This is a genomic window from Paraburkholderia sp. RL18-085-BIA-A (assembly GCF_046027075.1).
Classification (GTDB): Bacteria; Pseudomonadota; Gammaproteobacteria; order Burkholderiales; family Burkholderiaceae; genus Paraburkholderia.
Window position 1 is genome coordinate 1 of sequence record NZ_JARESU010000075.1, and the last position, 42167, is coordinate 42167.

A 42167-nucleotide genomic window follows, 5' to 3' on the forward strand; every position below is an offset into this window, starting at 1 on the left:
TTTCACATGGATACTCGAACCTCAACTCCGAACCAGAAAACGGATTTTCGCGCTCCGTCTACACCCGACGCGTCGTCGGGGAACACGGACTGCGGCGTCGTCGACTCAAGTCGACAACTAATCCGGATCTTCATCAGCTTTTCGTTCGCAACAGTGAACGATGACAAAGGGATACATACGGTCGAGCGGGATGATTCAATTCTCTGGTTGGATCCGGGCGTCGTCAGGGCGGCAATCTGCCTGCGGTCGCCCTGACGGCGAGAACTGTCTGGCCATCACCGGCAACGTCGCATTGGTAAATCACCGGCGTATAGACTCCGAAGTCGTTCCGGAACTCGGCCTTGTCGCCAATGTATGTGATGGGGCCGCCCGGCTCATCGGTCCAGCGAAAGCGACTGAACTTCATCTCGAAGGTGCCGCCGGTCCATTTCACGACGTGCGTCGCAAGTCGCTCGATCGGATCTTTGCAATAGATGGTGGCCGCAACGATCTCTTTGTCGCCGAGACATTGCACATCGTCCTTGCTACACGACTGGGCTTGATTTGCTGCGTCGCTGCCGTTCCTAGCGCTATTGTCCGAAGCGCAGCCCCAGGTGATCAACGCACCGACTATAAGCACCCCCAAGCCGCCCAACATCTTTCCCGCGTCGGTCTGCCGCTTTACCACAGGTGTGCCACACTTGACGCACGTCGTCGCCTTGTCGCTGACCTCGTTCCCGCAGTCCGTGCATTTGACCAATGCCACGAATTCCTCCGATCAGTTTTCTGGTCTAGTCGCAGTGCGCTACTTTCTATCGCTATAGTATGTCTCTTTCCGCCTTCCACTGAACCGCCGATCACAGCAGCGGTCATCTTTAGCATGTCGCTGAGACTAACGCCCCAAGCATTGCAGCAGCGATATGTTAGTTGACATGTGTGCCCCTTTTTCCGTCACAACTCTTTTCGCCCGTGGAGTGGCGGCCAAGGGCGAATAACACAGCCTTTCTGGATTAGAGGCAACGCGCCTGGCCGCAAGAAAATTGTTGTTCCAGTAGACGATGCATGGCCACGGGCGTCCTCCGTGGTCACAAGCCCACAGGAACGGGCGCGCGTCCAACAACACTCAGGCGTACTTGTCGGCCAGAACGTTGACATGGATGACCGCTGGTATCCAGGAAGCTGCCCTCGAGGAACGGAGGTCCGAACGACGATAGTGGGGTCGATCATCGCCCTGGCGGTCGGCGCAGACTGGCACTCCCAGATCGGCGACCACCTGGGCATCCGTCCTGAGTGCCGATGGATCGTACGAATGCATTCGCTCTTGCGCGAGGGCGTCGATCACACAGGATGCGCCGGCAAGCGCACCCGAAGCAAGCCGGGAGAACGAATTCATGACTTGGGCCTTCCGAAAAGGATAGGCATTTAATATCAGGCGCTCAACAGACCCTTCGCGAGCTGAAACGCAGCGTCCCGAAACGGAGCGCAGGTACACTGATTGCTCACGCTTTGCTGCCACAAGCTGTGTGCTGTCATCGTCTCTCCGGGCATTGCATCGAACCAGTCCACGACATTCATCGCGCATGTTAAACGACCTCTGGTACAAGAACGCGATCGTCTACTGCCTGTCGGTAGGCACTTACATGGATGCGAATGGTGACGGCGTCGGCGATTTTCAGGGCTTGATGCGCCGGCTCGATTACCTGCAGGGCCTCGGCATCACGACGCTCTGGCTGATGCCGTTTCAGCCTTCGCCGTGCCGCGACAACGGCTACGACATTTCCGACTACTACAACGTCGATCCCCGCTATGGCACCCTCGGCGACTTTGCCGAGTTCACGCACGCGTGCCGGCAACGCGGCCTGCGGGTGATGATCGATCTGGTGGTGAACCACACGTCCGATCAGCACGCGTGGTTTCGGAGCGCATGCCGCGATCCGGAGTCGCAGTATCGCGACTGGTACGTGTGGTCGAAGAAGAAGCCTGCGAACGCGACAGCCGGCATTGTGTTCCCGGGCGTGCAGAAATCCACCTGGACTTACGACAAGGAAGCGGGCCTCTGGTATTTCCACCGCTTCTACGACTTCCAGCCCGACCTGAACACGGCGAACCCGCACGTTCAGGCGGAACTGCTGAAGATCATGGGCTTCTGGATCCAGCTCGGGGTATCGGGTTTTCGTATGGACGCCGTGCCCTTCGTGATCGCGACAAAAGGCCCACAGGTGCGGCAGCCCGTCGAGCAGTACGACATGTTGCGGACCTTCCGCGAGTTCCTGCAATGGCGTAAGGGCGATGCGATCATCCTCGCCGAAGCAAACGTTCTGCCCGACACCGACATGCAGTATTTCGGCGACGAGGGCGAGCGTCTGCAGATGATGTTCAACTTCCAGGTCAATCAGGCCACGTTCTACACGATGGCGAGCGCCGACACTGCACCGCTCAGGAAGGCGCTGCGCGTAACGAAGCAGCGCCCGGCGACAGCGCAATGGGGCGTGTTCCTGCGCAATCATGACGAACTTGACCTGGGCCGTCTCACGCCGGAGCAGCGCGAGACCGTATTCGCCGCATTCGGGCCGGCGCCTGACATGCAACTTTACGAGCGTGGCATTCGCCGAAGGCTCGCGCCGATGCTCGACGGCGACCGGCGTCGCCTCGAACTCGCGTATAGCGTGATGCTCACGTCGCCAGGAACGCCGGTCTTTCGTTACGGCGACGAGATCGGCATGGGGGACGATCTACGCCTGCCGGAGCGCGAATGCGCACGCACGCCGATGCAGTGGTCGACCGAGCCGCACGGCGGATTCACGAAGCATCCCAAGCCGGTCGCACGGGTCATTTCAGGCGGCCCATATGGCTTTGAACGCGTGAACGTCGCGAGCCAGCGCCGCGATCCAGATTCGCTGCTCAACTGGATGGAACGCCTGATCCGCATGCGCCGCGAAGTGCCGGAGATCAGCTGGGGCGATTTCTCGATCCTGCGGATATCGCGTAAGGACGTGCTCGGCTTGCGCTACGACTGGCGCAATAACTCGGTGGTGTGTCTGCATAACTTCAGCGCGGCCGCGTGCACGGTCAGTTTCAAAACCGGGACAGGCGATCCAGGCGACGCGCGGCTCGTCAACCTGCTCTCGGATGAACACAGTCAGGCCGATGCAGCCGGACGGCATACAGTGGTGCTCGAGCCCTATGGCTATCGCTGGTATCGCGTGGGAGGTCTCGACTATCTGCTCAAACGTAGCGAGGTCTAGCAGGCCGTCGGTTGAGGCACACGCTGAGCGCGCATGAAGTCGACCGCCTCGCCATCACGAAGCTGGAAGTAGCCTTCCGCCATGTCGCCCGACGTGCCGCGCAACATCCCGCAGGCTGCGTCAGTGCGCGCGGCCATCGCCGGCCGATGAGATCATGAGAAGTACGTGCCCACGCCGCGATTTCCCCGACCTATGCGTCGAACGGCGACCTGATGTCGGTGCCCGCAATAAACCGGGCCAGACGATCTTGCCTTCAATCACACGGCGGGTCGGCGCACTCGCGAGCCGCCCGTCAAGGATCCGCAACACTCCTTATTTTTTGATCGAACGCGTCCACGGCGCGAAGCGGCTCCGGTGCGTTCGGAACCGCGGGACAGAAGTCGGCCGTAAACGGGCGATCATCCATGCGATTTGAACGACCATTGTGGAGCCTTAACGAAACGCCCGTAGCCCATATGCACCGGAGCGAATGTGTGCTGATGCGTCGCGAACTATTGGAGTCAGCACCGGCCAATCCTGATTCGTTGAATGACATCGATGCGGTCTGAGAACGGTGCCGTTTCGGTCTTCGTCTGCTGCATTGGCTGGCCCGCAACGCAGTTCAAGCCGCAAGCAGATAACCGGTCATCGACGGTCGTGCGATCCGGGGCGGAAATACGCACCAGCGGCCGTCGTCGTGCCGAAAGAAAAAGATTGAACGCGAGCCGCCTGGAGCCGATGCCTCGACATGGACGTAAGGCCGCTTGTCTTTCTGCATACGACCAAACTGGACTACATGGATCCGCGAGGTTGGAGCGGGGGCGAGCCACTTTTCGACCAGATAATGCAGGGATTTCTCGGTGGTGTTCATGACCCTCTCCTTCGACCGCGCCCCTCGGTCACGCTGTCGGTAACTCAAGTGCGGCGACAGGAGTACGGTGCGAAGGGGTCATCGCAGAGTAGAGCGAACAAACGATTTATGATAGTTAATGTTTTTAACAATAACGATAGACCAAACGTTATGTATATCGGGTCCAGTAACTCGGGTACTGCTAGCCGTTCCGGCCACGCATGTCTGTCAGATGCACGGAGATGGTCAAGCCGCACGCAGTCTGAGCGCTCGCAGCCTCGCCGTGAGAACCAAGTTAGTACTCTCTCGAAGCATGAGCGGCCTTTCGGCGATAACCACTCCATTACCGCGGAAACCGTCAACTCGGCTGCCGCCGACTTGGGTTGGTTTAGTGCTGGCCATATACATGCGCACGGCGCTGGAGAGTATTGCTGCGGTGCCGAAGCGCTTGTGCGCGACGCAGGCTGCCTGGTCTCATCAGGCTGAAGGCGGCCAGCTATGGCTGTTCGAAGAAATGATGCGATGGCTTGCTTGCCAACACGAGACAGTCGCGATGCCGCCAGGAGCTATCGCGTTGATTTGCATGGAACGCAAACTGATTGCGCTCTCGCTCGCCGGAACCTTGTCATACTCGGCGTGGAGAATTATTCAGAATCGACCTCGTAGTAGTATCGATTTTTGGCTTCGGAAAAAAAGAGAGGCCGGAAAATCTGTAAGGTTCATGACATGGATAATGCCGCCAAAGACGCTGTTGACGCCCGAATTCAGCCGCACCAAGCAATTGCCGAGTTTGCCAGGGTCCTCTGGCACCTGCGCGCAATTCTGGCGATGCTGCTGATAGTTTTCCTCATTTTGTCGGTCGCCATGTATTACGTTGGGGGGGCCGTCGATGCAGCCACGCGCACACAATCATCCCTAGGTCAAACTTTTTACTTTTGCGCGGTCACGGCGCTGACCATCGGCTTCGGCGACGTGGTACCGACCACCACGCTTGGTCGAATCGTCGCGATTTTGCTTGGATTTCAGGGCGTGTTGATAGTAGGTGTGGTAACTGGTTCCGCTGTTTATGCTATCCAGGTGGCTGCGCAACGGGCCGGTCTACTACCCCGCTAGGCGCGGATGACCGCTGATCTCCAGTAAGCAGCCGTTGATGTTGGTGACTCAAACGTCCGCAGCCCAATTCGGACGATCCCGGTGGGCGGGGCCCGCCTGCGACTTTTCTGTTGCATTTCGCATTCGGCTTCTGTCGTAGCATTCGCTCGCTCCTGAGCATTGCTCTGCACTCCGCCTCTTCGGATCTAGCGGGTCGCCTCGCCGTCAGTTCTGTTTGACGAAACCAGAATTGACTACAGGTTTATGTAATAGCCGCCCATGGCTCCAATGCATACCATCAATGCAAAGGTAGGACACTGAAGCTCCCCTGGAGTTATCCGTGGCGCGTTGGGACGGATGTCGACACGCTGAAACGCGATTGAGCTTAGCTGTCTTCCCCGTTTAGAGGCGGGTACGGGTGTCATACGCGCGGGCACCGCGTTACCCATCCTCGATCACCCTTTAGAACTCAAGCCGAGCCTTCTTCTGAGGTAAGCCGTTTCCGTTCATGCAGCAGGGCGCTTGCTGGTCGAGCGTCCGTCGAGGTGACTCACGATGGAATCGAAGGCACTTGAACTGTCTTGGGCTTTAGTTTGCCTTCAGTGTGTCATTCCACTCATTCCGATCCAAGCGGATAGTCCTGGTTAGTCTTCCGGGGGAGGGTTCGCGCGGAGACGCGCTCTTGAATTGTCGTCTGCAACATGAGGAGCATGTGAAATGAAACACCTGAGGCTGCGATTCCGATCAACTGACCGCGGGTAAAGCGCGATGAAAACCAGAACGAGCACGCCGTCTTCGAAGGTAGCTATAAACGTAGGCAAGTTCGACCATACGGTCCTCGTGTTGCAGGGTGGCGGCGCGCTCGGCGCGTACCAGGCGGGCGTGTACGCAGGCCTGGCCGAAGTCGGACTCGCACCCGACTGGATTGCCGGCGTGTCGATCGGGGCGATCAACGCGGCGCTGATCGCAGGCAATCCGCCGGAGCGCGGCGTCGAACGGCTGCGTGAATTCTGGGAACGAATGTCAGCGCAGGCGTCGTTCATGCCGCCGGCGTCGCTTGACCCCATGCGGCCACTATTCAACGTCATGAGTGCGGCGTCAGCGGTCACTTTCGGCGTCCCGGGCTTTTTCGTGCCACGCATGCCGCCGCCGTTCATGGCTGCCGACGGCAGCATGGCCGCGTTGAGCTACTACGACACCAAGCCGCTCAGGACAACGCTCGAGGAGCTGGTCGATTTCGATCGGATCAACCGCAAGGAGGTGCGCCTCTCGCTTGGCGCGGTCAGTGTGCGCACCGGTAATTCCGTGTATTTCGACAACTGGAAGATGCGGATCGGCCCCGAACATGTGCTGGCGAGCGGTGCGCTGCCGCCGGGCTTCCCGCCCGTGGAAGTTGACGGCGAACTGTACTGGGACGGCGGCATCGTATCCAATTCGCCGCTGTGGTACGTGGCCGATGAGGATTACAGAATGAGCGCGTTGATTCTGCAGGTCGATGTGTTCAGCGGCGCAGGCGAGTTACCGCGGAACCTGCAGCAGGTGGCAGAGCGCGCGAAGGACATTCAGTATGCGAGCAAGACGCGCTTTAACTCGACTCGCATTAGGGAGCACGAGGAGTTGCGCGCATCACTGCGGCGCGTGCTTGACAAGCTACCACCGGAGATCCGGTCCGATCCCGACGTGCAGCAACTCGCGGCGGTAAGCACTCGGGGGGCGATCGCGCTGGTGCACTTCATCAACCGCCACAACACGCGATCTTCCGACTTCAAGGACTACGAGTTCTCGCGGGCGACCGTGACGGAGCTATGGGAAGGCGGGCATAGCGATGTACGCCGCTCGATTGCCCATCCGCAATGGGGCACTGCGATGGAGCTGGCCCATGGTATTCGCGTCTACGACCTCACCCCTTTAAACACTGTGCAACAGGAGCACACACCATGACCGAAGCCGACGTGAAAGAGCGCGCGTTTGCGATGCCGCTCACGAGTCCCGCGTTTCCGCCGGGTCCGTATCGTTTCGTCGATCGCGAGTTCCTCACCATTACCTATCGGACCGATCCGGACGCATTAGCCGAAGTGATACCCGCCCCGCTGGAGATGACGGATCCCATCGTCAAACTCGAATTTATCCGGATGCCCGATTCGACCGGCTTTGGCGATTACACGGAAAGCGGGCAAGTGATTCCGGTCCGATTCAAGGGACAGTCGGGCAGCTACGTGCACGCGATGTTCCTCGATGACGAAGCGCCGATCGCGGGTGGACGCGAGATCTGGGGCTTTCCCAAGAAACTTGCCTCGCCCGAGTTGCGCGTCGAGAAGGACACGATCGGCGGCATCCTGAGGTACGGCCCGGTCCCGATCGCGCTGGCGACGATGGGTTACAAGCACCGGCCGCTGCCACACGACAAGATCCTCGAGTCGCTATCGATGCCGAACTTTCTGCTCAAGATCATTCCTCACGTGGATGGCACCGCACGCATCTGTGAACTGGTGAGCTACTACTGTGAAAACATCACGATAAAAGGCGCCTGGGAGGGCCCCGCTGCGCTGGAACTGTTCCATCATGCGCTCGCGCCCGTCGCGTCGCTGCCGGTGCGCGAAGTGATTTCCGGTGTGCACATTTTGACGGATCTGACGCTCGGGTTGGGCACTGTCGTCCATGACTATCTTGCCAAGTGAGGAGAGCCAACATGAAACTGCAAGGCAAGTCCGCCATTATCACGGGCGCGGCCAGCGGCATCGGCAAGGAAATCGCCATTACCTACGCACGCGAAGGCGCGAAAGTCGCGATCGCCGACCTTAACCTCGATGCCGCTAACGCGACAGCCGACGAAATCCGTGCCGCGGGCGGTCAGGCGCTCGGCGTCGCCATGGATGTGGCCAACGAGGACGCGGTTAATGCTGGCGTGGCGGCAGCGTTCGCGGCGTTCGGCGGCGTCGATATTCTAGTGAGCAATGCCGGTATCCAGATTGTGCATCCGATCGAGGAATTCGCCTTCGCCGACTGGCAGAAGATGCTCGCGATCCATCTCAACGGAGCCTTCCTCACGACGCGTGCCTGTCTGCGGCACATGTACCAGTCCGGGCGCGGCGGCAGCATCATCTACATTGGGTCGGTGCACTCGAAGGAGGCCTCGCTGCTCAAGGCGCCGTACGTGACCGCCAAGCACGGCCTGATCGGCCTGTCGAAGGTGGTCGCCAAGGAGGGAGCGAAGCACGGCGTGCGCACCAACGTGATCTGTCCGGGCTTTGTGCGCACCCCGCTGGTCGATAAGCAGATTCCGGAGCAGGCGAAGGCGCTGGGCATTTCGGAGGCCGACGTCATCAAGAACGTGATGCTCAAGGAGACCGTCGATGGTGAGTTCACGACGGTACAGGACGTAGCGGAAGCTGCGCTTTTCTTCGCGTCGTTTCCATCCAACGCGCTCACGGGCCAGTCGCTGATTGTGAGCCATGGATGGTTCATGGAATAACCAGGCTCTGGTCACATTTCTATCAATGGCCCGATGGCAGGCGCCGGCGATCCGTGGACGAGATAGCTGCGGGCAAGCTCGTCGTAGCGGGTGGAAATACGACGAAAATGCTTGATCCGATTAGAAAGCCGCTTGATCACATTGCACGTACGATACGAGCCGCGGCGCTCAGTGCGGCGCCGTGCGGTTGTCGCTGGCATCGGCACGAAGATCCGCAACCGCACGTTCCGCGCGAGGGGGATCACCGCCTGACTTAAGAAATGGTGGCACGCCAGATGCAATGGAAGGCTCCCAACGAAGCCGAACTGAAACGCCAGCGCCCGTCTAACCGAGTGCACAAAATTCCAGCTTTACCGTCGCACTTCGATGTCCGTAATTTGTTGACACGCGTGCGCTCGCGCGATCGCGAAAGCAGCAGCAAGCCGCGGCGTACGTCATGCCTGGATATGGCACATCGCGATGCCACGTAATCCGTTTCAAACCAAGGAGAACCCGATGTCGGAACACGTATACAAACTGATCGAACTCACCGGCTCGTCGACGCAATCGAGCGACGACGCTGTGCGAGTGGCGCTAAGCAAAGCGGCCAAGACCCTGCGCAACATGCACTGGTTCGAAGTGACGGAGTCACGCGGACACATTGAGGAGGGCGAGGTCATGCACTGGCAGGTTACGCTAAAGGTCGGGCTGCGCCTGGAGGACTGAGGGGCGTCCGGTAGTCCCGAGCGCTGCGAATTTGCCGCGTTCGGGTGAAGCGTGGCCTTCAAGATGGCGCAATACGCCGCTACCTTTTCGGCGCCCGTGGCGCTCAAAAAAACCAGCGAGAAGGTCGATTGATTGTATTCATCGACGAAACCAGCATCAGTAAGCCGCCCCCATGAGTTCGAACTTAAACGAACTGCATTTCACGGCTCGCACCAAACTCAAAAGCGCACAGCACCGCGCAGGAACACCGCTCCGATGGTAGTCGAATAACCCGTTGATAAGGTGCAGATTCCCCGGACCGCACTTCCCACAGCAGACTGCGAATTGCCCCGTGAGATGAGCCTCGGCGCCAGCGGCGAAAGCCGCGCTTTCCGCATGCCGCATGTAAACCCATACAGTCGAACGATCCCGGCGCTGGGAAACCGTGAATCCATTAAGCGAATCCCGCACCACACCGTACACACGCTTCGCTCCCGCATTTACTTGAAGTCACGACACCGAGGTTGACGAACGAGATCGATGGCCCCCCTCAATGTCGTGGCGATTACACCATTTTTCGTCGCCAGAATCCGTGGCAGTTTGAAGTAGGCGCGATTCGTTGGATGACAGCGATCGTCAAGAACCTGGCTATTCAGCCAATTCAGCCGTTCGCTGTCCGCATTGGTGGCATGGGCCTCGAATAGCTGCCTGCGAAGCAGTTCGATCTCGCTGGCAGCTTGACGAAGGGTACCCGCCGCCTAACCCGTCACGACTTCCGCCAGTGCTCTTAGATGTTCATGATCAACAGACATCGCCAGTTCTCTCATGTACATGCAATACTTCCAGGCCTTCGTCGCCGACCAGGGAGATGATGTCGGGGCGTGCGTTTCATTGCCAGCCGCGTTCGAACATTGGTACCCGTCGCGAATTGGGGCTTTGACGCGTCCATGCTTTCGGTCCTCCCTGTATCGCTCCAGATGCTCGTATAGGGATGAGCCGTGCGTCGGTATGAGGCCATTTATCAGCGGCGGTACGGCAAAGGGAAAGGAGATCTCTACCGAGGTGAAGAGAACAGCGCTTTTGGGGGCCACTGGTCCGCCGGAAGAGCGTGCCGCTCCGGTTCATTGCGATATAGAAGCGGACTCCGGCAGCTACTTTCCGGCCTGACATCGGCACCGGCAGATGTCACTGATGCTGGTATGCATCTCGTGGCTTCGGTATCGCAGGTAGTTTCGCGTATTGAAACGCGGGCATTGCTTTGAGTGCGTCACGCGTCGCCCCGCGCAAAACGAGCTTGCCATCGATGAAATCCAGTTGATCGACGGGAACCGCCACATCGTGACGAGGTATTCCAATGAATCCCCGTGCGTCGATAATGGCATACGAAACCGACTTGTCCGGCGCAACGACGATATCGTAGACCGTGCCTACCTTTTCGCCATCCTCGTTGAATACGGGCTTGCGGAGGATCGAACGCTTGATGCTCCACCCAGAGACGATAGCATCCGCTTCCGTAACCGTTATTCCGATCGGCTGCTGGCCCACCACCTGCGCCGATGCTGCCTGCGCGGTAGCAGCGGCACAAGCGGCAAGGAAAACAGACATTAGCGCTTTTGAAACCATGTTATTTCTCCAAGACGAGTTGCTGAATCGGTTGCTGTGAATTGCCCGGCTGGACGTTCATCCGGCCCGCGGTTACATCGAGGTCCGCAGTGCAATTACCAAGGCATAGTGACTGAATTGAACGGTTCATAGTGCCAGGTTCTTGATGATAGTTGGCGGGGCGAAGGGCGGCTATTACATGAATCTGGAATCAGCCGCGAGGCTATCTGCGCTCGACGCATGTTGAGCAACGAGGACAGGCACCTGGACGTGCCTCGGATTACATAAACATGCAATGTTTTGGCCGAGCACAACGTTATATGTTGTTTCTGTGGGCGCTTGATCAAAGCGCCGCAATAGCTGGCCAAAAGCGCGTATCACCGCCTCCGAAGATGCCGTCTGTGTGGACGGTATGGTGGGTAATTGAATGCGCGGCGGTAGTCATGTGGCATCGCGCCGCGCGTGCCGGCGAAGCTCAACGGAGAACATGCCTGTGACAACTGCGGCGGCGTCGATTGCGCGCTGTGCGATGCGAGGCTTTCATTTTGAGGCAAAAATTAGATGGGTCGGGCTCAGAGGACGATGCCTGTTTAGCGTCGCATTAACGCATTCAAACAGGGTTCACAGATATGAAGAGATTATTTTTCATCCCCATTTTGTCGGCATTGTTCGCGTTTGCCGGTGCGGTCTTCGCGCAGGCCGACGATCAGTCGGATCCGCAGGCGCTGATCAAGACCGCGACGCAGCAGGTGCTCGACGAGGTGCGCACCCGGGCGATCGAGCCGGACGATATCCCCCGCATCATGGATATCGTGAACAGGGACATTCTTCCTTACACCGATTTTCGCCGCACCACCTCGCTCGCGATGGGCCGCTACTGGAGGACGGCGACGCAGGCGCAGCAGCAGCAGGTGGTCGAACAGTTCAAGATTCTCCTGATCCACACGTATTCGGGCGCGATTGGTCAGCTCCGTCCAGACCAACGGATCGACTACCCGCCGATACACATCGCTCCAACCGATACGGACGTGGTGGTGCGCACGATCGCAACCAGGAACGGCGAGCCAGCGGAGATCGACTATCGGCTGTATAAGACCCCCCAAGGCTGGCGCTTATATGACCTGAACGTGCTCGGTGTTTGGCTGATCCAGACATATCGCCAGCAGTTCAGCGACAAGATCCAGCAAAGCGGCGTGGACGGCCTGATCCAGTTTTTCAATGAGCGCAACGAGCAGCTGGCCTCGGACAAGCGCAACTGAACCCGTTGCAAGACGATTGAACGAGCGTCCGGGAAAGACGCTGGACTACGAAGCGCCAGCCGAACTATTCCAGAAAACTATTGCATCGACCGGTTGAATCCGCCCCTTTCAACGGCCGTGAGCGACAGCCACAGGCTTCAGAAGTCCACATCCGCTTGACGTTGGAGTACGGACTTTTTTGTGCGCCCACAATCGGTGCGGACGCACAAAAAGGGCCGTAGTTCGATGCCTTGTGGTCCACGCAGCAGTCCACGCAGCAATATGGTGGACGCTATCCGAAGGCGGGAGCTGATCCGCGAACGCGGTGCCAACTTCGGGCCAGCCCCGGTCGAAAACGGCGGCCAGCGGATCAGCGAGCGCCCGTCGCCAACTGGAAGCGCCACCGGTCGAGATTCTGCGGATGGTCCACCGTCGCTTTCTGTATCTCGCCTCGAATCAGGTGGCAGATGGTGAGCTGTCCCTTGAACGTCTCCAGTATTTGCACGAGCCTCACGCGCTCCGCGTGGCCTGAAAATCCCAAATCGAAATAGATGACGCGGCGCCGCGTGTCCCCGGTCACGAGACTGTCGCCACCGCCGCCGCCCGAACCGCCGGCGATCCCCATCGCCGGCACGTCGCGAATCGCCAACTTCCATGAGAAGCCGTTCTCCGCAATCCACTCCCTCGCATCTTCGTCGCTTTTTATCGCCTGGAGCGCGGCGGGCGGATGGTTGGTTGGGTCCGTCGCCATCAGATACCGGTACGAATGCCAGATCCTGAACGTGTTCGAGGTCGGCTTGAACGCATACATGTCCTTCTCGACTTCGTCGACGAACACCCATTGCTGCGCCAAATGGTCGTACCGGAACCATTCGATGCGCTCGTTCCATTGCAGCACCGGGCTGTCGATGTCCGTACCCGAGAGCATGCCAAACCTGCGTGGCTTCACGTTGATGCGAAAACTCAGATCGAAGTGATGGCCGGCAGGTTCCGTCGAAAGGCGGCCTCCGACCGTCGTAATTCTCTCGTAGGGAATCGACAAGTTTTCGATGGTCATTTTTGCTTTCATCGCATCTCCGGTTTGCGCTCCCTTCATGCGCAAAGAACAACCGGGCAGCGCTTCTTATTCCTTCCGCAACCGCGCGGGAGATTTCAAACGATGTGGAATAGCCCGCGATGACGAAGTGTTGTGTCAGCAGCCAGGGCGAACCAGTCGCCCAGACCAGAATAGGGTCAGACATGCTCAACTCATTCATTTCCCGGCGGCGTCTGTTGGCGGCGGGGTCCAAGGTTTCATTCAGTGTGCTGGTTTCGAAGATTGCGTACGGCGCGAGCGATCTCGACGCCGAGCCGGCCCCAAGCGTGGCGACGAGCGTCGTCCCGGCATTTCTCGGCTCGTCGCCCCAAACGCTGCCGCCATTGCCATGGGCCGAAAATGCGCTCGAACCGACCATTTCGGCGCGCACCATCGGCATTCATCATGGCAAGCACCACCGAGCCTATTTCGACAATCTGCACAAGCTCCTTGCTGGCACGCCGCTCGAAAACGCCTCGCTCGAGCAGATCATCATGCAGTCGCATGACCAGCTCGCGTTAGCGGACGTCTTCAACAACGCCGCGCAAGCATGGAACCATAACTTCTACTGGAATTCGCTGAGCCCGGCGCCGAGTGAGCCGAGCGAGAAGCTTCAGGCGGCGATCGCCAGCAAGTTCGGTTCCGTCGATGGGCTCGCGAGGACGCTCGCCGCGACGTCGGCATCGCAGTTCGGCAGCGGTTGGGGATGGCTTGTGCTCGATCGCGGGGGACTCGCGGTCGTCAAGACGAGCAACGCGGAAACGCCGTTTACGCGCGGACTCGTGCCTCTGCTGACCGTCGATGTATGGGAGCACGCGTACTATCTGGACTATCAGAACCGTAGGCCGGACTATCTGGCCGCGATGGTGTCGCGTCACCTGAACTGGGCGTTCGCCTCGGCCAATCTCGACCGTGTCTGAAGAGGGGCGCGGGCGGATGCAGGCTTTCATCGTATCGGGTCAAAAGGGAGTATCGCCATGATTCGCTTATCACTCCGGATGCGCAATTCGATCAGCGCCGGATGGCTGTTGGCAGTAGTCGGCACGTCGGCCGGCGCCGCGACGATCGACCCGCCCGATGCGCGGGCGCTCCTGAGCGCGACCGCATCCGGCGTCCAGATTTACGCGTGCGAATACGATGCGAATCACACGCTTGGCTGGGTGTTCCGCAGTCCGCGCGCTACCTTGTTCGATACACACGGGACCGCGGTGATCGAGCATTCGGCGGGACCCTCCTGGGAAGCCCCGGACGGCAGCCGGATCGTGGGCCATGTGCTCGCGCAGATGCCGGGTGAAACGCCGGACAGCTTGCCGAACCTGCTGCTGGAAACACGTTCGACGGGCGCGAAGGGAATGTTGAGCGAGGTGCGCTACGTGCAACGCACGAGGGCCACTGGCGGCACCGCGCCAACAGCGACTTGCACGGTCGAACATGCGAGTGGCAGCTCGCCGTACATCGCCACCTATAAATTTTTCAAGTAGCAGGCGCCGGAAGATATCTCCTTGCGTCTCGTGATCAGGCTAATTAATTCGGATAACTACATTTATAAAGTGATGGAATATCGAAAGCCTTCGCGTGTTGTCTTAAGCAAGAGATAAATGAAGCGATTGCCCGAGTTCCATACGCAATGCAGACCATGAAAACTGAATTCATCGCTCATCAGGATTGGACGAGATGGCTGGACGCGCTGTCGGATGAAGCACCGTGCGGACCCGATCTCGAATACGACGCGCGATTCCGCGAACTCGAGGAAGCCGTCAGCGGACGCCCCGAAGCGGAATACGGCGACACGCTCGTCGCCGCCGTCCCGCCCGACTGGGAAGCGGCGGAGGCCTTGTGCGTCGAGTTGATGGCGCGCACGCGAGACCTGCGCGTCGTCGCGTGGCTTGCGCGAGCGCGGCTTGCTCGCGAGGGAATTGCCGGGCTCGCGGACGGCCTCGCCCTCGCCGCGACGCTGCTCGATCGCAACTGGGACCACGTGCATCCGCAGCTCGATGCGGGCGACGGCAACGATCCGACCGTGCGGATCAACGCACTCGCCGCATTCGTGGATGCGACCGGTCTGCTCGCCGGTCTCATGGATTCCCGGCTCGTGCCGCATGCCGTGCCTGTCACCTTGCGCGAGTGGTCGTATGCGAACGGCGAGTCCGTTGCCCCCGGCGGGCGCGTGGTCACGAGCCTCGCGGAGATCGAAGCGGCCACCGCTTCGGCCCCCGAAGAAGCGATGCGCGCGAAGGCAGCATGCGACAAGGCGCTCGCCAACGCCGAGTTGCTCGAAACGGTGTTGACGCAGCGCGTGGGGGTGACGCAGGCACTCGAACTGCACGCGCTCAAGACCATGCTTCGCCGTGCGGGAGCACTGCTGAGCGAATGCCTGAAGAAGCAGGGCGTCGCGCCGGACGTGCCCGCACCGGCGCTCGATCGCGTTATCGAAGCGCGCCCTATGGCGGCGCGTGACGTCATCTCGAGCCGCGCCGACGTCGCCGCGACGCTGGACCGTCTGTGCGCGTATTACGCCGCGCACGAGCCCGCGAGCCCCGTGCCTCTGCTTCTTGTACGCGCGCGCGGGCTGATCGACAAGTCGTTCGTCGATCTGCTCAAGGAACTCGCGCCGGAGGGACTCGCGCAATTGACTCAGGTGATCGGAACGAGGGCCGCTGGTTTGTCGGCCAACTGATTCGATCGCGCGGTATCACATCGTTTTCACCGAGGAGGATTGCAGCATGGCCAAGGAAAGCAGTCAGAAGTTTATTGCGCGCAATCGCGCGCCGCGCGTGCAGATCGAATACGACGTCGAAGTCTATGGCTCGGAGAAGAAGGTCAACCTTCCTTTCGTCATGGGCGTGCTGTCGGACTTGTCGGGTCAGCCGCAAGAGCCGCTGTCACCGGTTGCCGAGCGCAAGTTCGTCGAGATCGATATCGACAACTTCGACGAACGGCTGCGCTCGATGAAGCCGCGTGTCGCAATGCACGTCGAGAACACGCTGACGGGTGAGGGAAAGATGGGCGTCGACATGACCTTCGAGAGCATGGACGACTTCTCGCCGGCTGCGATCGCCCGCAAGGTCGAGCCGCTTGCGAAGCTGCTCGAGGCGCGCAGCCAGCTTCAGAACCTGCTCACCTACATGGATGGCAAGACCGACGCCGAGAAGCTCGTCGGCCAGCTGCTCGAAGACCCCGCGCTGTTGAGCGCGCTCGCTGCCCAGCCGAAGCCGCAAACGGGCGAAACCGACGATTCGGAATAAAGGAGCCACGATGGCAGACGACACCAACCTGGAGCAATCCACGAACGCGCAGCAGCCGGCCGGGCAGCAGTTCGACGACGCCAGTTCATCCGGCGAATTTCAACAGCTGCTGCAAAAGGCGTTTCGCCCACGCACCGACAAGGCTCGCGAGGCCGTCGAGAACGCAGTGCGCACTCTCGCGGAGCAGGCATTGCTCGACACGCGGTTGGTGTCGGACGATGCGCTTGCGAGCATCGAATCGCTGATAGCGAAGATCGATGAAAAGCTCAGCGCGCAGATCAACGTGATCCTCCACACCGAGGAATTCCAGAAGCTGGAGAGCGCATGGCGCGGCCTGCACTATCTGGTGACGAACACGGAAAGCGACGAAACCCTGAAGTTGCGGGTGATGAACATCTCGAAGGTCGATCTGCATCGCTCGTTGCGCAAATACAAAGGCGTGGCGTGGGATCAGAGCCCGCTCTTCAAGAAGCTCTACGAAGAGGAGTACGGCCAGTTCGGCGGCGAGCCGTACGGCGCGCTGGTCGCGGACTACTATTTCGACAACAGTGCCCCCGATGTCGATTTCCTGACCCAGATGGGCAAGATTTCCGCGGCGGCGCATGCGCCGTTCATCGCGGGCGCGGACCCCGCGGTGATGCTGATGGATTCATGGCAGGAACTCGCCAATCCGCGCGATCTGACGAAGATATTCCAGACGCCCGAGCACGCCGCGTGGCGCTCGCTGCGCGACTCCGAAGATTCGCGCTACATCGGCCTCGCCATGCCGCGCTTTCTCGCGCGCTTGCCGTATGGAGCAAAGACCAGTCCGGTCGAGGAATTCGACTTCGAGGAAGACACCGCGGGCTCCGATGCGTCAAGGTACGCGTGGTCGAATGCCGCGTATGCGATGGCGGTCAACATCAACCGCTCTTTCAAGATCTATGGCTGGTGCTCGCGCATTCGCGGCATCGAGTCGGGCGGGGCGGTGGAGAACTTGCCGGTGCATGCATTCCCCACCGATGACGGCGGCGTCGACATGAAATGCCCGACCGAAATAGCAATCAGCGACCGGCGCGAAGCTGAGCTGGCGAAGAATGGGTTCATGCCGCTCATTCACAAGAAGAACTCGGATTTTGCGGCCTTCATCGGCGCGCAGTCGCTGAACAGGCCGATCGAATATGAAGATCCGGATGCGACCGCAAACGCGAATCTGGCCGCGAGATTGCCTTACCTCTTCGCGTGCAGCCGTTTCGCGCATTACCTCAAATGCATCGCGCGCGACAAGGTCGGCAGCTTCAAGGAAAAAGACGACATGCAGCGCTGGTTGCAGGACTGGATTCTTCAGTACGTCGACGGCGACCCCGCGAACTCGTCCGAAGAGACCAAGGCCCGTCGTCCGCTCGCGGCGGCGGAAGTCGTGGTCGAGGAAGTCGAAGGCAATCCGGGTTACTACACGGCGAAATTCTTTCTGCGTCCGCACTATCAGCTCGAAGGGCTGACCGTGTCGTTGCGGCTCGTCTCGAAGCTGCCGTCGGCGAAGGCCGCCTGACGCGCACGATTTTCTCCACCACAGTTATCTACATAGGGATACATCATGGCAGTCGATATTTTTCTGGACCTGGGCACCGTCAAGGGCGAATCGCTCGATTCCACTCATAAGGACGAAATCGACGTGCTCTCATGGAGCTGGGGTCTGTCCCAGTCGGGCACGATGCATCTGGGCACGGGTGGCGGAGGCGGCAAGGTGGCGGTCCACGATCTGTCGATCACCAAGTACACCGATCGGGCCACGCCGTCGATCATCACGGCCTGTTCGACCGGCAAGCATTTCCCAACCGGCAAGCTCACAGTGCGCAAAGCCGGCGGCACGAAGCCGCTCGAGTACTACACGATCGAAATGGACAAGGTTTTGGTGACGAACTATTCGACCGGCGGATCGGATGGCGAGGACCGCTTCACCGAAACTGTGACGCTCAATTTCGAGAAGTTCCACGTGACTTATCAGCAGCAGGACCCGACTTCGGGCTCGGCGCTCGGCGGTGTCGTCGAGAGCAAGTGGAACATCCCGGCGAACGCGACGGCGTGAGCGAACCATGCGCCTGAAAAATGCCGAACGTGTTCAGCCTTCCTTGCTGGAGAGGCTGACCGACCACGAGCCCGACGCCACGCGCGAAGTGCGCGAGCACCGGTCGAGTTCGGCGCGCTCGCTGCGCGAGAGCGTCATGCGGGATCTCGGCTGGCTGCTCAATGCGCAGGGAATCGCGTCGTCGCAGGATGTCGCGCCCTATCGGGGCGTCGCGGAGTCGGTGCTGAATTTCGGCTTTTCCGACCTCGCGGGCAAGAGCGCATCGAATGTCGATGTCGGTCGGATCGAACGCCTGATGGCCGACTCGATCCGCGCGTTCGAGCCACGCATTCTGCCAGGCACGCTGCGCGTGCGTGCGATCCAGGCGGGCGAAACGAGCGGCCAGCACAACGCGATCACGTTCATTGTCGAAGGCGATCTTCATGCGCATCCCGTGCCGGAGCGCCTCTATCTACGCACGGAACTCGATCTCGAAGCGGGCAAGGTCGAGGTCTCGGAAGGGGCGCGCGCGTGACGAAGCCAGCGAGTCGTTGCATCGAAGCCATACCAGGGAATGCCACGTCATGAACCCAGACCTGATTCAGCACTACAGCGAGGAGCTTCAGCACGTTCGCGAGATGGGGGGCGAGTTCGCGAAGGCGTTCCCGAAGATCGCGAGCCGGCTCGGGCTGGAAGGCTTCGAGTGCGCCGATCCCTACGTGGAGCGGTTGCTGGAAGGCTTCGGCTTTCTCGCCGCGCGCGTGCAGATGAAGATCGCCGCCGAGTTCCCGCGTTTCACGCAGCATCTGGCCGAGTTGGTCTACCCGCATTACCTCGCGCCCACGCCGGCGATGACAGTCGTCGAAATGCGGCCCGACATGACGCATCCCGCTCTCGCGGACGGCGTGGTGATTCCGCGCGGCACGGCGCTGTTCGCGAGGCTCGACGCAGAGCGCTCTACGCGTTGCGAGTTCCGCACCGCGCATGCGCTCACGCTGTCTCCGATCGAGCTGGTCGAGGCACGCCTCTTTACGCACAGCGGCGCGCTGCCCGGCGTCGAGACAAGGCTGCCGCATGGCGTGAAGGCCGGCCTGCGCCTGAAGCTGCGCGCGTTGAACAAGCTGAAAATCCGCGACCTCGCGGTCGATCATCTGCCGATCCATCTGCGCGGCGGCGAAGGTCTGGCCGCGCGGCTGTATGAATTGCTGCTCGGCTCGACGCTCGGCGTGGCGCTGCCCGACGCGGTATTGCCGCCCTCGGCCCTGCGCCCGCTCGGATTCTCCGACGACGAAGCCTTGCTGCCCGTGAGCGAGCAGTCGTTTCCCGGCTATCGCCTGCTACAGGAGTATTTTGCGTTTGCGCAGCGCTTCATGTTCATCGGCATCGACGGGTTGCGCACGCATTTCCAGCGTTGCGAGCGCGATGAAATCGAGTTGATCGTGCTGCTGTCGAAGATCGATCCGGCACTCGAACAGCTCGTCGACGAGACCAGTTTCGCGCTGCATTGCACGCCAGCGATCAACCTGTTCGCGCGGCGCACCGATCGCATTGCGGTCACGGGTGAGGAATTCGAGCACCACGTCGTCGTGGATCGCACGCGCCCGAGGGACTTCGAGGTGTACCGGGTGGAAAGCGTCACCGGCTATCGGTCCGGAGGCGGCGGGCAGATCGAGTTTCAGCCGTTCTATCGGGCGCGGGATCTGGGGGGCGACGAGTCCGGGCACGCCTTCTATCAGGTACGGCGCGAAAAGCGGCTGCTTGCCGCGCAGCAGGGCGAGCGTGGCGGCCGCTCTTCCTATACGGGCAGCGAAACCTATCTCGCGCTGGTCGATACGCACGATGCGCCGTATCCGGCCGAGCTTCACCAGCTGGGCCTGAGCGTGCTGTGCACGAACCGCGACCTGACCCTGACCATGCCGCGCGGACAGAGCGAGACGGACTTCACGCTCGAACTCGAAGCCCCCGTGTCGAGCGTGCGATGCATCGGCGGTCCTAGCCGTCCGCTGCCGACGTATGCGGAAGGACCGGTCGCGTGGCGTTTGTTGAGCCATCTCTCGCTCAACTACGCATCTCTCGTGGACCATGCCGACGGCAGCGGCGCGCGCGCCATGCGCGACCTCCTCGGGCTGTACGCGCCCACCGGCGACAGCGCGGCGGCGCGGCAGATCGACAGCTTGCGCTCCCTCCGCTCGACGCCGGTCACGCGGCGCCTGCCTTCGCGAGGACCGATCGTGTTCGGCCGCGGCCTCGCGATCGAGGTGCTGCTCGACGAGAACGGTTTCGAAGGCGCGGGCGCGTTCCTGTTCGGCGCGGTGCTCGCGCGGTTTTTCACGCAGTACGTGTCGATGAACTCATTCACCGAAACGGTCGTAGCCAGTGCGACGCGCGGTGAGCTGATGCGCTGGGCGCCAGGGAGCGGGCAATGCCGGACGCTCTGACCCTGCTCGAACGCTTCTCGACCGATGCGAACCGCTTCGACTTCTTTCAGGCGGTACGTCTGGTGGAATGTGCGTATCCCGGCTTGCCGCGCGTCGGTTCGTCGCTGCGTCCGCGCGAAGATGCCGTGCGCTTCGGACAGGAACCCGAACTGATCTTCTTCCCGACCACGCTGCGCCATTTCAAGGCCATGGGCGAGACCGCGCCGAAGCTCGTCGTCAATTTCTTCGGTTTGCTCGGACCGAACGGCCCGATGCCCACGCACCTGACCGAGTACGTTCGCGATCGCGCGCGCAATGCCGGCGATCCTACCTTCGCGCGTTTTCTCGACGTCTTTCATCATCGGATGGCGTCGCTGTTCTATCGCGCGTGGGCGGTGGCGCAGCCGGTCGTGAGCCTTGATCGCGACAACGGCGACCGCTTCTCCGCCTATGTCGGCACGGCCTTCGGTCTGGGCGAGCCCGCGCTGCGCAACCGCGACACCGTGCCCGATTTCGCCAAGCTGCACTTCGCGGGACTGCTCGCGGGCGGGACGCGCCATGCGGCGGGATTGCGGCTCGTTCTGGCGCGCTTCTTCGGGCTGCCGGTCGACGTGCTCGAAAACGTCGGCCACTGGATGACTTTGCCCGCGACGTCGACGAGCCGTCTGGGTGCGCGCGACGAAAGCGCACGACTGGGTGTCGGCACCATGCTCGGCGCGCGCGTCTTCGACCGGCAGCACAAGTTTCGCGTGGTGCTCGGGCCGCTCTCCATGCGCGACTATCAGCGCTTCCTTCCGGGCGGCGCGAGCCTCGCGCGCCTCGCCGACTGGGTGCGTCTCTACGTGCGCGATCCGCTCGACTGGGACGTCAATCTCCAGTTGCGGCAGTCCGACGTGCCGCGTCTGTCGCTCGGCCGCCATCAGCGTCTGGGCTACACCACCTGGCTGCATGCTCGCGCGGCGACTTCCGACGCGAGGCAGCTGATGCTCAAACCACCCGCCTCACATCACGCAAAGGACTAGTGCAATGGCAGACATCAGCCGCGCCGTCATGTTCGGCAAACTCGACACGCTCAGCTTTCGCGCGATGGAAAGCGCGACCACGTTCTGCCGGCTTCGCGGCAACCCCTATGTGGAGTTCGTGCACTGGCTGCATCAGCTGTTGCAGTTGCCGGATTCGGACCTGCATCGCGTGATCCGGCATTTCGGCGTCGAGGTCGCCCTGCTCGCGCGCGACCTGACCAATGCGCTCGATCGTCTGCCGCGCGGCTCGACGTCGATCACGGATATCTCGTCGCAACTGGAGGAAGCCGTCGAGCGCGGGTGGGTCTATGGCTCGCTGCTCTTCGACGCGCAGAAGGTCCGCAGTGCGCATGTGCTGATCGGGGCGCTGCAGACGCCTGCATTGCGTAACGCGCTACGCGGCATCTCGCGCGAGTTCGATCGTGTGAAGCTCGATGAACTCGCCGACGATTTCACGAGCGTGCTGCACGGTTCGCCGGAAGCGGCGCTCGAGCCCGTCGTGACGCGCCCGCCGAACACGTCGTCTGTCACGCAGGACGCCTTGCAGCGCTTCACGATCGACCTGACGGAAGAAGCGCGCGCGGGCAAGCTCGACCCGATCGTCGGCCGCGACGACGAGATTCGTCAGGTGATCGACATCCTCATGCGCCGCCGGCAGAACAATCCGCTTCTGGCGGGCGAGGCCGGGGTGGGCAAGACGGCCGTGGTGGAAGGTCTCGCGCATCGCATCGTGGCGGGTGACGTGCCGCCCGCGCTGCGCGATGTGACGCTGCGTACGCTCGATGTCGCGCTGCTCCAGGCCGGCGCGGGCGTGAAGGGCGAGTTCGAAGCGCGCTTGCGCCAGGTGCTGGAGGAAGTGCAGTCGGCCGAGCGGGCGGTGATCCTCTTCATCGACGAAGCCCACACATTGATCGGCGCGGGCGGCGCGGCCGGCACGGGCGACGCCGCGAACCTGCTGAAGCCGGCGCTCGCGCGCGGCAGCGTGCGCACGATCGCGGCGACGACGTGGTCGGAGTATCGGCGGCACATCGAAAAGGACCCGGCGCTCACGCGGCGTTTTCAGGTCGTGCAGGTCCGCGAGCCCGACGAGGCGCGCGCGGTGACGATGATGCGCGGCATCGCGCTCGCGCTGGAGGCGCATCACGGCGTGCAGATTCTCGACGAGGCCGTTGAGGCGGCCGTGCGGCTGTCGCATCGGTATCTTCCCGCGCGGCAGTTGCCCGACAAGTCCGTGAGCCTGCTCGATACGGCATGCGCTCGCGTCGCGGTCAGCCAGCACGCCACGCCGCCGGAGGTGGACGACGCCCGCAAGCGCATCGAGGCGCTGAAGACGGAACTCGAAGTGATCGCGCGCGAGGCTGCAATCGGCATCGACACCACGGCGCGTCACGAGACCGCCTCGGCTGCGCTACAGCGCGAAACGGAGCGCCTCGCCGAACTCGATGCGCGCTGGCGCATCGAGCTGGAGATGGTGAAGGACATCCTTGCACGCCGCGCCCGGCTTCGCGATGGCGCGCCCGATGCCGATCTCGCCGCGCTGCGCGAGCAGCAAGCGCTCCTCGCGCAGCATCAAGGCGACTCGCCGCTGATTCTGCCGGGCGTCGATCGTCACGCGGTGGCGGCGGTCGTTCAGGACTGGACGGGCGTTCCGGTGCTGAACATGCTGAAGAACGAATTGGGGAATGTGTTGCGGCTGAACGAACTGCTCGATGGCCGCATCGTCGGCCAGCAGCATGCGACGCAGATGATCGCCCGGCGGGTGCAGACTTCCCGCGCGGGACTGGACAATCCCGACAAGCCCGTGGGCGTCTTTCTGCTCGCGGGCACGTCCGGCGTCGGCAAGACCGAGACCGCGCTGGCGCTGGCCGAGGTGTTGTATGGCGGCGAGCAGAATCTGATCACGATCAACATGAGCGAGTATCAGGAGGCGCACACGGTTTCGTTGTTGAAGGGCGCGCCGCCCGGCTACGTCGGCTTCGGCGAAGGCGGCGTGCTGACCGAAGCCGTGCGCCGCCGCCCGCACAGCGTCGTGCTGCTCGATGAAGTCGAGAAGGCGCATCCCGACGTCCACGAACTGTTCTTTCAGGTCTTCGACAAAGGCCGGATGGACGACAGCGAAGGCCGCTCCATCGACTTTCGCAACACGCTGATCCTGTTGACCACCAACGCGGGCACCGACTGCATCGCCGAGCTGTGCCGCGATCCGCTCGATTGGCCGCCGATGGAAGTCATCGAACAGGAGCTGCACGCGCAATTGCTGCACACGTTTCCGCCCGCCTTGCTCGGGCGCATGGTGACGATCCCGTATTACCCGCTCTCCGACGACATGCTGCGCGCGATCATCCGCCTGCAACTCGGGCGCGTGGCCGAACGGGTGACGCGCACGCATCAGGTGCCGTTCACCTACGACGAAGCCGTCGTTGCACAGATTGCGTTGCGTTGCACGCGCCTCGAAAGCGGCGGCCGCATGATCGACGCGATTCTGACCAACAGCGTGCTGCCGCGCATCAGCACGGAGTTCCTGGCGCGCGTGATCGACGGCAGGACGCTCGCGCGCGTGCACGTGGGCGTCGAGGAAGAGGAGTTCACCTATGTCTTCGACTAGCACGCGCCATGTGCGCATGCAGTGTGCGCCGCTCGGCGACGACGCCGTCTTTCTGCGGATGTCCGCGAGCGAAGCCCTGGGCCGCCTAAGCCGCTTCGAGCTCGCGTTCCTCAGCACACGCAACGATATCGATCCGGGCGCGGTGCTGGGGGAGAACCTGTCCGTCACGCTCGACTATCCCGCCGGCGGCGAACGCCAGTTCAACGGCATCGTGACGACGCTGCGTCTGATCGCGCCAGGCGACACCACCCGCAACCGCATGGCGCGCTACGACGCCGTCGTGCATCCGCGGCTTTGGCTGCTCACGCAGGCATCGCACAGACGGTTCTTCCATGAGCGCACGGTCCCGCAAATCGTCGCGCAGGTGCTGGAGTCGTTCGACATCGACTTTCGCAATGCGTGCACGGCGAACTATGCGGCGCTCGAGCATTGCGCGCAGTACCGCGAAACCGATTTCGACTTCGTCAGCCGGCTCATGGAGCGCGAAGGCATCCACTATTTCTTCGAGCATGTGGGTGGTAAGCACACGCTCGTGCTCACGGATTCGAGCGCCGAGCATCGCCCGATTGCACACTACGAGTCGATTCCGTTTCAGGCCTGGGATACCCCGGAGCAGGATGAAGAATGCGTGTACCGCTGGATGTCGGGTGCGACGCTTCAGACCGGCCGCTACGAAGTGAACGATTACGACTTCGAGAAGGCCTCGGTCAGCAACAGCGAAGGGTTGGTCGCGCGCGCGACGCGCAGTGCGCCCTTCGATCCGCCGCGCTATCTGATGCAGGAGCATCTGACGGGGCACGTCAAGGCGGCCGATGGAGAGCGGCTTGCCCGCGTCAACGTCGAGGTTCACCAGGCGCAGAACGACGCTATCGAAGGGCGCTCCACGTCGCGCGGCATCGCGGCGGGTGGACTCTTCCGGCTGCGGGATCATCCGGGCAGCGCGCAGAACCGCCAGTATCTCGTGATCGAGAATCGCGCCGAGATCGTTTCGGACGCGTATGTGTCGACGAGCGATTCCACACTGCCGATCTTCGATTGCAGCTTCCGCGCGATTCGCAGCGACAACACGTTCCGCTCCCCGATGACCACGCCGGTTCCGCGCGTGGCGGGACTGCAGACGGCCGTCGTGATCGGTGCGCCGGGCGAAGAGATCCTCACGGATCAGTACGGTCGTGTGAAGGTGCAGTTTCACTGGGAGCAGCTCGCGCAGCCGGACGGCGCGAACCCGCTCGACCGGTGCTGGGTGCGCGTCGCGCAAAGCTGGGCCAACCGGCGCTGGGGCGCGATGTTCCTGCCGCGCGTCGGGCAAGAGGTGCTGGTCGAGTTCATCGAGGGCGATCCGGACCGACCGCTCATCACGGGCGCGGTCTACAACTCGACGAACATGCCGCCGTACGAGCTTCCCGCCGAAAGCGCGGTATCGACGTTCAAGAGCCAGTCCACCAAGGGCGGAAACGGCTACAACGAGGTGCGCTTGGACGACCGCAAGGGCGACGAACAGTTGTTCTTCCACGCCGAACGCGATCATGAGACCTGGGTCCGGCACGACGCGTTGATGAACGTATCCGGCCAGCGCCACGTGCGCATCGGCGGCGACGAATTCCGCGAGACGCGCGGCACGCGCAACGACGCAGTGCGCGGCAGTAGCAGGTTCAGCGTGCTCGGCAGCGTGTCGGCCGCGACCATGACCACGCACAACCAGTTCGTCGGCGAAGCCTATGCGCTCGACGCGGGCATGGCGGTGCAGATCAAGGCGGGCGCGGCGGTCGAGATCGAGTCGAGCGCGACCATCGCGTTGCGGGCGGGGGCGTCGTACATACTCATCGGTCCCGAAACGATCGAGATGTCGAGCTTGCCGATTCCGCTCGGCCCCGGCGTTCCCCCTGTGCCGCTCACGACGCCGCCGCCGGCGCCCACGCCGCCGCGCGACGCTGACGACGGCACGCGCAAGGTCCGCAAATAGGAGAGCCCGATGACACTGACATTGACGGTGCAAAGCGGCGAGGGCGCGTCGCCGAACACTATCGAGATCGAAGGCGAGAGCGCCACGATCGGCCGCGCGCCGGATTGCACGATGGTCCTGAACGACGCGCAACGCGGCATCTCGCGCATCCAGGCGCGCATCGAGAGGCGTGAGAACGCGTACGTGCTCGTCGATGCGGGCAGCAATCCGACGCTGCTCAACGATCGCGTGCTGGACGGCACGCACGAGGCGCAGCTGAAGGAGGGCGACCGGTTGAGGATCGGCGTGTACACGCTTGTCGTGTCGGCATGCTTCGAGCCGGGCGGCGGCTTTGCGGTCGACGAAACCCTCATGACGCGGCCGTCACCCGACGCGCGGCCGTCCGCGAGTTCGCGGAGCATGCCCGGCACACCGGAGTTCGAAGCGCCGCCGCCCGTCCCCCTGATTCCCGATGACTGGAACGGACCGCACGATACGGCGCCGTCGGATGGAGCGAACGCCTTTTTTCTGCCGGACCCGCTGGCCGCGACACCGCTCCTGCGCGAGCCCGGACACTTCCGCGGCGACGCCGATCAGGCACTGATCGACGCGCTCAGTCCCGCTGATCCGCTGCGCGAACTCGGCGCGCGCGCAGCGGGCAAGCCCGCGCCGTTGTCGCGCAGCTTCGAGCATGTGTCGCCCGAACAGGCTGTGTCGGCGATGCCCGCGGTGCCCATAGTGCGCGCGGTGCCCGCAGTGCCGAAGTCGTCTTCGCCCCCGCGGGATCACGATATGCCCGGCCTGCCTTTGCCGGATCCTGAACTCATGTCGATACCATCGCGCCCGGCGGTTCACGAAGCGCGCGAGCGCCGCGAACCGAACGCGGCCCCGCACGCCGCGCCGCGCGCCGATCACGCCGCGCCGCACGCCGATCACGCCCATCACGCCGCGCCGCACGCCGATCACGCCGCGCTGCTCGATGCGCTGATCGAGGGCCTCGCGATCGAACCCGACGCCGTGAGCCACGTCGAGCCGGCGGACCTTGCGCGTCTCGCCGGCGCGATGCTGCGCGAAGCGACGCAAGGCGCCATGGCGGCTTTGCGCTCGCGCGCCATGACCAAGCGCGAGACGCGCATGGCGATGACGATGATCGAAGAGCGCGACAACAATCCGCTCAAGTTTTTCCCCGATCCCGATCGGGCGCTCGCGCAAATGCTCGGCGCGCGCGACAGCGGTTATCTGCCGCCCCAGGAGGCCATGCGTGCGGCGTTCCGCGATATCCAGGCGCACGAACTCGCGATGGTCGCGGGCATGCGCGCGGCGCTCGCCCACGCGATGGAGCGCGTCGATCCGAAGGCCATCGAGCGTTCGCTCGATCCGCCGGGCCGTCTCGAAGCACTCCTCGGCAATCGCCGCGCGCGCTTGTGGCAGCGCTTCGTCGAGACATGGGAGCACGTGGCGCGCGACGCGGGCGACGATCTCCAGCGCAGCTTCGGCGAACCGTTCGGCCGTGCCTATCAGGCGCAGCTCGACGCACTGCAATCCTCAAAGAACTGACGCCATGTACTGGAACAACAAGGTTATCTGGTCGGAGGGCATGTTCCTTCAGCCGCAGCATCTGCAGCAGCACGACCGGCACATCGAGACGCAGCTCGAAGGCCGCGCGGGCGGCCTGCGCGCGTATGGCTGGGGCTTCACGAAACTCGCTATCGACGAAGCGCTGCTGAAGCTCGGCAAGCTCGCGCTGCACTCGGCAGCGGGCGTGTTGCCCGACGGCACGCCGTTCAACCTGCCTGCCGACGGCGAGCTGCCCATGCCGCTCGATATTCCGGAAGGCACGTCGAACCAGCTGGTCGTGCTGGCGTTGCCGGTGCGTCGGCCGGGTGCGCCGGAGTCCGGCGGTCCCGACAGCGTGGAGAATCTCGCCCGCTACGGCGCCGACGATTTCGAGGTCCACGACAGCAACGACCCGGATGCGCTCGCCACGCTATTGCAGATCGGCAAGCTGCGCCTGCGTCTCGCGCTCGAACCGGACGTGGCGCACGCACACGCGTATGCGGGTGTCGCGCGCGTGACCGAACGCCTGAGCGACTCGCGCATCCTGCTCGACGGCGACTATTGCCCGCCGTGCCTCGACTATCGCGTCGCCGACGGGCTCGCGCGTTTCGCGGTGGAGCTGAACGGTCTCCTGCAGCAACGCGGCGAAGCGCTCGCAGGCAGGCTTGCGCAGCCCGACGGCGCGGGCATGGCGGAGATCTCGGACTTCCTGCTGCTGCAGATCGTCAATCGCGCGCAGCCGCTCATCGCGCATTTCGGCGCGATGAGTGGCCTGCATCCCGAAACGCTGTATCAGGCGAGCGTGGCGCTCGCCGGCGAACTCGCGACCTTCAGTCAGCGCGAGCGGCGGCCGCCTTCGTTTCCGGCGTACCGTCACGAGCGCCTGAAGGAGACCTTCGCGCCGGTGATCGACGCCTTGCGACTGGCGTTGAGCCGCGTGGCGGACCCGCAGGTCGTGTCGATCCCGCTCGAGGAGCGCAGATATGGCTTGCGCGTGGCGCAGGTCGCGGACCGGTCGCTCTTCACGAGCGCGACGTTCGTACTCGCCGTACGCGCGCAGGTGCCCACCGAGACGCTGCTCTCGGCGTTCGGCAGCCAGGTGAAGATCGGCAGCATCGAGAAGATCCGCGATCTCGTCAACCTGCAGTTGCCCGGCATTGGGCTGCGCGCGCTGCCAGTGGCCCCGCGGCAATTGCCGTTTCACGCGGGCTACACCTATTTCGAGCTCGACGACAAGAGTGATGCCTGGGCTTCGCTCGGCTCGTCGGCCGGCATGGCGCTGCACGTGGCGGGCGAATTCCCCGGGCTCGCGATGGAATGCTGGGCCATTCGCCGCTGACCGTGCCGGCGACGGCCACGCCCATGACGCCACGCCGTCCGAAGGCGGCGCAACAAGGACTCTGCCATGACCAACGACACCGATCCGACGCTTGACGACGCGGATTATCTCGACGCCGCGCGCACCATCAGAATGCCGACGCCGGGCCGCGGGCGCGAGTCCAGAAAAGCGGATGCGGGGCCGCAGGGAAGGCCGGGCGCGCTCACGCCACTCGATGTCTCTGTCGCCGGGCGCAATCCGCTGCTGCGGGCGGCCAATCCGCTCCTTGAACTCGCGCTGCCGCTGCGGCGGCTCACGACTCATCCGGACCTCGACGCATTGCGCACGCAGCTGATCCAGATGATGCGCCGCTTCGAAGCCGACGGCCGTTCGTTCGGCGTGCCCGATGCGCAACTCGGCCCCGCGCGCTATTGCCTGTGCACGTTCATCGACGAAGCGATCGCGGCGACGCCGTGGGGCGCGGGCGTGTGGGGCCGGCGCAGCCTGCTCGTGACGTTTCATAACGAAGCGTCGGGTGGCGAACGGCTCTTCGTGATCCTGCAGCGCCTCGTGCAGACGCCGGCGGTCGACATCGACCTGCTCGAGTTGATCTATGTGATGCTCGCGCTCGGCTTCGACGGACGCTACCGGCTGATCGACGGCGGCAAGACGCAGCTCGACGTGATCCGCGAACGTCTCGAGCAGGTGATTCGCACGCAGCGCGGCACCATCGAACGCGCGCTCTCGCCGCACTGGCAGCCCGCGGCGCGCGAGCGCAAGCGGCTGCTGCAGTTCGTGCCGCTGTGGGTCGCGTTGGCGCTCGCCGGGCTCGTTCTGATGGCGACGAGCCTCCTGCTCGGCATTCGCATCAACGACTTCTCCGACCCGGTCTTCGCCTCGATGCGCGCGATTCGCGTCGCGCCCGCGCCGGTGCTGGCGGCGAAGACGAGCGCCGCGCCCAGGCTCGCGGCGGCGCTCGCCGGCTTCCTTGCGCCGGAGATCGCGCAAGGCCTTGTGTCGGTCGGCGAGTCCGCCGACCGGACCACCGTGACGATCAATAACTCCGCCGAAGGCACGCAGCTCTTTGCATCGGGCAGCGCGGAGCTCGACGCGCACTTCGCGCCGTTGATGCAGCGCATCGCGCAGGCCTTGCAGGACAAGCCCGGCAACGTCGTCGTGATTGGGCATACGGACAACCAACGCATCGTGTCGGCGCGCTTCCCGTCCAACGTTGCGCTGTCACAGGCGCGCGCGGATACGGTGCGGGCCATCATCGCCGCGAAGCTCGACACGCCTGCGCGCGTCACCGCCGAAGGCCGCGGCGACACCGAGCCGGTTGCATCGAACGACAGCCCGGCCGGACGCGCGAGGAACCGGCGCGTGACCATCGACATTCTTTCCCCAGGAGCGGCGCCATGAAGTGGTTGAGCGGATTGAAGAGACCGGTCGTCGTATCGCTTGCCGGACTGTCGGCGCTGTCGGCGCTCGTGTGGTTCGAAGGTCCACTATTCGCATTCGACGGCCACGCGCCGCTTGAAAGCGAGTCCCGCCGCTGGATGGCCGTCGCGCTCATCTTCGCGTGCTGGGCGCTCTGGTGGGGGGCGCGCTTCGTGAAGACGCGCATCGCGAGCTCGAACTTCGTGCGCAGCCTCGTCGCCGATGCGCTCGATCCGGCGAATCGCGAGCCGAGTCCGGCGCGCAAGGCCGCGGCCGCCGACCTGGCGGTTTTGCGCACGCGCTTCGAGGAGGCCATGAAAACACTGCGACAGGTGCGCGGCCCATCGGAAGGCAAAGGCCAGACGCGCGGCGTTTTTTCATGGCTGAACCTGCGCCGTCGGACGCTCTACGATCTGCCCTGGTACATGTTCGTCGGCGCGCCGGGCGCGGGCAAGACGACCGCGCTCGTGCACTCGGGCCTGCGCTTTCCGCTCGCGGACCGGCTCGGCACGCAGGCGATCGGCGGCGTCGGCGGCACGCGCCACTGCGATTGGTGGTTCGCCGACGACGCCGTGCTCCTCGACACCGCGGGCCGCTTCACGACGCAGGACAGTCACGAGGAAGCCGATCGCGGCGCATGGCTCGGCTTTCTCGCCTTGCTGCGCAAGTACCGCCCGCGCCGTCCGCTGAACGGCGTGATGGCCGTCGTGTCGGCGTCCGATCTGTTGCAGCAGTCCGACCGGGCGCGCGCCGCGCATGCCGCGTCCGTGCGCGAACGCCTCGCCGAATTGAACCGGCAACTGGGCGTGCAATTGCCGGTTTATGTCGTCGTCACGAAAAGCGACCTGCTCGCCGGCTTCTCCGAATTCTTCGACGATCTCGGCCGCGACGAGCGCGAGCAGGTCTGGGGTGTGACATTCCCGCTCGCGGATCGTGACGACGCCGCGCAGGGCGACTCCCCGCTGCAGCGCTTTCCCGATGAATTCCGTTTGCTGCACCGGCAGTTGCAGGATCGCGTGCTGCAGCGCATGCAGCAGGAGACCGACGTTCGCCGGCGCGCGCTGATCTACGCCTTCCCGCAGCAGTTCGCGGGCATCGAAGGGGCGTTGCAGCGCTTCCTCGACGATGCGTTCGGCGAGTCGCGTTTCGCTCGCGCCGCGATGCTTCGCGGCGTCTACTTCACGAGCGGGACGCAGACCGGCAGGCCGCTCGACCGGATGATGAGCGCGATGGCGGCATCGCTCGGACTTCAGCACGAGGTGCTGCTGACGGATTCGTCGAGCGGGCGCGCTTACTTCGTCAAGCGTCTGCTGCGCGACGTGATCTTCGAAGAGGCGGGCATTGCGGGCAGCAATCCGCGCGTGGAGCGCCGCCGCGCGCGTTTCCAGCAGGTGGCGATCGGTGTGATCGGCGTGTTGCTGGCGGCGGGGCTGATCGGCCTTTTCGCGAGCGACCGGGCGAACCGCCGCTTCGTCGAAGAAAGCCGCCAGCAGATCGCCGCGCTAACCCAGCGCGCGCAGCAGACGACGGCCGGCGACAATCCGCTCGCGGTGTTGCCGCTGCTCGACGCCGCGCGCGATCTGCCCGGCGGCGAGGCCGAGCGCGCGGCGGACCGTGACCCGTGGTGGGCGAAGCTCGGCCTCGACCAGCGGCAGAAGCTCGGGCTGGAAGCGCAGCGCGTGTATCAGCGCCTGTTGCGCCAGACGCTGCTGCCGATCGTCGTGCAGCGCATGGAAGAGCAACTGCGTCGCGGCGACGCCGACAGCGCGGCCACCCAATACGAGGCGCTGCGGGCGTATCTGATGCTCGGCGATCCGGCGCATTTCGATCCTGCCGCGCTGCGCGTCTGGGCGCTGCGCGCCTGGCAGCGCGGCGCGCTTCAGAAGGCGACGGACGCGCAGCGCGCCAGCATCGACCGGCATCTGGAAGCCTTGTTCCGCCGCGGGCAATTCGATTCGACCCTGCCGCTCGACCAGAACCTGATCGCGCAGGCGCGGGCCACGCTGAATCGCGTGCCGCTCGCGCAGCGTCTCGATGGCCGCATCGAGCAACAACTCGCGCAGCTTCGCCTGCCGGACTTCTCGATCGCGAAAGCCGCCGGACCGAGCGGCCTGCTGGTGTTCGTGAGGAAGAGCGGAGCGCCGCTCACGCAAGGAGTCGACGGGGCTTACACGCGCGCGGGCTTCGACGCGTTCGTGCGTTTGCGCGAGGCCGCGCTCGCCGACTTGTCGAAGGACGACTGGGTGCTCGGCCGTGCCCAGGCGCGTCCCGATCCCGCCGGCACGGATGCGCTGCGCGCCGCACTGACCCGGCTCTATAGCGAGGAGACGATTCGCCAATGGGATGGCCTGCTCGCCGATGTGGGCGTGGTGCCGTTTTCCGCGCCGGATCAGGGCGCGCGCGTCGCGAATTTGCTGGGATCGCCGGCCTCGCCGTTGCGCGGGCTGATTCAGGGCGCTGCGCGCGAGACGACGTTCACCCCGGCGCCCGCGCCGCCGGGCAAGCTGGATGCGCTCAAGCAGAACATCGGCAAGACGCTGGCGACGGGAGCGGAGCAAGCGCCGGCGCCCACGCTCGTCGACACGCATTTTCAGCCGCTGCACGAGCTGGCCGGTCCGCCGCTCGATGAAGCCATCAGCGCTTTCAAGGATGCGGCCGCCACGCTGCAGGCCGATGACACCGCGCGCAAGCAGTCGTTACCGCTGCCCGCGACCGGCCCGCTCGATCGCCTGAAACTGCTTGCGCAGAACGCGCCCGCGCCGCTCGCGGCAGTGTTGCAAGGCGTGGCCGGCAATGCCGACACCGTCCAGCTTCAGAGCCAGCGCGCGCAACTACGTGCGCTCTGGGCGGCGAGCGTGGCGCCCGCGTGCAGGCAGGCGCTCGACGGGCGCTTTCCGCTCGTGAGGACGTCGACGCGCGACGCCGCGCCGGACGACTTCGCGCGCATCCTGGCGCCGGGCGGCCTCATCGACGACTTCTTCCAGAAGAATCTGCAAAATCGCGTGGATACCTCCGGCGCGGTGTGGAAATGGCGGCCGGAAGCAACCTCGCTCGGCATTCCGGACGATGTTCCCGTGCAATTCCAGAACGCGGCAATGCTGCGCGATGCATTGTTCCGCGACGGCGGCCGGGATGTCTCGGTGCGCTTCACGGTGAAGGTCGCGTCGGTCGATCCGTCGCTCAAGCGTTTCGTGCTCGATATCGACGGTCAGCAGCTCATCGCGACGAGCGATGCGCCGAACGCCACCGCCGCGTTCCAGTGGCCGAGCGGAAAAGGCACGGCGCAGGCGCATGTCGAACTCGAACCGGCGCAATCCACGCCGCCGCGCGCGGACGGGCCGTGGGCGCTGTTTCATCTCTTCAATGCCGCGCGCGTCCAGCAGTCCGGTCAAGCCGATCACTTCAACGTGTCCTTCGATGGGGGCCGCGTGTCGCTCGCGCTCGTCGCGAACAGCGTGAACAATCCGTTTCGCGCGGGCGTGCTGGACCGCTTCCGTTGCCCTGCGTCGCTATGAAACCTGACGATCGGACTGGCGCGGGTTTCTACGGCAAAGTCCGCACGCACGGTGATTTCGTCGGACGGGGCTTGTCGGCCGAGTTCGTCGCGCAATGGGATGCATGGCTGCAGCGCGGCCTCGTTGCCGCGCGCGAGCGCTATGGCGACGACTGGCTGAACCGCTATCTCGCCATGCCCGTGTGGCGCTTCGCGGCGCGGCGCGGCGCGATCGCCGAAGACGCGCACACCGGCGTGCTGCTGCCGGGCATTGATGCGGTCGGACGTTACTTCCCATTCGCGATCGCGCGGCCGGTCGACGGCGACGCGTGCGTGCCCGCTTCGTCGTGGCATGCCGATGCCGCGGCACTGGCGCTATCCACCCTGAAGCCGGCCTTTTCGCTCACGGAATTCGAGGTCTCGTTGACGACATTGCGGGTGCAGTCATTCGGCACCGCGTCGCAAGCGGCGGACAGCGAATGGTGGACCGAGGCGGGCGGGGTCGTGCATCGGCATGACGGGCCACTCGATGCCGCTTTGTTCCTGCACCTGCTCGATGCCGATTAGTCGGGTTCGGTGTCCCACTCGCGGCGCAGTGCGTCGCGGTCTTTCTGCTGCGGCACCGCGTCGAGCAGACGCGCATGGAACGTCTGCAGATCGGGGGCGCTCGCGGCCGCGCGGCGCGCGATGACGCGCGCGATGGGGCCCAGGTAAGTCGTGAGCCGGCGCGTGGCGTCGCTCACCTGCTCGACGCTGATCTTTTGCGCCGGCAACGCGCGCGAAGAGCTGGTCTCCAGTTGCGACAAAAGCGAATCGAAGTCGCGGCGCGCGGTGTCGTCGGGAAGGTAGGCGGTGAGCCGCTCGCGCAGCGCGTTGACGTCCGTGGCGCTCGCTGACGCACGCCGCAACAGCAAGGTCGCCACCGGGCCGACGTGACTGGCTAGCCGCTCCTCCAGTTGCGCGATCAATTCGGGCGGCCAGTTTCTCGATACGCTCGATGTGCTCGATGTGCTCGATGTGCTCGATGCGCTTGTGGCGGGCGCCGCGTCCAGCGTGGCGGCGGGACTCGGAAAGGCGAGCATGGTGCGCTCGGCATCCTCGTTGTCGGCAGCCAGTTCGGCAAGCAGCTTGTCGCGCCACTCGCGCGCGGAAGGGAAGCGGTCTTGCGGCCGCTTCGACAACGCCTTCATCAGCATGGCGTCGATATAGCCGGGTACCTCGGGCGCAAGGGCGCTTGGCGCAGGCGGCGTATCGTTGAGGATCTTTTGCATGACCACGCTCGGCGTTCCAGTGAACGGGCACACGCAGGTCAGCATCTCGTACAGGACGACGGCGGCCGAGAAGAGGTCGGCGCGCGCGTCGACGGCGTCGCCGGTAAATTGCTCCGGGGACATATAGCTCGGCGTGCCGAGCATCGTGCCCGAGTGCGTCAGATACGACGTGTCGAGATGCGCAATGCCGAAGTCCGCGATCTTGCATTCGCCGCGCTGCGCGATGAGCAGATTGGCGGGCTTGATGTCGCGATGAACGATCCCCGCGCCGTGCGCGTAGTCGAGCGCATCGAGAAGTTGTACGAACCATCGCAGCGCACGCGATGCACCCATGCGCGAGCCGGCGCGCACGTGCTGCGCGAGACGCGCCGCCAGGCTTTCGCCGCGCACGTATTCCATCGTGATGAAAGCGGTGTCGCCGGCTTCGCCGTAGTCGTACACCGCCACGATGTTCGGATGAACGAGCCGGCCCGCCGCCCGCGCTTCATTCCGGAAACGGGCGGTGAGATCTTGCGTGGATTCGTCCGGTGGTTCGCCCGGCATCGGCTCGCGCCGGATGGTCTTCAGCGCCACCTGTCGCTCGATATGCGGATCGAAGGCCAGATACACGACGCCCATCGCGCCGCGTCCGAGTATCCGTTCGATGACGTAGCGGCCAAGCCGGGTGGGGAAGTCGGCCGGGGAGGGCATGGCCCTAGGCCCCTTCTTCGTCGAGGATTCTGAACGCCTCGACGAGACTCGTCTGCATGCGTCCGAACGAGACGGCGAGCGATGCGATCTCGTCCGATCCGCTCGTCGGCAACGGCGTCGCGCCGAGCTTACCGAGGCTCATTTCATCGGCGGCGCGTGACAGCGCCTGGATCGGCCGCGTGATCAGCAGATGCATCATCACGTTCATCACGATCAGTACGACCGCGAACACGCCACCAAGCGACAGCATGAACGTGCGCCAGATCGCACGGCCGCGCTCGATCGGCTGCGCCATCGGAACCGACACGAACTCCGCGCCGATCACTTCGTTCATCGGCCAGCCGAAGCCGTTCGCGCTGCCGTACTTGTCGAGCATGGTGGCGGGCGCCGCGCTCGGGGTGCTGTGACATTGCATGCAGGCGGAATCGGTGATGCGGCTCGGGCGCGCGAGAAACAGCGTGCGGCCGCCGGGCGAGTCGCGTTGGCCAGTCAGTTCCTTGAGTTCGGGGCGGTCATGCAACTGGCGGATGACATCGGTTTCCCAGTCGGTGGGCCGGTCGCGCGGATTGGTTGGATTGACCATCGTCGACCTGTACGAGAAATTCGGGAAATCCTTCAACTGTCTGAGCATTTCTATCGCCGAGAAGGCAGGTATTGATTCCGGCACGAACCGATATTTGATTTGCGTCGCGAGAAGCGGCGTGATGTGCGCGGCCGTATAGTTCTGCATCGATGCCGCCGCGCTGATGAGCACGTTGGCGTCGTGAACGGTCTCTTCGAGGGCCTGCTTTTGCAACAGGCGATCCGACACGATGCCGGCCGCGACGAGCCCGATCGAAAAGATGATCAGAAACACGAGATTGAATTTGACGCTGAGCGAGAGCTTGAGTTTCATGGCGCGTTTCTGGCGAGTTTGGCGCGACGTTTCATTGATAACGAACCTTGCTGCTGGCGGCACGCGTGGGCGGATAAAGGTAGGCGCGCCAGTCGGGCAGCGCGTCCAGATGGCGCTCGACCGATCCGCGGAACGCAGTGTCGGCGAGCCGGGTGTGGAAGCGCGCGGCAAAGCGCTTGCGCGCGGGCAGTGCGCTCGTGAGCCAAGGCGCGACGTCGTCGTAGGCGGCTGGGCGTAGTGGCTTCAAGGCGGCGCTGGACGATGCGGCGGGGACGACGAGCGGCTCCAACGCATCGCGAAACGCGACCGGCATCGCTGCAAGGAATGCGCTCGATGGCCGCCGCAGAACACGGGCGGGTGCATTGTCGGAGATTTCGGCGAGGCTTCCGGCGTCGATCGTCACGGGCGGTTTTAGGGCGAGCGTTTGCACGCCGCTTTCGCTGAACGCGGCAATACCGTTTGCATCATCGGACGTGGCGACGATTACCGCGGCGTTCGCGCTCAGGCGGATGGCGCCGCGCTCTGTGTCCACGGCCCGCTGTGGGCACGACGCAGCCCCGCACGCATGAGCGATCTTCATCCAGCCATGCAGCAAGGCGATGCGCGGCTCGGCCTGCAGCATCAAGCGTGATTGCGCACCGAGCGCGACGAGCGTGCCGTCGTCATCCTGCATCTGGACGACGCCTTGTCGCGGCGACAGAATCAGATCGTCAGCGTGCAACGACTCGCCCGGGCCGAGCGCGAACACGTTGGTCGCGCGCACCACCGTGACGGGAGAATCGGCGCTGGCGAGCGTCCAGCCTGCGCGCGCGGGCGAGGACAGCGCGGCCAGCAGGACGATACCCAGGGTCCATGCCCACAGTCGATAAACCATGTGCTTTGCTCGAAGGTTGACGATGCCGGCCAAACGCCGGTCTCTTCAACACAACAGCGAAGCGCCCGAATTATTCCGTGGCTCGCAGAACCGGCGTCTCCGCGGCGGCAAGCGAAATTGGCGCGGGCAAGGAACCGAAGAGCGGCGCGGCGCGCCGGGCGGAAATGCTGTCGCCCAGCGCATTCAGATCAATGCCCTCGGGCGAGCCGATCAGCGCGTAGCCGAGTTCGGACTGACGCCAGGTGACGACCGTCATCGATGCAACATGGTGTGTCGCGAGGCTAGCGTCGGGCCTGGGCTCCTTCATCACGCACAATGCGACGGGCGCCCCCCGTTCGGGCAGATAGACGATCTGAACGAGCGGCTTGTCGTTGAAACGCAGGCGCTGCACGCGCTTGAACGTGAGGCCGAAGGCGCTGAGGTCCGGAATACGAACTGCGAGCCCGTCGTCGTCGCGAATCTGCGCGGCGGTTTTCGCCGTCAAGACGGGATCGGCTGCGACGTTCGCGAGCGTGTCGCGTGAATAGAGTCGCTGATAACTGGCGGCGGCGGCGACCCAAGGCGACACGCCTGTTCCCACCGACGCCACCGATGCGCCTGCCGTCGACGCGGGCCCCACGCCGCTGCCGAGGCGCAGCACGAGCCCGCAGGCGAACCCACCCGCGACGAACGCGACGGCGAGCCACGCGGGCGCGATGCGCAAACGCGAGCGGAGCGTCGCCGATGCCGCGGCGCCGGCAGGATGCGGCACGACGGCATCGTTGGCGCTCGCATCGTACCCGGCCGGCGTGGCCGCGCGTTGCCGGCCCGGCGGCTCATACCGCGCGAGATCTTGCGCCGCGCGCGCCATGTCGCCGACCCACGCCCTCAGGCTTTCAGGCATCGGCGGCAAAGCCTGTTGCGCGAACGCTTGCGCGTAGGGCAGGGACGACGCCCTGAGCCTCGCGACGCGTCGCGAGGCGTCGGCCGAGCCGCTCAGCGCGTGCTCGACGGCTTCGCGCTCGCGGGTGGGCAGTGTGCCGTCCACATAGGCCAGCAATTCGATGTCGTCCGGGTTCATAAGGCCTGTCTTCGCTCTTCGCGGAATGGGACGCCTCGCCCAAACCTGCATGACGCCATAAGGGCTAATGACATAACACCTGTGGCTCGGCATTATTCCAACGGGCCCTCGAATCAGGTTCGAGCCCGCGTGAGCGCGTTCGACATTGAGCGGCGTGGTGTTGGCCTGCGTTTTGGCGGCGCCTGAGTATTTCGTCTAACGCGCGCCTCGTCACAGTAAAGGCTTACTGATTGGCCGTGCCACGATCCGAGGCGCCGCTGTCGCGCGGCGCGCCCGGGCATGCCGTCATCAGGACGTGGCGCGGGCGATCGGCGAGGCCTCGCTGAAAAGCGGAGCCATTTCGAGGTTGGAGATACGCTTGCCGAGCGCGGCGAGATCTACGTCGCCCGATTGCCCGATGAGCGCATAGGTCAGCTCTGCTTGCCGCCACGTCGCGACGTCCATTGCATCCACCGTCTTCGTCGCGACCGGCCGGTCCGGCTTCGCGTCTTTCATCACGCACAGCGCAATGGGCGGCCCATTTTGCGGCAGATAGACGATCTGCACGAGCGGCTTGTTGTTAAAGCGCAGGCGTTGCACCGATTTGAACGTCAGCCCGGCGCTCGTCAGGTCCGGAACGCGCAGGGCGAGCCGGTCTTCGCTGCGGATATCCCTGACGATCTGCGCGGCGGCCGCCGGATCTTGCCGCATGTACGCGACCGTGTCGCGCGTGTACAGCTTCTGATAACTGACCGCGGCCGCCACCCACGGCGACACCTCGGCGCTGGCGGCCATCTGCGCACCGCCGCTTGCAAGCGGGCCGAGCCGCACGAACAGGCCACAGGCGAAAGCGCCAGCCACGCAGGCTGCGGCGAGCCAGACCGGCATGCTGCGCAGGCGCGAGCGCACGGGTTCGGAGGGCGCTTTTTCGCCGGGAGGCAGGGCCGAGTCGTTCGATTCCCGCGCGCGATGCGCGCGAACCATCTCGTCGACCTTGAGCTTCAGCGAATCGGGCACCGGTGGGAGATTCTGTTGCGCGAAAGCGTGCTGGAAATCGAGTCGCGAAGCGCGCAACAGCGCGACCTTTGCCCTTGCTTCGGCGGACTCGCGCAGTCGCGCTTCGACCGCGCTGCGATCCTCGGGCGACAGGGCGCCATCCACGTAAGCGAGAAGTTCAGCGTCGTCAGCCATCATGCGATTGAATCCTTTTGTGTCTTCGAGGGCCGGGCTTTCGGCGTCTCGCCGCCAAGCAGCGCGCCGACCGCCTGGCGGGCGCGCGACAGGCGGCTCATGACCGTGCCGATGGGCACTTCGAGCACTTCGGCGGCTTGCTGATAGCTCAGCCCTTCCACGGCGACGAGCAGCATCACGACGCGCTGCGCCTCCGGCAAGCGTTCGACAGCGTCGATGATCTGCGTGTGCATCAATTGGGTTTCCGGACCCTTGTCGACGGGGTCGGGAAGATTTTCGAGGAAGTCGTCATCCCAATCGAAGCTGGACCGCCTGCGTACGCTGCGGGCGCGCAGCTCGTTGATCCAGGTCGAATGGACAATCGAGAACATCCAGCTCAACGCAGCCGTGCCGGGCTGAAGCTGATGAGCGCGTTCGAGCCCGCGCAGGCAGGCGCGTTGCACGAGATCCTCGGCGTCATGCTGGTCTCCGGACAGACGAAGCGCGAACGCCCACAAGCGCGGCAGCATTTCGGGAAGCATGCTTGGTAAATCTGCACCGTTCATTGAACGAATATCTCCGATGTTCCCCGAGACGTGTTCGCAAGCACTGCAAACACGTCGACCTCGCACAAAAAATTGAATTAGCGTTCGCTACCGTTTTTTTCGCTACGAAGTTCGAACGGTATAGTTTAACTTGAGACCGAACAACGTGTGAAAGCTGACTTTACTGCGTCGGAGGAGATCTCGATGCCGCCCTTTCTAGCGGCGATGCGTGCCGGCTTCCGCCTCTTCGCGCGTTCGCCGGTTGAACGAAACCGCGTAGGCCGCCGAGCGCGCGGCGAGCAGCGGATCGTCCGAGGGCGCGATGCCGTAGGGGAGGATCAGCGGATCGAAATTGATGTCCCGGCAGGCTCCGTCGATCTGGCTCTGCGCGCGCTCGATCACGATCGTGCCGGCGTCGACCCGATGCAATTCGCGCTCGGGCGGCCATGCGCGCGTCGCGTCGTCGACCGGGTCTGCCGGGCCTGCCGGCGTCAACATGAGGTGCCAGGAAACGGGGCCAGTCTGCAAGCGAAGCTCAAGATCGTGCGCGAGAAAGTCGGGGTCGCGCGCCGGGTTTGTGCGCTCGTTCGACGGCGCATAGGGGGTGTCGGGAACGACACTCCAGCGGACGAAGCGCGCGTTGCCATTGGCATCGATGAAACGGAACGCGTCGATGCCGAAGTAACTCGCGTTATAGAAAGCCGAGGAAGGCGGATGGCTATCGATCCACTGGCGAAAGGCCGTTGTTTCGGGGTGCCTGGCAAGGAACGCGCCCAGTTTCGCGGGATCCGGCCGGCCGGTTCGCGCATCCGGGCGCAGAGCCGCCAGTTGCTCGTAAAGCGCCTGTGGCGTGGAGACCTGGAAAATCGGCGCGGAGTTCATTGCGGTGCGCCACTGTTCTCCGTTGCGCAGCGAGAAGAGCAGTGCGAAGCTGCGCACCGACGTCTCGGTGTCGTTCTGGGCGGGATCGCCGCCCGGCGCGGAGAGGCGACCGATCACGGGCGTGCGGCCGCGCTCGAACACGCTCGCGCGCGAAAGCGCGGCGCCGCTTCCGTTGCTGTCGAAATAGCCACTGACGCAGACGCCCTTGGCATGATTGCGGCGGAAGCCGGCGTGCCTGCCCATGCTCTCTTCGAATGCGTCGATCATCCGGGCGGGCGTCAGCGGGGGCTCGCTGCCCGGCCAATGAATCCAGCCCGCGACCCACCCGAACGCTCCTGCGAGAACCACAGGGACGATCACGATGAGGGCGTATCGGAGGACAAGCGACGACGGCCGGGGTGGGGACATGATGCAGCGTGAAAGCGAAACGCGCCAATCCGAAAAGCTAAGGAGTATAGAGCAGGGTGCGTTTCGATGCATGGCCGCGCAATGGAATCTATTC

Annotated in this window: 37 protein-coding genes and 2 pseudogenes; 25 read left to right on the forward strand and 14 right to left on the reverse strand. The window is 63.8% G+C overall.

The window, feature by feature from the left end:
- Window positions 1-223: 223 nt before the first annotated feature.
- Together P0D89_RS34065 and P0D89_RS34070 are read right to left on the reverse strand one after the other, a co-directional pair.
- On the reverse strand, window positions 224-745 hold the full coding sequence (locus tag P0D89_RS34065) for a zinc-ribbon domain-containing protein (protein WP_408361263.1): 522 nt from the start codon (window positions 743-745) through the stop codon (window positions 224-226).
- A 357-nt stretch (window positions 746-1102) separates the two neighbouring features.
- Window positions 1103-1372 (reverse strand): hypothetical protein, encoded by a 270-nt coding sequence (locus tag P0D89_RS34070; protein ID WP_408377816.1) that lies wholly within the window; start codon window positions 1370-1372, stop codon window positions 1103-1105.
- A gap of 187 nt (window positions 1373-1559) precedes the next feature.
- On the opposite strand from P0D89_RS34070, the gene P0D89_RS34075 reads away from it, so the two are divergent.
- The gene (locus tag P0D89_RS34075; RefSeq protein WP_408361265.1) at window positions 1560-3224 is read left to right on the forward strand and encodes an alpha-amylase family protein; all 1665 of its coding nucleotides are present in this window, start codon (window positions 1560-1562) and stop codon (window positions 3222-3224) included.
- Between the two features lie 601 nt (window positions 3225-3825).
- Here the strand turns inward: P0D89_RS34075 and P0D89_RS34080 are convergent.
- Entirely contained in the window at window positions 3826-4074 is a 249-nt protein-coding gene (locus tag P0D89_RS34080) for a hypothetical protein (protein WP_408377817.1), read from the reverse strand.
- 705 nt (window positions 4075-4779) lie between these two features.
- Between P0D89_RS34080 and P0D89_RS34085 the strand changes: the two genes are divergently transcribed.
- The 4 genes from P0D89_RS34085 to P0D89_RS34100 all read left to right on the forward strand — a co-directional run bounded on the left by P0D89_RS34085 (window position 4780) and on the right by P0D89_RS34100 (window position 8617).
- Window positions 4780-5166, forward strand: coding sequence for a potassium channel family protein (locus P0D89_RS34085; protein WP_408361269.1), 387 nt, complete (start codon window positions 4780-4782; stop codon window positions 5164-5166).
- A 747-nt stretch (window positions 5167-5913) separates the two neighbouring features.
- Window positions 5914-7086: a patatin-like phospholipase family protein gene (locus P0D89_RS34090; protein ID WP_408361271.1), complete on the forward strand. Its 1173-nt coding sequence runs from the start codon at window positions 5914-5916 to the stop codon at window positions 7084-7086.
- Window positions 7083-7823 carry an acetoacetate decarboxylase gene (locus P0D89_RS34095; protein WP_408361273.1) on the forward strand — a complete coding sequence of 247 codons (741 nt, stop codon included), beginning with the start codon at window positions 7083-7085 and terminating at the stop codon, window positions 7821-7823. The genes P0D89_RS34090 and P0D89_RS34095 overlap by 4 nt, the downstream gene beginning before the upstream one ends.
- A gap of 11 nt (window positions 7824-7834) precedes the next feature.
- Window positions 7835-8617: a 3-hydroxybutyrate dehydrogenase gene (locus P0D89_RS34100; protein ID WP_408361275.1), complete on the forward strand. Its 783-nt coding sequence runs from the start codon at window positions 7835-7837 to the stop codon at window positions 8615-8617.
- 11 nt (window positions 8618-8628) lie between these two features.
- Here P0D89_RS34100 and P0D89_RS34105 read toward each other — a convergent pair whose 3' ends face one another.
- Entirely contained in the window at window positions 8629-8898 is a 270-nt protein-coding gene (locus P0D89_RS34105; protein WP_408361277.1) for a hypothetical protein, read from the reverse strand.
- Window positions 8899-9112: 214 nt separating this feature from the next.
- Here P0D89_RS34105 and P0D89_RS34110 point away from each other — a divergent pair, with 214 nt between their 5' ends.
- Window positions 9113-9322, forward strand: a complete 210-nt coding sequence (locus P0D89_RS34110; protein WP_408361279.1) for a dodecin — start codon at window positions 9113-9115, stop codon at window positions 9320-9322.
- 225 nt (window positions 9323-9547) lie between these two features.
- On the opposite strand, the pseudogene P0D89_RS34115 reads toward P0D89_RS34110, so the two are convergent.
- A pseudogene (locus P0D89_RS34115) lies at window positions 9548-9799 on the reverse strand (thiamine pyrophosphate-binding protein); the annotation flags it as partial.
- 26 nt (window positions 9800-9825) lie between these two features.
- On the opposite strand from P0D89_RS34115, the gene P0D89_RS34120 reads away from it, so the two are divergent.
- Window positions 9826-10005 (forward strand): hypothetical protein, encoded by a 180-nt coding sequence (locus P0D89_RS34120; RefSeq protein WP_408361281.1) that lies wholly within the window; start codon window positions 9826-9828, stop codon window positions 10003-10005.
- A gap of 481 nt (window positions 10006-10486) precedes the next feature.
- On the opposite strand, the gene P0D89_RS34125 is transcribed toward P0D89_RS34120, so the two are convergent.
- Window positions 10487-10924, reverse strand: coding sequence for a PRC-barrel domain-containing protein (locus P0D89_RS34125; protein ID WP_408361283.1), 438 nt, complete (start codon window positions 10922-10924; stop codon window positions 10487-10489).
- 608 nt (window positions 10925-11532) lie between these two features.
- On the opposite strand from P0D89_RS34125, the gene P0D89_RS34130 reads away from it, so the two are divergent.
- Both P0D89_RS34130 and P0D89_RS34135 read left to right on the forward strand, forming a co-directional pair.
- Complete coding sequence (locus P0D89_RS34130; protein ID WP_408361286.1) at window positions 11533-12162, forward strand: MlaC/ttg2D family ABC transporter substrate-binding protein; 630 nt, start codon at window positions 11533-11535, stop codon at window positions 12160-12162.
- A pseudogene (locus P0D89_RS34135) lies at window positions 12138-12259 on the forward strand (IS30 family transposase); the annotation flags it as partial. The gene P0D89_RS34130 and the pseudogene P0D89_RS34135, both read left to right, overlap by 25 nt.
- A gap of 252 nt (window positions 12260-12511) precedes the next feature.
- On the opposite strand, the gene P0D89_RS34140 reads toward P0D89_RS34135, so the two are convergent.
- On the reverse strand, window positions 12512-13210 hold the full coding sequence (locus P0D89_RS34140) for a hypothetical protein (protein WP_408377819.1): 699 nt from the start codon (window positions 13208-13210) through the stop codon (window positions 12512-12514).
- A 293-nt stretch (window positions 13211-13503) separates the two neighbouring features.
- Here P0D89_RS34140 and P0D89_RS34145 point away from each other — a divergent pair, with 293 nt between their 5' ends.
- The 16 genes from P0D89_RS34145 to tagF all read left to right on the forward strand — a co-directional run bounded on the left by P0D89_RS34145 (window position 13504) and on the right by tagF (window position 34866).
- Window positions 13504-14136, forward strand: coding sequence for a superoxide dismutase (locus tag P0D89_RS34145; RefSeq protein ID WP_408377824.1), 633 nt, complete (start codon window positions 13504-13506; stop codon window positions 14134-14136).
- A gap of 57 nt (window positions 14137-14193) precedes the next feature.
- Window positions 14194-14697, forward strand: coding sequence for a DUF3455 domain-containing protein (locus P0D89_RS34150; protein ID WP_408361290.1), 504 nt, complete (start codon window positions 14194-14196; stop codon window positions 14695-14697).
- Between the two features lie 155 nt (window positions 14698-14852).
- Window positions 14853-15893 carry a type VI secretion system protein TssA gene (gene tssA, locus P0D89_RS34155; RefSeq protein WP_408361292.1) on the forward strand — a complete coding sequence of 347 codons (1041 nt, stop codon included), beginning with the start codon at window positions 14853-14855 and terminating at the stop codon, window positions 15891-15893.
- A gap of 46 nt (window positions 15894-15939) precedes the next feature.
- Window positions 15940-16461, forward strand: coding sequence for a type VI secretion system contractile sheath small subunit (tssB, locus tag P0D89_RS34160; RefSeq protein WP_408361295.1), 522 nt, complete (start codon window positions 15940-15942; stop codon window positions 16459-16461).
- Window positions 16462-16471: 10 nt separating this feature from the next.
- Window positions 16472-17992: a type VI secretion system contractile sheath large subunit gene (tssC, locus tag P0D89_RS34165; protein WP_408361297.1), complete on the forward strand. Its 1521-nt coding sequence runs from the start codon at window positions 16472-16474 to the stop codon at window positions 17990-17992.
- 45 nt (window positions 17993-18037) lie between these two features.
- Complete coding sequence (locus P0D89_RS34170) at window positions 18038-18529, forward strand: Hcp family type VI secretion system effector (protein ID WP_408361299.1); 492 nt, start codon at window positions 18038-18040, stop codon at window positions 18527-18529.
- Window positions 18530-18536: 7 nt separating this feature from the next.
- Entirely contained in the window at window positions 18537-19043 is a 507-nt protein-coding gene (gene tssE, locus P0D89_RS34175) for a type VI secretion system baseplate subunit TssE (RefSeq protein WP_408361300.1), read from the forward strand.
- A gap of 49 nt (window positions 19044-19092) precedes the next feature.
- A complete protein-coding gene (gene tssF / locus P0D89_RS34180; protein WP_408361301.1) occupies window positions 19093-20946 on the forward strand; it encodes a type VI secretion system baseplate subunit TssF in 1854 nt (617 codons plus the stop codon).
- A complete protein-coding gene (gene tssG, locus P0D89_RS34185; RefSeq protein ID WP_408361302.1) occupies window positions 20931-21947 on the forward strand; it encodes a type VI secretion system baseplate subunit TssG in 1017 nt (338 codons plus the stop codon). The genes tssF and tssG overlap by 16 nt, the downstream gene beginning before the upstream one ends.
- A gap of 4 nt (window positions 21948-21951) precedes the next feature.
- A complete protein-coding gene (gene tssH, locus P0D89_RS34190; RefSeq protein WP_408361303.1) occupies window positions 21952-24552 on the forward strand; it encodes a type VI secretion system ATPase TssH in 2601 nt (866 codons plus the stop codon).
- Window positions 24539-26515 carry a type VI secretion system Vgr family protein gene (locus P0D89_RS34195; protein WP_408361304.1) on the forward strand — a complete coding sequence of 659 codons (1977 nt, stop codon included), beginning with the start codon at window positions 24539-24541 and terminating at the stop codon, window positions 26513-26515. The genes tssH and P0D89_RS34195 overlap by 14 nt, the downstream gene beginning before the upstream one ends.
- A 9-nt stretch (window positions 26516-26524) precedes the next feature.
- Complete coding sequence (tagH, locus tag P0D89_RS34200) at window positions 26525-28051, forward strand: type VI secretion system-associated FHA domain protein TagH (RefSeq protein WP_408361305.1); 1527 nt, start codon at window positions 26525-26527, stop codon at window positions 28049-28051.
- Between the two features lie 4 nt (window positions 28052-28055).
- Window positions 28056-29390, forward strand: coding sequence for a type VI secretion system baseplate subunit TssK (gene tssK / locus P0D89_RS34205; protein ID WP_408361306.1), 1335 nt, complete (start codon window positions 28056-28058; stop codon window positions 29388-29390).
- Window positions 29391-29456: 66 nt separating this feature from the next.
- Window positions 29457-30788, forward strand: coding sequence for a type VI secretion system protein TssL, long form (gene tssL / locus P0D89_RS34210; RefSeq protein WP_408361307.1), 1332 nt, complete (start codon window positions 29457-29459; stop codon window positions 30786-30788).
- Window positions 30785-34321: a type VI secretion system membrane subunit TssM gene (tssM, locus tag P0D89_RS34215; protein WP_408361308.1), complete on the forward strand. Its 3537-nt coding sequence runs from the start codon at window positions 30785-30787 to the stop codon at window positions 34319-34321. Before tssL ends, tssM begins: the two co-directional genes overlap by 4 nt.
- Window positions 34318-34866 carry a type VI secretion system-associated protein TagF gene (tagF, locus tag P0D89_RS34220; protein WP_408361309.1) on the forward strand — a complete coding sequence of 183 codons (549 nt, stop codon included), beginning with the start codon at window positions 34318-34320 and terminating at the stop codon, window positions 34864-34866. Before tssM ends, tagF begins: the two co-directional genes overlap by 4 nt.
- On the opposite strand, the gene P0D89_RS34225 is transcribed toward tagF, so the two are convergent.
- The 7 genes from P0D89_RS34225 to P0D89_RS34255 form a co-directional block, all read right to left on the reverse strand.
- The gene (locus tag P0D89_RS34225) at window positions 34863-36260 is read right to left on the reverse strand and encodes a serine/threonine-protein kinase (RefSeq protein WP_408377822.1); all 1398 of its coding nucleotides are present in this window, start codon (window positions 36258-36260) and stop codon (window positions 34863-34865) included. The two genes, tagF and P0D89_RS34225, sit on opposite strands and share 4 nt — an antisense overlap.
- 4 nt (window positions 36261-36264) lie before the next feature.
- Complete coding sequence (locus P0D89_RS34230) at window positions 36265-37155, reverse strand: c-type heme family protein (protein ID WP_408361311.1); 891 nt, start codon at window positions 37153-37155, stop codon at window positions 36265-36267.
- 31 nt (window positions 37156-37186) lie between these two features.
- Window positions 37187-38029, reverse strand: coding sequence for a FecR family protein (locus P0D89_RS34235; RefSeq protein ID WP_408361312.1), 843 nt, complete (start codon window positions 38027-38029; stop codon window positions 37187-37189).
- Window positions 38030-38099: 70 nt separating this feature from the next.
- Entirely contained in the window at window positions 38100-39089 is a 990-nt protein-coding gene (locus tag P0D89_RS34240) for an anti-sigma factor family protein (protein WP_408361313.1), read from the reverse strand.
- Window positions 39090-39377: 288 nt separating this feature from the next.
- On the reverse strand, window positions 39378-40262 hold the full coding sequence (locus P0D89_RS34245; RefSeq protein ID WP_408361314.1) for an anti-sigma factor family protein: 885 nt from the start codon (window positions 40260-40262) through the stop codon (window positions 39378-39380).
- Window positions 40259-40804: an RNA polymerase sigma factor gene (locus P0D89_RS34250; protein WP_408361315.1), complete on the reverse strand. Its 546-nt coding sequence runs from the start codon at window positions 40802-40804 to the stop codon at window positions 40259-40261. The genes P0D89_RS34245 and P0D89_RS34250 overlap by 4 nt, the downstream gene beginning before the upstream one ends.
- A 195-nt stretch (window positions 40805-40999) precedes the next feature.
- Complete coding sequence (locus P0D89_RS34255; protein ID WP_408377826.1) at window positions 41000-42145, reverse strand: catalase family peroxidase; 1146 nt, start codon at window positions 42143-42145, stop codon at window positions 41000-41002.
- Window positions 42146-42167 lie beyond the last annotated feature (22 nt).

Coding starts and splice junctions, on each gene's coding strand:
- P0D89_RS34245 (WP_408361314.1), bottom strand. CDS start 40,262: ATGATGGCTGACGACGCTGAACTTCTCGCTTACGTGGATGGCGCCCTG.
- tssB (WP_408361295.1), top strand. CDS start 15,940: ATGGCCAAGGAAAGCAGTCAGAAGTTTATTGCGCGCAATCGCGCGCCG.
- P0D89_RS34140 (WP_408377819.1), bottom strand. CDS start 13,210: ATGAAAGCAAAAATGACCATCGAAAACTTGTCGATTCCCTACGAGAGA.
- P0D89_RS34085 (WP_408361269.1), top strand. CDS start 4,780: ATGGATAATGCCGCCAAAGACGCTGTTGACGCCCGAATTCAGCCGCAC.
- P0D89_RS34090 (WP_408361271.1), top strand. CDS start 5,914: ATGAAAACCAGAACGAGCACGCCGTCTTCGAAGGTAGCTATAAACGTA.
- P0D89_RS34100 (WP_408361275.1), top strand. CDS start 7,835: ATGAAACTGCAAGGCAAGTCCGCCATTATCACGGGCGCGGCCAGCGGC.
- tagH (WP_408361305.1), top strand. CDS start 26,525: ATGACACTGACATTGACGGTGCAAAGCGGCGAGGGCGCGTCGCCGAAC.
- tssF (WP_408361301.1), top strand. CDS start 19,093: ATGAACCCAGACCTGATTCAGCACTACAGCGAGGAGCTTCAGCACGTT.
- P0D89_RS34255 (WP_408377826.1), bottom strand. CDS start 42,145: ATGCATCGAAACGCACCCTGCTCTATACTCCTTAGCTTTTCGGATTGG.
- P0D89_RS34095 (WP_408361273.1), top strand. CDS start 7,083: ATGACCGAAGCCGACGTGAAAGAGCGCGCGTTTGCGATGCCGCTCACG.
- tssA (WP_408361292.1), top strand. CDS start 14,853: ATGAAAACTGAATTCATCGCTCATCAGGATTGGACGAGATGGCTGGAC.
- P0D89_RS34130 (WP_408361286.1), top strand. CDS start 11,533: ATGAAGAGATTATTTTTCATCCCCATTTTGTCGGCATTGTTCGCGTTT.
- tssM (WP_408361308.1), top strand. CDS start 30,785: ATGAAGTGGTTGAGCGGATTGAAGAGACCGGTCGTCGTATCGCTTGCC.
- tssC (WP_408361297.1), top strand. CDS start 16,472: ATGGCAGACGACACCAACCTGGAGCAATCCACGAACGCGCAGCAGCCG.
- P0D89_RS34110 (WP_408361279.1), top strand. CDS start 9,113: ATGTCGGAACACGTATACAAACTGATCGAACTCACCGGCTCGTCGACG.
- P0D89_RS34170 (WP_408361299.1), top strand. CDS start 18,038: ATGGCAGTCGATATTTTTCTGGACCTGGGCACCGTCAAGGGCGAATCG.
- P0D89_RS34150 (WP_408361290.1), top strand. CDS start 14,194: ATGATTCGCTTATCACTCCGGATGCGCAATTCGATCAGCGCCGGATGG.
- P0D89_RS34225 (WP_408377822.1), bottom strand. CDS start 36,260: ATGCCCTCCCCGGCCGACTTCCCCACCCGGCTTGGCCGCTACGTCATC.
- P0D89_RS34240 (WP_408361313.1), bottom strand. CDS start 39,089: ATGAACCCGGACGACATCGAATTGCTGGCCTATGTGGACGGCACACTG.
- P0D89_RS34230 (WP_408361311.1), bottom strand. CDS start 37,155: ATGAAACTCAAGCTCTCGCTCAGCGTCAAATTCAATCTCGTGTTTCTG.
- tagF (WP_408361309.1), top strand. CDS start 34,318: ATGAAACCTGACGATCGGACTGGCGCGGGTTTCTACGGCAAAGTCCGC.
- tssG (WP_408361302.1), top strand. CDS start 20,931: ATGCCGGACGCTCTGACCCTGCTCGAACGCTTCTCGACCGATGCGAAC.
- P0D89_RS34195 (WP_408361304.1), top strand. CDS start 24,539: ATGTCTTCGACTAGCACGCGCCATGTGCGCATGCAGTGTGCGCCGCTC.
- tssK (WP_408361306.1), top strand. CDS start 28,056: ATGTACTGGAACAACAAGGTTATCTGGTCGGAGGGCATGTTCCTTCAG.
- tssL (WP_408361307.1), top strand. CDS start 29,457: ATGACCAACGACACCGATCCGACGCTTGACGACGCGGATTATCTCGAC.
- P0D89_RS34235 (WP_408361312.1), bottom strand. CDS start 38,029: ATGGTTTATCGACTGTGGGCATGGACCCTGGGTATCGTCCTGCTGGCC.
- P0D89_RS34125 (WP_408361283.1), bottom strand. CDS start 10,924: ATGGTTTCAAAAGCGCTAATGTCTGTTTTCCTTGCCGCTTGTGCCGCT.
- P0D89_RS34070 (WP_408377816.1), bottom strand. CDS start 1,372: ATGAATTCGTTCTCCCGGCTTGCTTCGGGTGCGCTTGCCGGCGCATCC.
- tssH (WP_408361303.1), top strand. CDS start 21,952: ATGGCAGACATCAGCCGCGCCGTCATGTTCGGCAAACTCGACACGCTC.
- P0D89_RS34075 (WP_408361265.1), top strand. CDS start 1,560: ATGTTAAACGACCTCTGGTACAAGAACGCGATCGTCTACTGCCTGTCG.
- P0D89_RS34080 (WP_408377817.1), bottom strand. CDS start 4,074: ATGAACACCACCGAGAAATCCCTGCATTATCTGGTCGAAAAGTGGCTC.
- tssE (WP_408361300.1), top strand. CDS start 18,537: ATGCGCCTGAAAAATGCCGAACGTGTTCAGCCTTCCTTGCTGGAGAGG.
- P0D89_RS34250 (WP_408361315.1), bottom strand. CDS start 40,804: ATGAACGGTGCAGATTTACCAAGCATGCTTCCCGAAATGCTGCCGCGC.